This window comes from Arthrobacter sp. Soil736 (assembly GCF_001428005.1).
Taxonomy (GTDB): domain Bacteria; phylum Actinomycetota; class Actinomycetes; order Actinomycetales; family Micrococcaceae; genus Arthrobacter.
In genome coordinates this window covers 56,864-110,261 of record NZ_LMSB01000004.1, presented here as the reverse complement: position 1 = coordinate 110,261, position 53,398 = coordinate 56,864, and the positions used below count along the sequence as shown (strand labels likewise).

At 64.7% G+C, this 53,398-nt stretch carries 65 protein-coding genes and 2 pseudogenes (1 of these 67 only partly in view); 32 read left to right on the top strand and 35 right to left on the bottom strand.

What is annotated here, in order from left to right:
* Positions 1–989, top strand: partial view of a cation:dicarboxylase symporter family transporter gene (locus ASG92_RS04340; protein WP_056624946.1) — the 3' portion only. The gene continues 403 nt to the left of window position 1, outside the view; the window shows 989 of its 1,392 coding nt (coding positions 404–1,392); its start codon lies off the left edge, out of view; its stop codon occupies positions 987–989.
* A 21-nt stretch (positions 990–1,010) separates the two neighbouring features.
* On the opposite strand, the gene ASG92_RS04335 is transcribed toward ASG92_RS04340, so the two are convergent.
* From ASG92_RS04335 to ASG92_RS04315, 5 genes are all read right to left on the bottom strand, one after another.
* Positions 1,011–1,820 (bottom strand): NADPH:quinone reductase, encoded by an 810-nt coding sequence (locus ASG92_RS04335; RefSeq protein ID WP_162256295.1) that lies wholly within the window; start codon positions 1,818–1,820, stop codon positions 1,011–1,013.
* A 126-nt stretch (positions 1,821–1,946) separates the two neighbouring features.
* Positions 1,947–2,645, bottom strand: a complete 699-nt coding sequence (locus tag ASG92_RS04330; protein ID WP_240986999.1) for an alpha/beta hydrolase — start codon at positions 2,643–2,645, stop codon at positions 1,947–1,949.
* A 132-nt stretch (positions 2,646–2,777) separates the two neighbouring features.
* Complete coding sequence (locus ASG92_RS04325; RefSeq protein ID WP_056624940.1) at positions 2,778–3,626, bottom strand: PhzF family phenazine biosynthesis protein; 849 nt, start codon at positions 3,624–3,626, stop codon at positions 2,778–2,780.
* Between the two features lie 140 nt (positions 3,627–3,766).
* Positions 3,767–4,282, bottom strand: coding sequence for a YbaK/EbsC family protein (locus tag ASG92_RS04320; RefSeq protein ID WP_082579294.1), 516 nt, complete (start codon positions 4,280–4,282; stop codon positions 3,767–3,769).
* Between the two features lie 156 nt (positions 4,283–4,438).
* On the bottom strand, positions 4,439–4,873 hold the full coding sequence (locus tag ASG92_RS04315) for a hypothetical protein (protein ID WP_200951878.1): 435 nt from the start codon (positions 4,871–4,873) through the stop codon (positions 4,439–4,441).
* 206 nt (positions 4,874–5,079) lie between these two features.
* Between ASG92_RS04315 and ASG92_RS04310 the strand changes: the two genes are divergently transcribed.
* The 3 genes from ASG92_RS04310 (at position 5,080) to ASG92_RS04300 (ending at position 10,148) form a co-directional block, all read left to right on the top strand.
* Entirely contained in the window at positions 5,080–6,837 is a 1,758-nt protein-coding gene (locus ASG92_RS04310) for an ABC transporter ATP-binding protein (RefSeq protein ID WP_056624938.1), read from the top strand.
* Between the two features lie 113 nt (positions 6,838–6,950).
* Complete coding sequence (locus tag ASG92_RS04305; protein ID WP_056625006.1) at positions 6,951–8,876, top strand: ABC transporter ATP-binding protein; 1,926 nt, start codon at positions 6,951–6,953, stop codon at positions 8,874–8,876.
* A gap of 405 nt (positions 8,877–9,281) precedes the next feature.
* Positions 9,282–10,148 carry a hypothetical protein gene (locus ASG92_RS04300; protein WP_240986998.1) on the top strand — a complete coding sequence of 289 codons (867 nt, stop codon included), beginning with the start codon at positions 9,282–9,284 and terminating at the stop codon, positions 10,146–10,148.
* Between the two features lie 131 nt (positions 10,149–10,279).
* Here the strand turns inward: ASG92_RS04300 and ASG92_RS04295 are convergent, their stop codons facing one another.
* Positions 10,280–10,879 carry a TetR family transcriptional regulator gene (locus ASG92_RS04295; RefSeq protein WP_056624931.1) on the bottom strand — a complete coding sequence of 200 codons (600 nt, stop codon included), beginning with the start codon at positions 10,877–10,879 and terminating at the stop codon, positions 10,280–10,282.
* Between the two features lie 83 nt (positions 10,880–10,962).
* Here ASG92_RS04295 and ASG92_RS04290 point away from each other — a divergent pair, with 83 nt between their 5' ends.
* Both ASG92_RS04290 and ASG92_RS04285 read left to right on the top strand, forming a co-directional pair.
* Positions 10,963–11,742, top strand: coding sequence for an SDR family NAD(P)-dependent oxidoreductase (locus ASG92_RS04290; RefSeq protein ID WP_056625002.1), 780 nt, complete (start codon positions 10,963–10,965; stop codon positions 11,740–11,742).
* A gap of 123 nt (positions 11,743–11,865) precedes the next feature.
* Positions 11,866–12,171, top strand: a complete 306-nt coding sequence (locus tag ASG92_RS04285) for a hypothetical protein (protein ID WP_056624928.1) — start codon at positions 11,866–11,868, stop codon at positions 12,169–12,171.
* A 188-nt stretch (positions 12,172–12,359) separates the two neighbouring features.
* Here the strand turns inward: ASG92_RS04285 and ASG92_RS04280 are convergent, their stop codons facing one another.
* The gene (locus ASG92_RS04280) at positions 12,360–13,283 is read right to left on the bottom strand and encodes a LysR family transcriptional regulator (protein WP_056624925.1); all 924 of its coding nucleotides are present in this window, start codon (positions 13,281–13,283) and stop codon (positions 12,360–12,362) included.
* Between the two features lie 273 nt (positions 13,284–13,556).
* Here ASG92_RS04280 and ASG92_RS04275 point away from each other — a divergent pair, with 273 nt between their 5' ends.
* The 5 genes from ASG92_RS04275 (at position 13,557) to ASG92_RS04260 (ending at position 17,778) form a co-directional block, all read left to right on the top strand.
* The gene (locus ASG92_RS04275; protein WP_056624922.1) at positions 13,557–13,904 is read left to right on the top strand and encodes a YgjV family protein; all 348 of its coding nucleotides are present in this window, start codon (positions 13,557–13,559) and stop codon (positions 13,902–13,904) included.
* 266 nt (positions 13,905–14,170) lie between these two features.
* Positions 14,171–15,055, top strand: a complete 885-nt coding sequence (locus ASG92_RS04270; RefSeq protein WP_056624919.1) for an aminoglycoside phosphotransferase family protein — start codon at positions 14,171–14,173, stop codon at positions 15,053–15,055.
* Between the two features lie 58 nt (positions 15,056–15,113).
* Positions 15,114–16,538 carry an HNH endonuclease signature motif containing protein gene (locus ASG92_RS04265; protein WP_240986997.1) on the top strand — a complete coding sequence of 475 codons (1,425 nt, stop codon included), beginning with the start codon at positions 15,114–15,116 and terminating at the stop codon, positions 16,536–16,538.
* Between the two features lie 65 nt (positions 16,539–16,603).
* Positions 16,604–16,774 (top strand): hypothetical protein, encoded by a 171-nt coding sequence (locus tag ASG92_RS28110; protein WP_157372098.1) that lies wholly within the window; start codon positions 16,604–16,606, stop codon positions 16,772–16,774.
* 167 nt (positions 16,775–16,941) lie between these two features.
* Entirely contained in the window at positions 16,942–17,778 is an 837-nt protein-coding gene (locus ASG92_RS04260) for a GPP34 family phosphoprotein (protein ID WP_056624916.1), read from the top strand.
* 24 nt (positions 17,779–17,802) lie between these two features.
* On the opposite strand, the gene ASG92_RS04255 is transcribed toward ASG92_RS04260, so the two are convergent.
* The 5 genes from ASG92_RS04255 to ASG92_RS29125 all read right to left on the bottom strand — a co-directional run bounded on the left by ASG92_RS04255 (position 17,803) and on the right by ASG92_RS29125 (position 21,435).
* On the bottom strand, positions 17,803–18,126 hold the full coding sequence (locus ASG92_RS04255) for a hypothetical protein (protein ID WP_056624914.1): 324 nt from the start codon (positions 18,124–18,126) through the stop codon (positions 17,803–17,805).
* Positions 18,127–18,184: 58 nt separating this feature from the next.
* Complete coding sequence (locus ASG92_RS04250; RefSeq protein ID WP_056624911.1) at positions 18,185–18,562, bottom strand: RidA family protein; 378 nt, start codon at positions 18,560–18,562, stop codon at positions 18,185–18,187.
* Between the two features lie 42 nt (positions 18,563–18,604).
* Positions 18,605–19,783, bottom strand: coding sequence for a serine hydrolase domain-containing protein (locus ASG92_RS04245; RefSeq protein ID WP_157372097.1), 1,179 nt, complete (start codon positions 19,781–19,783; stop codon positions 18,605–18,607).
* A gap of 200 nt (positions 19,784–19,983) precedes the next feature.
* The gene (locus ASG92_RS04240) at positions 19,984–21,231 is read right to left on the bottom strand and encodes an NYN domain-containing protein (RefSeq protein WP_056624906.1); all 1,248 of its coding nucleotides are present in this window, start codon (positions 21,229–21,231) and stop codon (positions 19,984–19,986) included.
* 54 nt (positions 21,232–21,285) lie between these two features.
* Positions 21,286–21,435, bottom strand: a complete 150-nt coding sequence (locus tag ASG92_RS29125) for a hypothetical protein (protein WP_200951877.1) — start codon at positions 21,433–21,435, stop codon at positions 21,286–21,288.
* Between the two features lie 272 nt (positions 21,436–21,707).
* Here ASG92_RS29125 and ASG92_RS04235 point away from each other — a divergent pair, with 272 nt between their 5' ends.
* From ASG92_RS04235 to ASG92_RS04225, 3 genes are all read left to right on the top strand, one after another.
* Entirely contained in the window at positions 21,708–22,178 is a 471-nt protein-coding gene (locus ASG92_RS04235; RefSeq protein WP_056624903.1) for a DUF4383 domain-containing protein, read from the top strand.
* 187 nt (positions 22,179–22,365) lie between these two features.
* Positions 22,366–23,895, top strand: a complete 1,530-nt coding sequence (locus ASG92_RS04230) for an FAD-dependent oxidoreductase (RefSeq protein WP_056624900.1) — start codon at positions 22,366–22,368, stop codon at positions 23,893–23,895.
* 193 nt (positions 23,896–24,088) lie between these two features.
* Positions 24,089–24,493 (top strand): hypothetical protein, encoded by a 405-nt coding sequence (locus ASG92_RS04225; RefSeq protein ID WP_157372096.1) that lies wholly within the window; start codon positions 24,089–24,091, stop codon positions 24,491–24,493.
* A gap of 136 nt (positions 24,494–24,629) precedes the next feature.
* Here ASG92_RS04225 and ASG92_RS04220 read toward each other — a convergent pair whose 3' ends face one another.
* Complete coding sequence (locus tag ASG92_RS04220) at positions 24,630–25,541, bottom strand: LysR family transcriptional regulator (protein ID WP_056624893.1); 912 nt, start codon at positions 25,539–25,541, stop codon at positions 24,630–24,632.
* A 227-nt stretch (positions 25,542–25,768) separates the two neighbouring features.
* Between ASG92_RS04220 and ASG92_RS04215 the strand changes: the two genes are divergently transcribed.
* The 7 genes from ASG92_RS04215 (at position 25,769) to ASG92_RS04185 (ending at position 31,631) form a co-directional block, all read left to right on the top strand.
* Positions 25,769–26,557: an amino acid ABC transporter ATP-binding protein gene (locus ASG92_RS04215; RefSeq protein WP_056624889.1), complete on the top strand. Its 789-nt coding sequence runs from the start codon at positions 25,769–25,771 to the stop codon at positions 26,555–26,557.
* A 5-nt stretch (positions 26,558–26,562) separates the two neighbouring features.
* Positions 26,563–27,198, top strand: coding sequence for an amino acid ABC transporter permease (locus ASG92_RS04210; protein ID WP_157372095.1), 636 nt, complete (start codon positions 26,563–26,565; stop codon positions 27,196–27,198).
* Complete coding sequence (locus tag ASG92_RS04205) at positions 27,198–27,851, top strand: amino acid ABC transporter permease (RefSeq protein ID WP_056624878.1); 654 nt, start codon at positions 27,198–27,200, stop codon at positions 27,849–27,851. The genes ASG92_RS04210 and ASG92_RS04205 overlap by 1 nt, the downstream gene beginning before the upstream one ends.
* Positions 27,852–27,889: 38 nt before the next feature.
* Positions 27,890–28,756 carry an ABC transporter substrate-binding protein gene (locus tag ASG92_RS04200; RefSeq protein WP_056624876.1) on the top strand — a complete coding sequence of 289 codons (867 nt, stop codon included), beginning with the start codon at positions 27,890–27,892 and terminating at the stop codon, positions 28,754–28,756.
* A 75-nt stretch (positions 28,757–28,831) separates the two neighbouring features.
* Entirely contained in the window at positions 28,832–29,569 is a 738-nt protein-coding gene (locus ASG92_RS04195; RefSeq protein WP_056624875.1) for an SDR family oxidoreductase, read from the top strand.
* Positions 29,566–30,294: an SDR family oxidoreductase gene (locus tag ASG92_RS04190; protein WP_056624874.1), complete on the top strand. Its 729-nt coding sequence runs from the start codon at positions 29,566–29,568 to the stop codon at positions 30,292–30,294. The genes ASG92_RS04195 and ASG92_RS04190 overlap by 4 nt, the downstream gene beginning before the upstream one ends.
* A gap of 35 nt (positions 30,295–30,329) precedes the next feature.
* A complete protein-coding gene (locus ASG92_RS04185) occupies positions 30,330–31,631 on the top strand; it encodes an FAD-dependent oxidoreductase (protein ID WP_056624871.1) in 1,302 nt (433 codons plus the stop codon).
* Between the two features lie 148 nt (positions 31,632–31,779).
* Here the strand turns inward: ASG92_RS04185 and ASG92_RS28105 are convergent, their stop codons facing one another.
* The 3 genes from ASG92_RS28105 to ASG92_RS04170 all read right to left on the bottom strand — a co-directional run bounded on the left by ASG92_RS28105 (position 31,780) and on the right by ASG92_RS04170 (position 33,838).
* Positions 31,780–32,034: an alpha/beta hydrolase gene (locus tag ASG92_RS28105; protein ID WP_056624868.1), complete on the bottom strand. Its 255-nt coding sequence runs from the start codon at positions 32,032–32,034 to the stop codon at positions 31,780–31,782.
* Positions 32,035–32,099: 65 nt separating this feature from the next.
* On the bottom strand, positions 32,100–33,095 hold the full coding sequence (locus ASG92_RS04175; RefSeq protein WP_056624867.1) for an NADP-dependent oxidoreductase: 996 nt from the start codon (positions 33,093–33,095) through the stop codon (positions 32,100–32,102).
* Entirely contained in the window at positions 33,092–33,838 is a 747-nt protein-coding gene (locus ASG92_RS04170) for an SDR family oxidoreductase (RefSeq protein WP_056624866.1), read from the bottom strand. The genes ASG92_RS04175 and ASG92_RS04170 overlap by 4 nt, the downstream gene beginning before the upstream one ends.
* An 86-nt stretch (positions 33,839–33,924) precedes the next feature.
* Between ASG92_RS04170 and ASG92_RS04165 the strand changes: the two genes are divergently transcribed.
* Positions 33,925–34,542 carry a TetR/AcrR family transcriptional regulator gene (locus ASG92_RS04165; RefSeq protein WP_056624865.1) on the top strand — a complete coding sequence of 206 codons (618 nt, stop codon included), beginning with the start codon at positions 33,925–33,927 and terminating at the stop codon, positions 34,540–34,542.
* Positions 34,543–34,566: 24 nt separating this feature from the next.
* Here the strand turns inward: ASG92_RS04165 and ASG92_RS04160 are convergent, their stop codons facing one another.
* Entirely contained in the window at positions 34,567–35,478 is a 912-nt protein-coding gene (locus tag ASG92_RS04160) for an alpha/beta hydrolase (RefSeq protein WP_056624997.1), read from the bottom strand.
* Between the two features lie 15 nt (positions 35,479–35,493).
* On the opposite strand from ASG92_RS04160, the gene ASG92_RS29545 reads away from it, so the two are divergent.
* Entirely contained in the window at positions 35,494–35,646 is a 153-nt protein-coding gene (locus tag ASG92_RS29545; protein WP_157372093.1) for a hypothetical protein, read from the top strand.
* Positions 35,647–35,730: 84 nt separating this feature from the next.
* Here ASG92_RS29545 and ASG92_RS04155 read toward each other — a convergent pair whose 3' ends face one another.
* The gene (locus tag ASG92_RS04155; protein WP_056624863.1) at positions 35,731–36,558 is read right to left on the bottom strand and encodes an SDR family oxidoreductase; all 828 of its coding nucleotides are present in this window, start codon (positions 36,556–36,558) and stop codon (positions 35,731–35,733) included.
* Between the two features lie 167 nt (positions 36,559–36,725).
* Here ASG92_RS04155 and ASG92_RS04150 point away from each other — a divergent pair, with 167 nt between their 5' ends.
* The 4 genes and pseudogenes from ASG92_RS04150 to ASG92_RS04135 all read left to right on the top strand — a co-directional run bounded on the left by ASG92_RS04150 (position 36,726) and on the right by ASG92_RS04135 (position 39,681).
* The gene (locus ASG92_RS04150; RefSeq protein WP_082579292.1) at positions 36,726–37,256 is read left to right on the top strand and encodes an SDR family oxidoreductase; all 531 of its coding nucleotides are present in this window, start codon (positions 36,726–36,728) and stop codon (positions 37,254–37,256) included.
* A gap of 72 nt (positions 37,257–37,328) precedes the next feature.
* Complete coding sequence (locus ASG92_RS04145) at positions 37,329–38,366, top strand: alcohol dehydrogenase catalytic domain-containing protein (protein WP_056624860.1); 1,038 nt, start codon at positions 37,329–37,331, stop codon at positions 38,364–38,366.
* A gap of 51 nt (positions 38,367–38,417) precedes the next feature.
* A pseudogene (locus tag ASG92_RS04140) lies at positions 38,418–39,247 on the top strand (oxidoreductase).
* 35 nt (positions 39,248–39,282) lie between these two features.
* Positions 39,283–39,681, top strand: a complete 399-nt coding sequence (locus tag ASG92_RS04135) for a cupin domain-containing protein (protein WP_056624858.1) — start codon at positions 39,283–39,285, stop codon at positions 39,679–39,681.
* A gap of 22 nt (positions 39,682–39,703) precedes the next feature.
* Here ASG92_RS04135 and ASG92_RS04130 read toward each other — a convergent pair whose 3' ends face one another.
* A complete protein-coding gene (locus ASG92_RS04130) occupies positions 39,704–40,213 on the bottom strand; it encodes a DUF664 domain-containing protein (protein WP_056624855.1) in 510 nt (169 codons plus the stop codon).
* 191 nt (positions 40,214–40,404) lie between these two features.
* Between ASG92_RS04130 and ASG92_RS04125 the strand changes: the two genes are divergently transcribed.
* The 3 genes from ASG92_RS04125 (at position 40,405) to ASG92_RS04115 (ending at position 42,202) form a co-directional block, all read left to right on the top strand.
* Entirely contained in the window at positions 40,405–40,869 is a 465-nt protein-coding gene (locus tag ASG92_RS04125; RefSeq protein ID WP_056624852.1) for a DUF1801 domain-containing protein, read from the top strand.
* Between the two features lie 75 nt (positions 40,870–40,944).
* Complete coding sequence (locus ASG92_RS04120) at positions 40,945–41,583, top strand: TetR/AcrR family transcriptional regulator (RefSeq protein WP_056624849.1); 639 nt, start codon at positions 40,945–40,947, stop codon at positions 41,581–41,583.
* Positions 41,584–41,734: 151 nt separating this feature from the next.
* Complete coding sequence (locus tag ASG92_RS04115; protein WP_056624842.1) at positions 41,735–42,202, top strand: carboxymuconolactone decarboxylase family protein; 468 nt, start codon at positions 41,735–41,737, stop codon at positions 42,200–42,202.
* 75 nt (positions 42,203–42,277) lie between these two features.
* On the opposite strand, the gene ASG92_RS04110 is transcribed toward ASG92_RS04115, so the two are convergent.
* The 6 genes from ASG92_RS04110 to ASG92_RS04085 all read right to left on the bottom strand — a co-directional run bounded on the left by ASG92_RS04110 (position 42,278) and on the right by ASG92_RS04085 (position 45,803).
* A complete protein-coding gene (locus ASG92_RS04110; RefSeq protein WP_056624840.1) occupies positions 42,278–42,670 on the bottom strand; it encodes a DUF6221 family protein in 393 nt (130 codons plus the stop codon).
* A gap of 42 nt (positions 42,671–42,712) precedes the next feature.
* Positions 42,713–42,976 (bottom strand): hypothetical protein, encoded by a 264-nt coding sequence (locus ASG92_RS04105; protein WP_157372092.1) that lies wholly within the window; start codon positions 42,974–42,976, stop codon positions 42,713–42,715.
* Positions 42,977–43,058: 82 nt separating this feature from the next.
* Positions 43,059–43,271 carry a hypothetical protein gene (locus ASG92_RS04100; protein WP_056624836.1) on the bottom strand — a complete coding sequence of 71 codons (213 nt, stop codon included), beginning with the start codon at positions 43,269–43,271 and terminating at the stop codon, positions 43,059–43,061.
* Between the two features lie 155 nt (positions 43,272–43,426).
* Entirely contained in the window at positions 43,427–43,717 is a 291-nt protein-coding gene (locus tag ASG92_RS04095; RefSeq protein WP_056624835.1) for an antibiotic biosynthesis monooxygenase, read from the bottom strand.
* Between the two features lie 214 nt (positions 43,718–43,931).
* On the bottom strand, positions 43,932–44,252 hold the full coding sequence (locus tag ASG92_RS04090) for a hypothetical protein (protein ID WP_056624834.1): 321 nt from the start codon (positions 44,250–44,252) through the stop codon (positions 43,932–43,934).
* A 102-nt stretch (positions 44,253–44,354) separates the two neighbouring features.
* Positions 44,355–45,803, bottom strand: coding sequence for a sugar porter family MFS transporter (locus ASG92_RS04085; RefSeq protein ID WP_056624833.1), 1,449 nt, complete (start codon positions 45,801–45,803; stop codon positions 44,355–44,357).
* A gap of 174 nt (positions 45,804–45,977) precedes the next feature.
* On the opposite strand from ASG92_RS04085, the gene ASG92_RS04080 reads away from it, so the two are divergent.
* Positions 45,978–46,463, top strand: a complete 486-nt coding sequence (locus ASG92_RS04080; protein ID WP_056624830.1) for a GNAT family N-acetyltransferase — start codon at positions 45,978–45,980, stop codon at positions 46,461–46,463.
* 171 nt (positions 46,464–46,634) lie between these two features.
* Here ASG92_RS04080 and ASG92_RS04075 read toward each other — a convergent pair whose 3' ends face one another.
* The 9 genes and pseudogenes from ASG92_RS04075 to ASG92_RS04035 all read right to left on the bottom strand — a co-directional run bounded on the left by ASG92_RS04075 (position 46,635) and on the right by ASG92_RS04035 (position 52,572).
* Positions 46,635–47,375 (bottom strand): hypothetical protein, encoded by a 741-nt coding sequence (locus ASG92_RS04075; RefSeq protein ID WP_157372091.1) that lies wholly within the window; start codon positions 47,373–47,375, stop codon positions 46,635–46,637.
* A gap of 376 nt (positions 47,376–47,751) precedes the next feature.
* A complete protein-coding gene (locus ASG92_RS04070; protein ID WP_056624825.1) occupies positions 47,752–48,228 on the bottom strand; it encodes a hypothetical protein in 477 nt (158 codons plus the stop codon).
* Between the two features lie 71 nt (positions 48,229–48,299).
* Positions 48,300–49,061, bottom strand: a complete 762-nt coding sequence (locus tag ASG92_RS04065) for an ABC transporter permease (RefSeq protein WP_056624822.1) — start codon at positions 49,059–49,061, stop codon at positions 48,300–48,302.
* Positions 49,058–49,850 (bottom strand): annotated as a pseudogene (locus ASG92_RS04060) (ATP-binding cassette domain-containing protein). The gene ASG92_RS04065 and the pseudogene ASG92_RS04060 overlap by 4 nt, the downstream one beginning before the upstream one ends.
* Positions 49,847–50,212 carry a DUF1048 domain-containing protein gene (locus tag ASG92_RS04055; protein WP_056624820.1) on the bottom strand — a complete coding sequence of 122 codons (366 nt, stop codon included), beginning with the start codon at positions 50,210–50,212 and terminating at the stop codon, positions 49,847–49,849. Before ASG92_RS04055 ends, ASG92_RS04060 begins: the two are co-directional and overlap by 4 nt.
* 1 nt (position 50,213) lies before the next feature.
* The gene (locus ASG92_RS04050) at positions 50,214–50,543 is read right to left on the bottom strand and encodes a PadR family transcriptional regulator (RefSeq protein WP_056624817.1); all 330 of its coding nucleotides are present in this window, start codon (positions 50,541–50,543) and stop codon (positions 50,214–50,216) included.
* Positions 50,544–50,641: 98 nt separating this feature from the next.
* Positions 50,642–51,085, bottom strand: a complete 444-nt coding sequence (locus ASG92_RS04045) for a hypothetical protein (RefSeq protein ID WP_157372090.1) — start codon at positions 51,083–51,085, stop codon at positions 50,642–50,644.
* Between the two features lie 189 nt (positions 51,086–51,274).
* On the bottom strand, positions 51,275–51,784 hold the full coding sequence (locus tag ASG92_RS04040) for a hypothetical protein (protein WP_056624811.1): 510 nt from the start codon (positions 51,782–51,784) through the stop codon (positions 51,275–51,277).
* Positions 51,785–51,960: 176 nt separating this feature from the next.
* Positions 51,961–52,572 (bottom strand): RNA polymerase sigma factor, encoded by a 612-nt coding sequence (locus ASG92_RS04035; protein ID WP_056624809.1) that lies wholly within the window; start codon positions 52,570–52,572, stop codon positions 51,961–51,963.
* A 96-nt stretch (positions 52,573–52,668) separates the two neighbouring features.
* Between ASG92_RS04035 and ASG92_RS04030 the strand changes: the two genes are divergently transcribed.
* The gene (locus ASG92_RS04030) at positions 52,669–53,049 is read left to right on the top strand and encodes a VOC family protein (RefSeq protein ID WP_056624807.1); all 381 of its coding nucleotides are present in this window, start codon (positions 52,669–52,671) and stop codon (positions 53,047–53,049) included.
* A gap of 98 nt (positions 53,050–53,147) precedes the next feature.
* On the opposite strand, the gene ASG92_RS04025 is transcribed toward ASG92_RS04030, so the two are convergent.
* On the bottom strand, positions 53,148–53,378 hold the full coding sequence (locus ASG92_RS04025) for a helix-turn-helix transcriptional regulator (RefSeq protein ID WP_056624802.1): 231 nt from the start codon (positions 53,376–53,378) through the stop codon (positions 53,148–53,150).
* Positions 53,379–53,398: the final 20 nt, after the last annotated feature.

Here is a 53,398-nt window from a genome sequence, read left to right as displayed (position 1 = left end):
CTCCTCCCAAGGACGCGGGTCAGTTCCTGCTGGGCATCATTCCCACCAGCGTTGTTGGCGCCTTTGCCTCCAACAGCCTGCTCCAGGTGCTCTGCTTCTCGGTCTTCTTCGGGGCGGCCATCGTGGTGGTGGGCCGTGAACGCTGCCTGCCGGTGGTGAACCTGCTGGAGACCGTGCTGGAACTGTTCTTCAAAATCATGGGCTGGGTCATGCGCGTGGCGCCCATCGGCGCGTTCGGTGCCATGGCGTTCATCATCGGCCAGTACGGGCTCGGCTCCCTGGGCACCTACGCCGTGCTCATCGCAGCCTGCTACGGCGCGGCCATCATCTTCATCGGACTCCTGTTCCTCGTGGCCTGGGTCTATCCGCGGGTGCCGCTGTGGCAGTTCATCAGGTATTCGCGGGAAGAGTTCCTGCTGGCCCTGGGAACGGCCTCCACCGAGTCCGTCCTGCCGCGCATCATGACCAAACTGACCAACGCCGGCTGCTCGCGCGCCACCACCGGACTGGTGGTTCCCACCGGATATTCGTTCAATCTCGACGGCGCCGCACTGTACCTCTCCATCTCCCTGCTGTTCCTTGCCCAGGCCTTCGGCCACAACCTGGACCTGGGCCAGCAGCTTGCCGCCCTGGGCGTCCTCATGCTCACCTCCAAGGGCATGGCGGGTGTGCCGGGCTCGGCCTTCCTGGCGCTCTCCGCGACAGCCGGTGCGCTGGGCATCTTCCCCGTGGCCGGCGTGGCGCTGCTGCTGGGGGCCGATCGTGTCATGGATTCCATGCGGGTCTCCGTGAACCTGCTGGGCAATTGCGTGGCCACGTTCGTGGTGGCGAAGTGGGAGGGCCAGTTTGACCGGGAGGCAATGCTCGAGGCCTTCCGCGGGGAAGCCGGTGAACGCTCGACGGCGGCCGGCTCGCCTGAGGTTCCTGCCGCCGTCGGCAGTGTGCCGGCGGACGCCGGCGAACGCGAGGTGCCCGAACCGGCGCGGTGACCCGCCGCCGCCGGTGTTCTGCTACCTGACCTGCAGGACCACCTTGCCCGCCGCCCGCGACGTGGTGATGAACCGGTGGGCCTCGGCCGCGTCCGCGAGCGGAAACCGCTTGCCGATCACGGGCCGGATGGCTGAGGAGCGCAGCACGCTGTCCAGGGCTGAGTAGGCGTCCTCGAAGTCCGCCGGGGTCATGTTCCACAGGGCGGTTCCCCGGATGTCGGCTTCGGCGACCATGAGGGAACGCGGGCTGACCTGGACGGGGCCGCGGCTGCCGACGATGACAATGCGGCCCCGGGAGGCCAGCAGGTCCATGTCCTCCTGGAGGTTCTTGTTGGCAAGCATCTCCACCACCAGGTCAACGCCGCGGCCCTCCGTGAGGTCCCTGATCTGCGCGACGTGACCGGGCTGGGTGTGGTCCAGCGCGTGCGCCGCCCCGTTCTGCAGGACCAGCTCCAGCCCGGTCGGCGTCCCTGCTGTCCCGATGACTGTCATCCCGTGCGCGACGGCCAGCTGGACGGCCGGTATGCCCACGCCTCCGCTGGCCCCGTGGACAAGGACCACCTCACCGGGGGTGCCGCGTCCGCGCTGGAATAGGGCGCGGTAGGCGGTGGTGTAGGGGACCCCGAGCGCCGCACCCTCCTCGAACGACAGGCGGTCGGGGAGAAGGTGCACGATGCCGGCGTCGCACACCATCGTCTGGGCATAGGTCCCGAGCGTCCGCGCCGGGATCGTTGACACCCAGACTCGGTCTCCCGCCTGCACGTGGGTCACGCCAGGGCCGGTGGCGGCAACCACCCCCGAGCCGTGTTCCGTAATCTCAATTCTTTTCATCCGGCGGCCTACTGGAATGCCACTAGTCGGCCCGGTCTTCGAGCCCGTGCAGGAACCGGCGGACTTCGGCATTGAACGCCGCCGGCGCTTCCGCGCAGGCCAGATGCCCGACGTCGGGAATCACGGTTAGCGTTGAGCGGGAATCTGCCGGTGCATCTCGTTGGCGACACTCAACGGTGACCGAACATCCCTTTCGCCATAGAGGAGCAGGGTGGGAACCGTGATGGTGGGCAGGACGTCGCGATAGTCGGCGTGGCCGCTGGCGTTCAGCACTGCCCGCATACCTGCCGAGTGGAAATCGGCCATGATCCCGCTGACCTCGTTGACGACGGACTGGTCGGCGTGTTCGGTCAAGAGCGTGGGCAGCCACACCGGAATGAATTTCTCCGGCGGCTGGTCGAGCTCGCTGAGCACCTGGGCGTTGCGCCGGTCCACTTCCTCCGGAGGCAGCGAACCCGCCCAGCCTGCGTAGGCGGAAGCCAGCACCAGCGAAGCCGGCAGCTCAGGATGCCCTCGATAGAGCTCCAAGGCCACCCCGGACCCCCACGACAAACCGAGCACACTGGGCCTTGCCGGAACAGCGGCCCGGAGGAAACCGGCAAGGGCGTTCCCAAAGTCTTCGCCCGAAAAGTCCGGCGAAGGGATAGTCGAACTGCCGCAGCCGGGAGCATCCCAGGCAACAACAGTGAACTCGTCCGACAACGCTTCCAGCTGCGGCCGCCAGATGCGGCTGTCTTCGTAGGCTCCATGCAGCAGCACCAGTGCTGGCCCCCGGCCGGCGCGCTGGTAGGCGATGCGCAATCCTGCAACTTCGACGGCGTCCATGGACCACCCCGTGTTCGCGTTGCGTACGGTCCGCCGGACGCGGCCGCCGGGTCCTTTCATTCCGGACCTGAGGCCGATTCTAGACCTGGGGGACTCCGGCATCCATGGGCTTCGGAAGTGCCCCGGCGGGGCCTACAGCCCCACGACGCCGCGGACGACAGTGCGGCTGGCGCCGCCCACCCACATGGTTTCTGCCTCGCTGGTGACGGTGACCAGTCCGCCACGCCCGAGGACCGTTCCCTGCCGGACGGTGTAATCCGCGGCCACCACGCCCTCGCCGCGCAGCCACAGCGCCAAACCGGCGTTGAGGCTGCCCGTTACCGGGTCCTCGGGAACGTCCAGACCGGGGGCAAAGGCGCGGACCTCGAAGTCCGCCGGGCCGCCGTCGTCGAAGGCGCCGATGACGCCGACCAGGAGGTCGCCCATGGCGGAGAAATCGGGCTCGAGGTTCACAACCTGCTGGGCCGTTGCCAGGCGGATTCCCAGCCACCCCGGGCCGTTGTCCACCCAGTTGCTTCCGAGGACCTGCTCATGGCCGATGCCGAGGCTGGCCACGGCCTGCTCGAGCACCGCTGGTTCCACCGGGCCTGATCTGCGGAGGGGCGGCGCCGCGAAGGACAGCCCGTCCTCTGCCCGTTTGATGTTGACCAGGCCGGCCCCGCATTCCTGGACCAGTTCGCCTTCGCCCTGCGGCTGGCCGCCGTTTTCCAGCCAGGCGTGGGCGGATCCGAGGGTGGGGTGCCCGGCGAACGGAATCTCTGCGCGCGGGGTGAAGATCCGCAGCCTGTAGTCCGCGTCCGGATGGGACGGCCGCAGGAGGAAGGTGGTCTCCGACAGGTTGGTCCAGTTGGCGAAGCTCTGCATCTGTTCCGTGGACAGGCCATCGGCGTCATGGACCACGGCGACCGGGTTGCCGGGCTTCGGTCCCGGGGCAAAAACGTCTACTTGCGAGAAGGGGTATTCGTTGACGACGGCGGCCATGCTGCTCTTTCTCTCGGGTTCAGCGGGTGTCCTGACGGATTCCTCACCCACGGTAGGCGGCCGGCCGGACGCGGCACCATAGCCAATCTGCGAAAGTGGCCTCCGCTCCCTGGATCGCCGGCCGGGGCCGCGGAACGTTTTCAGTCCAGCTGCTCCGCCGGCTCGCGCGGAGTGGCGAGCCCGTCCACCACCTCGACGCCGGGCAGCTTGAGGAGCTCGGCCGGGGCGAGGACGATCTTGCTGGACCGGTTCCCGCCGCCCATCACCACCCGGGGCGCGTCCAGGACGGCCCGGTCCACATAGATCGGGAGATCTTCGATGCCGGCAGCAGTGACGCCGCCCACCAGCATGCCCGTCTGGGCCACGGTGGTCTCGGCGTCCGCAAAGGAGGCCCGCTTGACGTCCAGCAGGCCCCGGACGGAACTGTTGACGTCAAGGCGGGTGGTGCCGAGCACTACGCAGACGGCGTACCGGGGCGGGTCCAGTTTGCGGGACGACACCAGGATGGTGTTGGCCGCCTGGTCGAGGGTGAAGCCGTAGTGCTCGCAGAACTCGGCCGTGTCCGCGAGTTCCGGGGAGCACTCGAGCACCTCGTGGCGGACGCCGTGGGCGGCCAGGGCATCGGCCACCGCGGGCAGGAGGATCGTGTCAGTCACAGGAGTTCTCTCTTCCGTTCAAAGCTGCGGGCGGCATTCCCGCGCGAGGCGCAGTGCTGCGGCCACGGCATCGGCTGCCCTGACGATAACCAGAAAACCCGCCTCTGCCCAACTGTGCATGCCAGCCGCTGGGCAATCATCTTCAAATGGTCGGGTTCACGGCCCCACAGCCGGGCGCCGCGCGGCATGCCCGTCCAGATCTTCCGCCTGCGCCCCGTAGCGGACCGACAGGAAGTACCGGTTGCTCACCGGGAGCCACATCAGCACCGCGCCGGCCAGCGTCAGCGCCAGGCCGGCCAGGATGAGCACCGACGGGTCCAGCGGCGCAGCCAGCACGGACACGACGGCACCGGCGGTCAGGAGGAGGCGGGCCCACCGCGCCCCGTGCTGCAGCTGGAGTGCCGCCCAGACCTGCAGGGCAGTCAGCGGGACTGCGAAGGCCACTATGAAGGGCACCGCCCAGTCAGGCATGGACTGGCCGAAGTTGATTCCTGCCACGTCCAGGATGACCGGCACGATGCCGAACACCACTGCGCTGGTAAGCCAGCACGCCGTCGATAATCGGATGGCCGCCGGTATGTCCCCGGGCACGCCGGAATCCAAACGCTGTTCCCCCAATGAAGTCCCCAATCTTCAACATGCGATTGCCGCGGTATGTAGGCGGTGACCACAGCCTACAGGGGAGGCCGGACAGCCGCCGGTTGGCAGCCCCGCCCGGGCCTGGGCGGGTCCAAGTTCGTCCCAAGCATCCGGACGTAGACTGGCCTTCAAATCACTTCGAGTGACGTGGAGACCGGATGCTCTGGAAGCTGCTCGTTGAATACCTGCGGCCGCAGCGGCGGCTGCTGATCGCCGTCGTCGTTTTCCAGCTGGCGCAGTCCATCGCCTCGCTGTACCTGCCCACGCTGAACGCGGACATCATCGACGAAGGCGTGGCGAAGGGGGACACCGGGTACATCCTGCGGGTGGGCAGCCTCATGCTGTTCATCACGCTGCTGCAGATCGCCTGCGCTGTCACGGCCGTGTACTTCGGGGCGAAGGCCGCGATGGGCATGGGGCGGGACCTGCGCGGGGCCATCTTCACCCGGGTGGGGGAGTTCTCCGAGCAGGAAGTCACCCGGTTCGGCGCCCCGAGCCTCATCACCCGCTCCACCAACGACGTCCAGCAAGTCCAGCAGCTGGTGCTGATGTCCGCCACGCTGATGGTGGCCGCGCCCATGCTCAGCGTCGGCGGCGTGATCATGGCCGTCCGGCAGGACGCGCAGCTGTCGTGGCTGATCGCCGTCAGCGTGCCGGTGCTCTTGATCGGCGTCGGCATCATCATCAGCCGGATGGTGCCGCTGTTCCGCAAGATGCAGGTCCGGATCGACACCATCAACCGGGTGCTCCGCGAGCAGCTGGCCGGCATCCGCGTGGTGCGGGCGTTCGTGCGCGAGGACCTGGAGACTGCCCGGTTCGCGCAGGCCAACGAGGACGTCACGGACACCGCCCTGCGCGCCGGGCGGCTGATGGCGCTCGCGTTCCCGGTGGTGATGCTGGTGCTCAACGTGTCCAGCGTGGCGGTGATCTGGTTCGGCGCGTTCCGGATCGAGGACGGCTCCATGCAGGTGGGCACCCTCATCGCGTTCCTCAGCTACCTGCTGCAGATCCTGATGTCCGTCATGATGGCCACGTTCATGGCCGTGATGATCCCGCGCGCCGCCGTCTCCGCGGACCGGATCGGCGAGGTGCTCGAGACCGAATCGTCCGTGCGGCCGCCGGCCCGCCCGCTCGCCTTTTCCGGCGCGGCCGCCGGGCGGCGTGGCGTGGGGACCGGCGAGCTGGAGATGCGCGGCGTCCGGTTCGCCTACCCCGGCGCCCAGCAGCCCGTCCTCAGCAACATCACCTTCACCGCCCGCGCGGGGCAGACGACGGCGATCATCGGCAGCACCGGGTCGGGGAAAACCACCCTGGTGAACCTGATGCCGCGGCTCTTCGACGCCACCGGCGGGGCGGTGCTCATGGGCGGGGTGGACGTGCGCGAGCTGCATCCGGACCTGCTGTGGGGGCACATCGGCCTGGTCCCGCAGCGGCCGTACCTGTTCTCCGGCACTGTCCGCAGCAACCTGCTGTACGGCAAGCCGGACGCCACGGAGGACGAACTCTGGGGCGCGCTGGCCACGGCCCAGGCGCAGGAGTTCGTCCGGGAAATGGAGGGTGGTCTGGATGCGCCCATCTCGCAGGGCGGGACCAACGTGTCCGGCGGGCAGCGGCAGCGGCTGGCCATCGCGCGGGCGCTGGTGAAGCGGCCGGAGCTGTACATCTTCGACGACTCCTTCTCGTCGCTGGACACCGCCACGGACGCCCGGCTCCGGCAGGCCCTCAAGCACGACACCTCCGGGGCCACGCTGGTGGTCATCGCCCAGCGGGTGTCCAGCATCCTGGATGCGGACCAGATCCTGGTGCTCGACGACGGCAGGATCGTCGGGCGCGGAACGCACGGCGAGCTGCTGGAGACGTCCGAGACGTACCGGGAGATCGTGTCCTCGCAGCTGGCGGCGGAGGAGGCGGCATGAGCACCTCAAGCCGCACCGGGCAGGCCCAGGGAACCGGGCCGACCGCCGTCGGGCGTTCTGCGGGTACCACCGCGGGGAGCGCGGAACGGCCCGCGGGCCCGCCGCGCCCGCCGATGGGGCCGGGCCGGGGCGGGCCGTTCGCCGGAATGAACGTCCCGGCGGAGAAGGCGATGAACTTCGGGCCGTCGGCCAGGCGGCTGCTGGGGACGCTGCATCCCGAGCGGCTGTGTCTGGTGCTGGTCCTGGCGCTGGCCGTGGCGAGCGTGGCGTTCTCGGTGATCGGGCCGCGGCTGCTGGGGGAGGGCACCAACCTGATCTTCGCCGGCGTGGTGTCCAAGAACCTGCCGGCCGGGGTGAGCAAGGACGACGTGATCGCGGGGCTGCGCGCGGCCGGCGAGAATTCGCAGGCGGACATGCTCGGCGCCATGGCGCTGACGCCGGGGACCGGGATCAACTTCGCGGCGCTGTTCTCGGTGCTGCTGTGGGCGCTGGCGCTGTATGTGCTGGCGTCGGCGTTCGGCTGGATCCAGGCGTATATGCTCAACGGCGTGGTGCAGCGGACGGTGTACCGGCTGCGCGAGCAGATCGAGGCGAAGATCCACCGGCTGCCGCTGCGCTACTTCGATTCCATCCAGCGCGGCGAGCTGCTCAGCCGGGTGACGAACGATGTGGACAACATCTCGCAGAGCCTGCAGCAGTCCATCTCCCAGGCGGTGACGTCGCTGCTCACCGTGGTGGGCGTGCTGGTGATGATGTTCCTGCTCTCACCGGTGCTGGCGCTGATTGCGCTGGTGACGGTGCCGCTGACGCTGGTGACCACGGCGCTGATCGCCAAGAGGTCGCAGAAGCTGTTCGTGGCGCAGTGGAAGCACACGGGGGAGCTGAACGGGCAGATCGAGGAGACGTACACGGGGCACGCGCTGGTGAAGGTGTTCGGCCGGCAGCGGGAGGTGGAGGAGCGGTTCCGGCAGAAGAACGGGGAGCTGTTTGCGGCGAGCTTCGGGGCGCAGTTCATCAGCGGCCTGATCATGCCGGCGCTGACGTTCATCGGGAACCTGGTGTACGTGGGGATCGCCGTGGTGGGCGGGCTGCAGGTGGCCTCCGGCGCGATGCAGCTGGGCGACGTGCAGGCGTTCATCCAGTACTCGCGGCAGTTCACCCAGCCGCTGGCCCAGCTGGGGTCCATGGCCAACCTGCTGCAGTCCGGGGTGGCATCCGCGGAGCGGGTGTTCGAGCTGCTGGACACGGACGAGCAGTCGCCGGACCCATTGCCGGCTTCTTCGCCGGACGGCGGGCGGGGGCGGCTGGTGTTCGAGAACGTGTCGTTCTCCTATTCGCCGGACAAGCCGCTGATTTCCGACCTGAGCCTGGTGGCGGAGCCGGGGCAGACGGTGGCGATCGTGGGCCCGACGGGTGCGGGCAAGACCACCCTGGTGAACCTGATGATGCGGTTTTACGAGCTGGATGCGGGGCGGATAACGCTCGACGGCGTGGACGTCACCGCGATGACGCGGCACGAGCTGCGCTCGCGGATGGGCATGGTGCTGCAGGACACGTGGCTGTTCGGCGGGACCATCCGGGACAACATCGCCTACGGGCAGCCAACGGCTACTGAAGCCGAAATTTTGGAGGCCGCCCAGGCGACATATGTGGACCGGTTTGTGCACTCGCTGCCGGAGGGCTACGACACTGTGCTGGAGGACGAGGGTGGCAATGTGTCCGCCGGCGAGAAGCAGCTGCTGACGATCGCCCGGGCGTTCCTGGCTCGCCCGTCCGTCTTGATCCTCGACGAGGCGACGAGCTCGGTGGACACCCGCACCGAGGTGCTGGTGCAGAAGGCGATGAGCGCTTTGAGGAGCGACCGGACGAGCTTCGTGATCGCGCACCGGCTGTCCACCATCCGCGACGCCGACCTCATCCTGGTGATGGAGGCCGGGCAGATCGTGGAGCAGGGCACGCATGCTGAGCTTCTGGCTGCCGGCGGGGCGTACTCGGCGCTGTACGCCGCGCAGTTCGCGGCTCCGGTGGCGGAGGTTTAGGGACGGTCGTCTCGAAAGCAGAGGGTTGCGAGCGCGGCTGGTTATAGGGAGGAGGGGGCATGGATGGACGGAGCATGGCTGTCTACCGTTCGGGGGCGGCACGGTACGCCTGGAACGCATCACTCCACTGTGTCGTACCACTGGCTGGCGCCTCCGCCAGTCCATGGAATTGATTCCATGGACTGGCCCTCCCCCGTTCCAGCGTCTGCCGACGACGACACCGGTACATCATGGCTGATTCAGCGGGCATGGCCAGACAAGACACCAGGAGAATTTGTACTGGAGGTCCGGACTCCGGGACGGCCCGGTGTCCGGGGAGCTCATCTGCGTCACGGGCAGTTCGAACTTATCCCGTTGGACGATCCGGGACTGCCCGCCTTGCGGGGGGAAGCGCAGCAGGGGGAATTGATTTCGTACTGGCCCTACCACCAGGCGGTCGTCCGGGCGGAGGGCCGCTACATAAAGATTTTCGGGCCAGGCGGCGCCGTCGTACCGGCCGAGCGCTGCGCACAAATGGACGTCCTACTGGACGCCGGCAACTTCACAACACCCAGAATCCTCCGTCAGAGCTCCCAGGAGGACGTCATCGTTTTCAGCGCCATCGCGGGACAGACTCTGAACGAGCTGGGCCGGGAGGACGCCGCCGTCTGCGATGAAGCGTTCGCCAGGGCGTGGGAGAAATGGTCGCGCGCCTGGGTCGCGGAACTGAACGGCTCCTATGGTCCCGCAGCGCAAAGCGTTCTCGACAGCCTTCCGCTCCGTTCACCAGAGTGGGAAGCCACGAAAATGTGTCGACGGGTGGACGACTGGTTGCGGCACAATGAAAACGTCCCGGAGTTGTCGTCTCAGCGCGATGCCTTGCGCACCGCTGCAGAGCAGGTGGCCATGAACCTGCTTCGGACGGCACCGGATCCGCTGGTATGGGCCCACGGAGACCTTTACGACAAGCAAATCATCGTTCCTGACGGCGACATCCCGCCCGGATTGCTGGACTTCGACAGTACGGCCCGACACGAGGCCGCCCGGGATCTGGCCGGCCTGGACGTCCATCTGGAGCTTCATCTACGAAATAACCGCATGACGCCCGCACGATATCTGACGGCTCACACTCAGGTGCTGGCCGCCGCCGAGGAACTGCACGTCAGTCCGGGCCGGTTCGATGCGTACTCGGACGCCATCTGGCTCCGTCTGGCATTGTCTCCGTTACCTGGCCGCTTCTCCCTGGCCATCGCCGTCCTCGCGGAACGGGCCGAAAAGGAATTGAGACAGTGAGCCGCCCCGCCAGATGACGGCATCACGCGCAGCGACAGCAAGCAGCCTAGCGGCGCCACCATGCAACGTGCATGATGTGGATACCCGTCGTCGGGCCACAGAACTACTTGAGCAAGGTCTCGGCTCTTGGGCTATACGGCCGGCACCCGCATCACGCCCACAGCCGCCGCCAAATAAGGCGCCGGATCCGGGTCCGTCCCGGCGGCCCACCGCATCCAGGCCTCGAACGTCGCGCCGATGAACGCAGCGCACAGATACCCAGCAACGTCCTCGCCGACGCCAGCCGAAACCAGATAAGCCCGCGTCCGCTCCCGCTGCGGCGCCAGCGACTCGTAGCTGCGGCTTGCCAGTTCGGGGTGCTCGGCAATCAGGCGCAGCCGGCCGCGCGTGACCGCGAGGTCAGGCAGAACGGAAACCCCGGCGATCGCCGCCTCGCGCAGCCCCGCCAGCACGTCGCCGTCGAAAGCGCCATGAGCGCCGGCTGAATCCAAAACCCGGCCGGAGGCCTCGATCACCGGCTCCATGCCGCCCCAGACGAGCTCGGCCTTGCTGGAGAAGTAGCGGTACAGGCTCTTGCGCCCGATCCCGGCCTCGCGCGCGATGTCCTCCATGGAGGTCTGCTCGTAGCCGCGCTCGGCGAACAGGCGCAGCGCAACGGCGGCGACGGCGTCGGGATCAATCGTCACCGGACGCCCGGTGGAGCGCGCGGGCTTCAAAGCATCCGAAGGCATCCCACCAGTATTCACCCTTAAATAATGACACAGGGTGTCATAAGGTGGACGGCATCAACTCCGTCAACGTCTGGAAGGACATCATGGGCAACGAAGCTTCATGGCAGGAGGCCGCCACCAACGGCCGCTTCGCCGGCAAAACCGTCATCGTCACCGGCGCCGCCTCCGGCATCGGCCAGGCCACCGCCCTGCGCATCGCCAGGGAAGGCGGCCGCGTCATCGCCACCGACATCAGCAAGGAACGCCTGGACGACCTCGTCGCCGAGAACGCCGGACTGGATCTGGTCCCCGTGGCCGGCGACATCTCCACCGAAGAGACCGTGGCCGCCGTCGTCGCTGCCGCCGGCGGACGGGTCGACGCCCTGGCGAACGTCGCCGGCATCATGGACAACTTCGCCCCCATCCACGAAGTGGACGACGACCTCTGGGACCGCGTCTTCCGGATCAACGTCACCGCCCTCATGCGCCTCACCCGCGCCGTAGTGCCGCTGATGTTGGACGCTGGCACCGGCTCCGTGGTCAACGTCGCCTCCGAGGCCGGCCTGCGCGGTTCCGCCGCCGGCGCCGCCTACACCGCGTCCAAGCACGCCGTCGTCGGCCTGACCAAGAACTCGGCCGTGATGTACGGACCCAGGGGCCTGCGCTTCAACGCCGTGGCGCCCGGCCCCACCATCACCAACATCGTGGCCAACTGGGGATCCCAGCTCGCGGCCGAACGCCTCGGCCCGCTGATGCAGGCCACCGTCCCGACGCCCGCCACCGCGGCGCAGCTCGCCGCCTCCATCACCTTCCTGCTCAGCGACGACGGCACCAACGTCAACGGCGCCATTCTCGCGTCCGACGGCGGCTGGTCGGCGCTGTAGGGGAGCGGATACACGCGCCAGAAGGGCAACGCGGCACCGCTTCAAGGCCGCCCTTCGGCCCTACCGGGATGACGCTGGAAGGCCTATCTTTGACCTGACACAGCCCGAGGGAAAGGAACGACGATGTTCACCTTGCAGATCAGCTATCCGGTCCGGGACTATGAGGCTTTCAAGAAAGTATTCGATACGGATCCTGCAGGCCGCGCCGCCGCGGGCGCCAGGTCTGTCCGCCTGTTCCGGGATACAGACGACCAGAACAGCGTGGCCGTGCTCCTTGACTTCGACACCCAGGATGCTGCGACCGTCTTTCTGGAACGGCTCCGCAGCGAGGTGTGGGACAAACCGGAGGTGATAGGGCAGCTGATGACGGAGTCGCCGACAGCCAGGATTCTGGAGGAGGTGGCCCGTGAGGGCCAGGGCGCGGGCTGACCGCTGAGAATCCGGTGGTCCCCGCCGGATGAGTTGGCCGCAACTTCAAGCCCGCCGTCCCCACTCGGCGGCTGGTCGGCCCTGTAAAGCACCTCGCGTAAGGGCAAGCCGACGACGGCGGGACGTCCCGCCGTCGTCCGCTCACTCCCGAACGCGCCTGTTCGGCGGGACTGCCCCGAACAGGCCGGTCAGGATGTCGACCGCGTGTCGAACGCCGCCGCCGATTCCCGTAGAAGGCGCGCGACTGTGTCCACGGGCATGCTGGCCGACCGCCGCCGGTCGAACCGTCGCAGTACGATGCGTCGCGTGCCCAGTCCAGGGACGTCCAGGACGTCCACCCCGTCATGGCTGACGCCGCTCAACGCCAAGGTGGGTACGATGGCGACACCCTCGCCCGCCGCGACGAGTGCCAGTGCGGTCAGCGTTTCCTGGTACTGATGCACCGTTTCCACCTGGGCGCCCGTGGACTGACGGATCCGACCGAGCACCGAAGCGTTGGCGGCTGAGGAGTCGACGCCGAGCCACGGAAGCGGCAGATGGCTAAGGTCGATGTTCTCGGTGGTGAGCAGTGCACCCGCGGGAACCACCAGTTTCCAGGGCTCGTCCAGTAGGGGCTCCTCGATCATTCCGGCGGAAAGTGAACGTTGGCCGGCCGTCATCGAATCGAGCTCGACCACAACGGCGTCGAGCGCGCGCTGCCGGAGAAGGCGTAACAAGGCAGGGAAGTCGTCTTCAACCATCCGGATCTGCAATTGCGGGTACCGGATGCGCCACTCGGGCAGGCGCGGGATCACCACCGTGCGGACAAAGCTGGTGAATCCGCCTACCCGCACCACCCCTGCGACCTTGGCCCCGCCCTCTATCCGGGCGCGGGCGACGCTGAGTGCGCGTTCGATCTCTTCGCCGGCTTCTGCAACGGCCAGGCCGGCGGGTGTCAAAACCGAGCCTTTGGGTGTGCGCACCACCAGCGCATGCCCCGTCTCGTCCTCTAACTTGTTGAGCTGCTGGGACACGGCCGAGGGCGTAATCCCCAGTTCGTCAGCCGCGGCGAGCACTCCGCCTGTGCGGGCAACGGCAAGGAGAACTCGCAGCCGGCGCGGATCAATATCCATGTTAAGTAGTTCTAAACCACATCTTCAGAGGAATGCAATTGATCTACAGTCATGTCGTCCTCATAATTGCTCTTGAAAGTCAAAAGGCCGGCAGCGGAAATTCAGCTTGGCGGTCCAAACGAATGAAGGCCTCGCGCGGACGGCTGACAAACGCTGGTCCAGCAATGCCTGATCCATTCGGCAATAGCCTCTTGTGAAACACGTAACTGTAGCCCGACATCTGTTCACTCCGACCAGCGGATGGCACCCGGACATCACCCCTGAAAGGACATCATGGAACTGCTGTTTGAAATTTCCGGCTGGGCAGGCGCGGTTGCGATACTCAGTGCGTACCTGGCTGTGTCCATGGGGTGGCTGAAGGCTGGCAAGGGCTTCCAGACCTCGAATCTCCTGGGTGCTTGTGCCTTCATTATCAATGGTGCCTTCCACGAAGCATGGCCGTCCGTGGTCACCAATATCGCCTGGTTCCTCATTTCCGCGGTCGCACTTCTTCGCATGCGCTCTGGGCAGGAGTCGCCGGCGGCCGCTGCTGAGGCCCCGCAGGTGCAGTTTCCTGGCGTCCCTGACACCACCGGCCAACTGGCCCTCGTTGAAGCGCCTCGAGCAGCCAGCTTTACTTAAGCCCATGACGGCGGGCGGTCCCCGCCGTCGTCTGTTTCTAATTCCTCCAGCACGGGCTGGAGCTTATCTATACGTCCGTCCCTACGAGTGCATGCCGGGACTCATTGCGTCGCAACACCGTGTTAGTCACAGTCCCCGCGTCGGTCACCTTTGGCTGGTCGACGCTGACCACGTTCCGCGCCCCATCTGCTCTCGGGATCTTGAACTATATTCGGACAAGGGAAGGGCCGGATTACATCGCAGGGACAAGGAAGGCGGACCTCTGAATGGCGGGAATGCCACCGGCAACGGTGGAAGTGAGTGACACCGTCGTCCAGTGCCTCGTCCGGGACCAGCGGCCCGACCTCGGCGATCGTCCTTTAGCGCGGGTCGCGAATGGCTGGGACAACGCGACCTTCCGGATCGGCGACGACCTGGCCATCAGGCTGCCGCGCAGGGCGGAGGCCGTTTCGCTCATACTGCATGAGCGGCGCTACCTTCCCGACATAGCCCGCCGCTCCCCGGTTCCGGTTCCTGTCCCGGTCCATGCCGGCCGGCCGACGTCGGACTATCCTTGGCCGTGGAGCATAGTGCGGTGGGTCCCCGGAACGGCCGCGGCCGACGTCGGCCCAGCAGACCGCGGGCCGGCCGCTGAAGGCCTGGCCGATTTCCTCCTGTCCCTCCACGTGCCCGCCGAAACCGGCGTCCCGGTGAATCCTTTCCGCGGCGTGCCCCTGACGAACCGTGACTCTGGGGTGGTGGAACGGCTCGGGGACCGCGAACGCTACCCGCAGGCCGCAGCGCTGAAAGCGGCGTGGGCGCAGGCCTGTGACGCTAAAGCCTGGGATGGCCCGGCGATGATGCTCCACGGGGATCTTCACCCGGGCAATATCCTGCTGGCGGACGACGGCTCGCTGGCAGGCGTCATCGATTTCGGCGACGTCGGGGCGGGGGACCCGGCTGTTGATCTTGCGGTGGGGTGGCTGATGTTCGACGCCGGCGCCCGCCACCGCTTCATGGGCGCCTTTGGCTCCGCAGTGGAAAGGGACACCTGGATGAGGGCCCGGGGCTGGGCTCTCATCCTGTCCACTGCCATGCTGAGCAACTCCGACGATAATCCGCGGATGTTCGCTGTGGGAGAGTTCGGGATCAGGGAGATCCTGGAAGGCTGACTTTGCCTGCAACTCTGACGCCGGCGTTAATGTCAGTGGCTGCTGTCATGCTGTGGGTATGGAATGCAAAGCCGTTGCGGAGACGTTGGAGGCCATGAAGGCCTCCCTTGCTGCGTTGGCTGAATGTGCCGGTCGCGCGGACGGGACCCTGGCCCCGGTTGGTGCTGACCCGCTTCAGGACGAAGCGGACGCGTGCCTGGACGGTATGGCCGAGGTGGGCAGCATCGAAGCCAGGCTGGCCGCGCTGAAAGTGCACTTTGCCGCCGGATATACCCACGCTGCTGCAGCCATGGCGTCCCCGGCCGTTTCCCCGCAGGAGCGCACCGCCCAGGAAATGGCGGTGACAGCAGAGGTGGCCTGTGTCCTGACTGTGAGTGAAAGATCGGCAGCGGCGCTCCTGGCGGAGTCAGCCACCCTGACCACCGGGTTGCCACTGACTCTCGCTGCGCTGCGTGCAGGGAGCATTTCATGGCAGCACGCGCGTGTGATGTGTGATGAAACATCCGGTCTGGACCCCGCCGCGGCCGCTGCCTTGGAGGCTCATTTCCTGGACCCCGAATCACCCTTTGCTGCGCGTGGCTGCGCGGCAGGGGAGCTGGTGCCGGGCAGGTTCCGCGCCAAAGCGCGCAGCTGGCGTGAGCGGCACCATCCTGTAAGCATCGAGTCGCGTCACCGCAAGGGTGTGGAGGATCGTCGGCTGGAATATGTCCCGGACCGGGACGGCATGGCCTGGCTCTCGGCCTACGTGACTGCGGATGTGGCAGCGGCTGTTTGGTCCCGTGCCACGGAAGCGGCGCGTGCCCTGCAGGGGCCGGCCGAATCCCGGACCCTGCCCCAGCTCCGTGCAGACGTCGCCGCTGACTGGCTGCTAGTGGGGGTGGCCGAAGGAACTCCGTCACCCAAGGCGCAGGTTTTGGTGACCGTTCCCGTGTTGTCGCTTCTGGGCGCCGTGACGGAACCGGCCACGCTGGATGGGTACGGTCCCGTTCCGCCGAGCATGGCCCGCCGGCTTGTTGGGGATGGCGCCGGATCGTTCCTGCGTGTGCTGACCGATCCGCGTAGCGGAGCGCCGCTGGAGATTGGACGCACCAGCTACCGGATTCCGAAGGCGATGCGCCAATGGTTGCGGCTTCGGGATGGCCGGTGCCCTTTTCCCGGCTGCAACAACCATTCCTTGGACAACGAAGCGGACCATCTGCTGGCTTGGTCCGAGGGAGGCGGCACCGGCATCACCAATCTGGGTCAGCCATGCCCGAGGCACCACCGGCTCAGACACGCGACAGCATGGAGGCCGGTTGACGCCACCAGGGACCGGCCACCCGGCTGGATCTCGCCCGCCGGGCGCTCCTATCCCAGCGAACAACAAGACTGGGAATCACCATACTGGCCGGAGGTACTTGCACGTGCCGCCGGACCCGGAGAGACCGGGCCACCATTACCGGTGGATCCCTTGCACGACTGGGCACTGTTCACCGCGGCGTAGGATCGACTCTCCATGGTCCTGCCCGGCTTCACACCACGCCGGAAGATTTCGGCGTCTCGGCACTGGTGCGCGATTACAACGGTGCCGTGGTGGGCTGCATTACGACGTCCGCGCCCAAGACCCGTGTTCCCGAATCCATGATCGATGAGCTGGCGGCCGGCGTCGTGGCTGCTGCTGCCGCTGTGTCAGCCAGATGGGGTTTCAGGCCGGCGGAGCACTTGGAGGGGGACGCCTAAGCGGCACCAAACCCCGACGGACGACGGCGGGAAGTCCCGCCGTCGGACGCCCACTGTGGCCGCAAACTTGCAGTAGCGGCTGGCCAGCGGCAGGGCAATGCAGGCGGCGGCGTGGACGCTTGTAGTTCCTCATTGTGGTGGCGGCCCAACTGCATCACCATGATCCTATGGATGCTGAATCAGCTAAGGCGGCGGAACTGAGCCTTCCCCAGGCTTTCCTGCTTTTGGCCACAAACGACAAAAACGGCAAACCTGAAGTTCCCGTGTTCGCACTCAGGACCACGGTGGCAGGGGCAATATTGGCCGAGCTGCACCTGCTCGGTGCAATCGGGCTGCAGGGGAAGTACGTCAGGGCTACCGGCACCTACCCGCAAACAGAGTTCCAGCACGAGTTGGAGCTCATCCGTGGCAAATCCCGGCCCCGCACTCCCAAATGGTGGGTCTCCGTGCTGGACAGTCGCGCCGAAGTGCAGCTTGTTTACGAGGGAATGGCGTCGCTGGGCATCGTGGAACATGTCGGTGAAAAGCACTTGGGCCGGTTCCGGGCCGTGCGGTACCCGCACAAGGACCACGCTCCGGAGGCGGCGCTCCTGAAAAACATCGAGGCCGCACTCAGTGGTGCGCCGTCCGATCTCGAGGCGCCGGATTCCACGGCGACCGAGGCCGGGGCGGTTGATGCGGGGACGACTGTTGCCGGGGCGGCTGATGTGGGGGCGTCGGATGCGAGGTGGACTGATGTCGGGGCGCCTGATGCCGGGACGTTAGATGCTGGGGCGTCCGATGCCGGCACGCCTGCACCCGCGAAGCCTGGTGCCCAGACGCCCGATGCCAGGACCACAGTGCTGATCGCCCTGCTTCAGGCGGCCGGACTGCTCGGCAAGCTCTTCCCGGCAGCAGATCTAACCCAGGCAAGTGAGCTGGCGAGGGACTATTGGCCGACCCGTGCCGTGGAGGACGAACTTCGTCTGATCAGACTGGCGGAGGAGGAAGCCGCAACCTTATGAGGCTGGACCCGGTTATCGTCTGACCTAGGTGCTGAGCCCCCAATGGACTCTGATTGCCTCGGCAATTCGGCCGGCGGTGACATCGACCCGGAAAGCAACGGGTGCGGTACCTGTCTCTTCGATGACCGTGTCACGGTACACGCGGCCGCATGATGGACACAGGGTGTAGAGGTCCTCATCCTCCGGCCATTTGGCCAGCCCTGCGGGGATAGGGGTGTCTCCTCCGATGTGAACGGGGATGCCTTGTGAGTTGGCCTGAATCAATCCGTCTTGGCCGACGGTGTTACCGCATACGCAGGTGATGGTGGTGACATCATGGTCGATGACTTCGGCGGTTTCAGTGTCCATGATGAGCTCCCCTGCGTTGTTGGGACGTTCTGCTTGTAGCTTATGCCTGATAACCTCCTCAGCGGGGTGCGCGGGCGGTGGCTGCTATTTCGATGCGGAGGTTCAACGGCAATGCGGCGACGGCAACCGCCGTTCGTGCCGGAAGGATCTGGTCCGCGCCGAAGTGCGAGGCGTATTCCTCGTTCATGGCCGGCCACTCGCTTATGTCGGTGAGGTAGCAGGTAACCGTCAGGACGTCGTCGAGGGTCATTCCGCCGGAGGCGAGAATGGCGGCGATGTTTTCCATCGCTTGGCGGGTCTCGGCCCTGATTCCGCCGGGTACGACGTCGCCCGTCATCGGGTCAAGGCCGCCTTGTGCACTGAGGTAGCAGATGCCGTCGCTGATGATTCCGGCCGAGAATGGGCCGACGGTGGCGGCTTCGAGTTTTCTTTTCATGCCGGGCTCCTCATCGTTGACAGCGGGGGAGGGACTCGCAAGCTAACAGGCTTTGTTGAGCGCCTCCAGGGCCACATCCAGCATTTCTTGCACGCGCGGATTGAAGTCCTCCCGTGGCGATCCCGGCGGCAACGCCACGGCCATCGCCACTTGCCGGAAACCGTCAGAACTGGTCAGGGCAACCGTCCCGTATCCCGGAACGTCGCCAACATGACCGAAGTAGAAATCGCCCGTGCACGTATCTTCCCGTTGCTGGAGGCCCAGGCCGTACTCTTCCTCTTTAGTTGCTTGATCCGGGGTGTACATGTCTACCACCGTCTTGACCTTCAGTAGCTTCTCCTGTGCCAGCGCGGCAAAAAATGTGTTGAGCTCAGGGACGGTGGAGATCATCCCGCTGTCGGCGGAACCAACGTGGATTGCCGGAAGCGCCACGTCCACGGGTTTGTTGCCTAGAAGGGCATAACCGTGAATCAGCTTTTGCGGGGCGGGTTCGGCGCCCGTCATGAGAGTGTCCTGCAGCCCCAGAGGCTCCGCAATGTCGGCGTGGAGGACCTCTCCGATTTCCCGTCCGCGCAACCGCTCAATGAGGAGAGCCAACGCCGCGTAGTTTGAGTTCGAGTAGCTGAAGACGGTTCTTGAGCTTTGGTGTTCCCACGGGACGGTCGCGGCAACGGCCAGGCGATCCTTGTGGGTCATGCGCTTGGCCAATACCTCTGGCATGGGTGACGCTGCCAGCAATGCCTCCCAATAGCCGGGCATTCCGGACTGGTGGTTGAGCAGGCTCCGTACGCTGACGGGTTCCGGAAGGCGGATCACTTTCTCGAGTTCCGGCAGATACCGGGTTATTGGGTCGTCCAGCCGGAGCTTTCCTTCTTCGACGAGCTTCATGACCGACACTGCCACCATGGACATCGTGACGTCGCCAATATGGATCTGGTCCGTCAGTTGGACCGGCTCCTGGCTCTCGCGGCTCCGGACACCGGCGGCCGTGGACCATTCTTCGCCCCGCGATTTCATCTGGATGACGACCGCCGGGGCTCCGTCAGCACGCACACGTTCGCTGTAGCGTTCCAGCACGGAGACATATGCCGACGTCGTCGGGGACTGCTGGACAGGCGGATTCGGTGCTGCCGTACAGCCTGCGAGGGAGGGCGCCAATACGGTTGCGGCGGCCAGGGCCGCGATGCGGAGCGACGCGATTCGGGTGGATGCTGTCTGCATTTCATGGCCCTTCAAGGGCCGGTCCGCAAACTGGACTCCCAAGAGACCGCCAACTGCGCCGGCACTCTCGATCTTCCTCAACGCCAGAGCGGGCGTCAAGAAGTTCCCCGCCTCCGACGGCGGCTGGTCGGCACTGTAGGGGAGCGGCACCCAACGCAAGCGGGCGACGGCGGGACGTCCCGCCGTCGTCCGCTTAACCGTCAGGCGTCTAGGAAGCCGCCACTGGCCCAGCGCCGCAACGCCACCTTCTCGGCGTCGTCGAACTCCATGAGAGCCACGCGGCAAAGCTCTTCCACATCCTCAGTCCACGCCGCTGCCAAGCCTTCCGCTGTCGCCGTTTCATTGAGCTGGAAATTGACGTAGCCCAGGCCTTGGATGACAAAGTTCACGGCGCCGCGGGACACGGGCTGACCCGCGGTGACACAGTCGTCCCTGACGAGCCGTGACAGGTCGCTGCGGTTGACCGGCTGCTCATGGAGCCTCGCCGCCATAGCCTGGAACAGCTGGCGGAACTGGGCTTCAGAGAGTGCGGGCACATCGGTCACTCTCGTCACCCGTTCCTCGATTCCGGGCTCAATGTCAGCTTCGGGGGGCAGGTCGTCACTCGAGAACCTCTTCGTATCCCAGACCCAGCCGCCGCGCGAAGCCGTGTATTCGACGCCCTGGCTGATCTGTGCCACCCATGTCCCGAATTTTCCAAAGCCGCCCCAGTCCGTCTTCAGGGAGGGGTCCGCCGTGAGTGCCCGGTGGGCCACCATCGCCCCGGCAACCGGGCCCGGTGCCGTGCGAACGAAGTCGCAGACCTCCTGGACCGCAGCGGAAACGGTCCTGGCCTTGGCCTTCGGCTTTGCCTTCGTTGCCTCCTGCGCTCGTTGTGGCTGAACAGAAGCCACCGCATGGATTGGCTCCCCCGTCGTTCCGTTGAGGATCGCCACAAAGTCGTGGGACTCCACCACGCTGTCCGCCATCTCGCGGTAAGCGAAGGCCACAGCGCCGGCGGCGATGACCGTGGTCATCTTGTCGGCGGCCCGGAAACGCTGGATGAGCGACGTGAAGTCTGCATCGGCGGAGGCGATGAAGAACTCATCAATGTCGCCGCTCCCAGTCAGCGCGTCCATCGCGTCCAACACGAGGTTGATGTCTGTGCTGCTTTTTCCCCGCTGCGTCAGCGACGGACAGTCGATCACACGAAAACCCGCACGAGTCCAGTAAGTCCGGTACTTCGAGTACACCACCGGGTTCAGGTAGCAGTTTCGGATCAGGAAGCGGCGGGAGTTCTCGCCGGAGCTGCCGGCCGCCAACGCATCCGCCCAGTGTTTGGGGTCTTCCGCGAACCGCTTCGCCGCCAGTGGGTCCAATGCCATCAGGCCCGTATAAACGTTGTCGAAGTCGACAAACATGGCCGCCCGGATGCCGGGCCGCCGGGAGGGAAACTGCGCCTCTTTCATTGATTCAGTGTGCCAGCAATCCTCCGCTTGATGTTCGTTTCCTCCAAGCCTGCATCAGAGAGCAGGCTCGCTCGTCCCGCTGATTGAAAAGCCACCGTCCCCATCGCCGTCATCACGCGAGATATAGACGGTGAAGTCCGCAAGCGACATAAAGCAGTAAAAGTCGCTGTAGCGGTACTTCGATTTCTCTGCTTTCGTTGCCATTTCTTTTGACCTCGCTTCACAGTCCGTTGGTTTCGCTGCCTGTTGGGACAATGATCCGTTTTCCCGATCAAGGTTTGCGGCAGCTAGCTACAACGTTCAGTCAAGACTTGGGAAGATTTTGCGCAGAACACACTGTAAATGCGCTGCGCTGTTTTCCCTGCACACGCGCGGTTTTCAGGAGTAGGATGTGCGCGTCGGCAGGATTCCTGCGACTCCTCGCCGCGGCCGGTTCTCCATCTGAAGAGCCGGCAGTTAGCGTGAAAGGGAGACTAATGACTACCGCTTCACACCCCGCCCACCACCACATTATGGGGTTGTCCCTGCACAACACCGCCTTGGGTATCGGTGCGGTTTTCCTGCTGGTTGGAGTTCTCGGGTTCATCCCGGGAATCACCACGAATTACGGTGCCATGAACTTTGCCGGACATGAGTCCGGGGCCATGCTGCTTGGAGTCTTCCAGGTGTCCGTGCTGCACAACATCGTCCATTTGCTGTTCGGCGCGGCCGGCATTGCAATGGCCAGGACAGACCGGATGGCCCGCTGGTTCCTGCTTGGCGGCGGCATTGTGTATTTGCTTCTTTGGATCTACGGCCTGGTTATTGACATGAACACGGGCGCCAACTTTGTCCCGTTTAACTCTGCCGACAACTGGCTGCATCTGGTCCTCGGCGTCGGCATGATCGGTTTGGGCCTCTGGCTCGGCAGGGATGCGATGGAGAAGATGAAGGGAAGCGCCACATAGCGCGACCCACGGTTCGTGGAAAACCGACGACGGCGGCCGTCCCCCGGGCGGAAAATCTGTTCTCGGGACGGTCGACGTCATCATCAGAAGCGCGATCCTGACCTGGATCCCTTTCGGGCTTCGCGCTTGTATACGGGCGTGGCCTGTTCGCTGCCATCACCGTTGTGAGTGATCCGGAGGTGTCGAGGTGAATGCCGCATCGAACAGTGAACGGCCCGAAGGTGAACCCGTCTCCCTCTGGCTCGCCACCGCCGGAACCACGGATTACCCCGCCTTGCGCGGGGATACGGAGGTCGACGTGGTGGTCATCGGGGCCGGCATCGCCGGGCTGACCGCCGCGTTGGCGCTCAAACGCGCCGGTCACACCGTCGCGGTCATCGAGGCCGCCCGTGTCGGAACCGGCGTCACCGGCCACACCACAGGCAAGGTCACCTCCCTGCACCGTCTCGCCTACAACGGACTTGTACGCAGCCACGGCGCCGACACCGCCCGCATCTACGGACAGGCGAACGAGGCCGCGATCGACCACGTCGCGCACGTTGTGGCCGAGGAGGGCATCGACTGCGACTTCCGACGCGTCGTCAACTACACCTACGCCGAATCCGCTGACGCGCTTGAACTCGTCCGCGCTGAAGCCGTCCTTGCCGCACGGCTCGGCCTTCCCGCCACTTTCACCCCTGAGGTACCGCTGCCCTTCCCGGTCAAGGGCGCGGTCCGGTTCGACGGGCAGGCGCAAATCCATGCCGTGAAATACCTCCAGGGTCTCGCCCGTGCGGTTAACGGTGAGGGCAGCTTCGTCTTCGAGGGGACGCGTGCGCAGCGAGTCCGCGACGGCTCCCCGGGCGTGGTCGATACCGAACGCGGCACCGTCCGCGCCCGTGACATTATCGTCGCCACGAACGTGCCGTTCGGCGGCCAGGGCCTGTTCGACGTGCGGTGTCATCCGCATCGGTCCTACCTCGTCGCCGGACGGGTGGACACGCCGCCGCTGGACGCCACGTTCATCAGCGCCGACGAACCGCTGCGCTCCATTCTGACCGTCAGCGTCGGCGGCACGAGTTACGTGCTCATCGGCGGCGAAGGCCATCGCGTGTCCGAGGCCGGCGACACGGCCGGGCGGTACCGCAGACTCGCCGCCTTCGCCCACGACCGCCTCGGCGTCGGCGAGGTCGCCTACCGCTGGTCAACGCAGGACGGCATCCCGCTCGACGGGCTGCCCTACGCCGGACTCATGTCCCCCACCGCCAAGCACGTGTACGTGATCACCGGCCTGCGCAAATGGGGCCTGTCGAACGGAACCGCCGCCGCCCTCATTCTCACCGACACGCTCAGCGGCCGGGAGAACCGCTGGGCCGCGGTGTTCAACAGCAACCGGATCACCCCGGTAGCCAGCGCGAGACGGTTCGTGAGGGAGAACTTCAAGACCATGGCGGCTGTCCTGACCGGCAAGCTCAGCGGCCGACCCGGCCATGCGGCCCTGGCCCCGGGACAGGGAACAGTCATCAAAGTCAAGGGCGAGAGCACCGCCGTCTACAAAGACGCAGACGGGCAGGTCCACGCCGTCTCCGCGATCTGCACCCATTTGGGCTGCACCGTCGGCTTCAACCACTCCGACGCGACCTGGGACTGCCCCTGCCACGGCTCCCGATACGCCACCGACGGCACCGTCGTCCAAGGACCCGCCACCAAAAACCTCCCGCCCGGACCGCAGCCCTGACCACCGCCGGCTGCTGCCCGCGTCCGTGTCATGGCAACCCATGACACGGGTGCTTTCACCCAGGTGACGAGCATGAAATCGGGTACCGAACAGACGTCGACGTCGAGAGGTGTCCGCCCTACGATTGGAGCGTCACGCCAGTTGACGTGGCGTTCGTTCCGGTCCATGCACCGATCCAATTGGCAAGGAGATCATGATGCTCGGCGAACAAATCGGGGAACTCAACGGACAAACCATTAGCACGCGGGTTCTGGAAGACATTGGTCGCGGCCCGCGCACCGAAGTGACCGACCATCAGGTCGGCACGCTCTGCGGTGCCCAAGTTGACGTCACGGTCACCTACGTCGGCACGATTCGTCCCGGCGGCACGGTCGCCGGCAACGGAAACGGTTTTGTCGTCACCGCAAGCGGGCAGACTGCGACCTTCACCGGCCATGGTGTCGGTAGTTTCACAGGTCCCGGTCAACTCACCTGGCGGGGTGCATTGTTCTACGAAACCACGTCAGACGAGTTGAGTAGCCTCAACGGGATCGCAGTCCTGTTCGAGTACCAGGTGGCCGACGGCAAGTCCGAAGGCCGCCTGTTCGAGTGGAAGTAGCGCTGCACCAACGTCAACGGCGCAATCCTTGCGTCCGACGGCGACTGGTCCGCGCTGTAGGGGAGCCGGTACCCAGCGCAAGCGTGCGACGGCGGGACCTCCCGCCGTCGTCCGGGGGACTCCGACGGCGGTCAGGTCACGTCGGCTGGTACTGCCGGTGGAGCATTCGCATGTGCTCTTCGGCGAGTTTGATCATGGCCTGAGTGGCCGGCGAGAGGCTTGCGGGATCGCGGCTGATGATGGCGAATGTTTCGATGAGCGGCGGATCCAGGCTCACGTAATTGAGGCGGTTGGTGTAGCCGAGGGCTTCCGCCACCGGGACGGAGGCCACGGCAGCCGCGGTGCCGCTGGCGGCGATGGCGAGTGCTGCCGCCCCCGTCTCGACTTCGATGTCCGGAATGAAGGGCATGCCGATAGTTTGGGCGCGTTCGCTCAGCTGGCGCCTGGTGGGGTCGTTCTGTGCCCAGCCTGAATCCGGCAGGACCAGCGGCCGCTGCAGCAGTCCTTCGATGGTGACCGGTTCGGTCAATGCGGGCTTGGTGTGGAAGTAGGCAGCCTCGCAGGACCAAAGGACATCGCCCATGGTGAGCCCGCGGGCGTCAATCGGCAAAGCTACGACGCCCGCTTCAAGGCGGCCTGCGCGCACAAGGTCGGCGACTTGGGCGGAATTCGATCCGATGACGCGGACATGGATATTCGGGTAAAGGGAGCGGAACGCGGGGATGAGGCCGGAAAGCACGTATTGCCCGCTGTTGAACATCCCGAACGCCACGGTTCCTTCCTGCCGGTCCCGGATGCCTGAGACGGAGTCCATGGCTGCCGTGTAGTCGCGTGCAACCTTTCGGGCGTGAGGCAGGAACCGCTGGCCCGCCTCCGTCAGCGTCAGTCCCTGCTTGGCCCTGGTAAACAGTGCGACGCCGACACTTTGCTCAAGTTTGCGTATCTGCTCCGAGAGCGTCGGCTGTGAAATTCCCAGTTCATCGGCCGCCTGCGTGAGCGACCCTGCCGCCGCGGCCGCCAGGAAGTAGTTGACCTGAAGGATCGTCATAGGTCCATAGCCTTTCTCCATCTTGATGGCCCAGCTTATAGGCGGACGCTTGGCTAGCATAGCCATTGCCTATGTTTCAAGGCCATTACGCCAACAATTGTTGTATTTCCGGTGCGAAAAACTTTCCGCCTTCTTCATGAAAAGTCTTGTTATCCCAAGGTGATCCTGCTTACATCTTCTTATTCCCAAGCTTTTACCTATGGATCGACCCGAGAGGAGCAAATGCCATGGAGATCGCAACAGAGCGCGCCGCATCGCCGCCGACTGTGGGCGGGGTGAAGGTCCTCGGCCTGCACAAGTCCTACGGCAAGCACGCAGTTCTTCATGATGTGAATCTTGATATGGCCGAGGGGGAGGTGGTCTCGATCATCGGCCCCTCGGGTGCGGGCAAGAGCACCTTTTTGCGGTGCCTGAACTACCTCGAGGTGCCCACCGCCGGGACCATCACCATCGGTGACACCACGGTTGACGCGGGCGCGCGGCGTCCCGATCGTGCCAGCCTCGACCGTCTCCGGCGGGTGACGGGCATGGTTTTCCAGAACTTCAACCTGTTCCCTCATCTGACGGTGCTGGAAAACATCACCCTTCCCCAGATGAAGGTTCTTGGCCGGAGCCGGGAGGAGGCGAACGCCGTCGCGGATTCCCTGCTCAACCGGGTTGGACTCGCAGCCAAAAGCGACCAGCACCCCTCCCGGCTCTCCGGTGGTCAGCAGCAGCGCATCGCGATCGCCCGGGCGCTGGCACTGTCGCCGAAAGTGATGCTTTTCGACGAGCCGACGTCGGCCCTTGATCCCGAGCTCGGCCTCGAAGTGCTCGCAGTCATGCGCGACCTCGCGGACGAGGGAATGACCATGATCGTGGTGACCCACGAAATGCACTTCGCCCGCGACGTGTCCGACCGCGTCATGGTGATGGCAGACGGGCGGGTCCTCGAACTGGGCCCCAGCGAACAAGTCATGACCGCACCGACACACGAACGCACGAAGAAGTTCCTGCGGGCGGTGCTGGACAGGTGACGAACATGTTCGCCCAAATTGCCGCGGGAGTCGGGATGACCGTGTCTATCACCGGGGCCTCCCTGCTGATCGGCGCCTTGCTGGGGCTCCCGCTCGTGGCCGCCCGCCGCTCGGCATGGACTCCGCTGCGGACGCTGGCAACTGCCTACATCGACATTGTCCGGACCATCCCGCCCATCACCTGGCTGTTCCTGATCTACTTTGGCCTGCCGCAGTACGCCCTGCGGCTGGACTCTGTTTCAGCGTCCATCATCGGCTTTTCCATGATCGCCTCCGCTTACATGGCAGAGACATACCGCTCGGGTTTGCTCAGCATCCCGCAGGGACAGTGGGAAGCAGCGACCGCGCTGGGCATGAAGTTCCTGCCCAAAACCCGGTACATCATCACCCCGCAGGCGTTCAAAGTAACACTGCCGGCCATCGCCGCCTACGCCATCTCGCTCCTGAAGGACTCAGCGCTCGCCTCCACCATCGGCGTCCACGAAATCACCTACCAGGCAGGCCTCGTGTCCCGGGCAACACACCAGGGCCTCCTGGCCTTCAGTATCGCCGGGCTCCTTTACATCGCCATGAGCATCCCGCTCGCGCTGGCCGCCCGCCGGGTGGACCGCGTGCTCCGCCAGAAGCTTGAGGTGGCCTGATGCCCTTCCTCGACCAATGGATCAGCTGGCTGCCCGCGCTGTCCCCAGGCCTTGGCGTCAGCCTCACCCTGACCGGACTCTGCCTGCTCTTTGGAATGCCGTTCGGCCTATTGCTGGCCCTCATCCTTGAAGGCCCGGTCAAGCCGCTGCGCATAGCAGCCCTCGTTGTGGTGGAGGTGGGCCGCGGCGCTCCGGCGCTGGTACTCCTCTACCTGCTGTACTTCGGGCTTCCGGAAGGCGGAGTGACACTGTCTGCTTTTGCCACCGGCGTCATCTCACTGTCCTGGACCACCGGAGCCTACGCCAGCGAACTGTTCCGCTCCGGCCTCGCCGCAGTCCCGGCCGGCCAGCGCGAAGCCGCTGTCACGTCGGGGCTGCGCGGATGGTCCGGGTTCCGGTACATCATCCTTCCCCAGGCCATCCGCATCTCCACCCCGCCCCTGGCCAGCCTCGGCGTCACCATCTTCCAAACAAGCTCCCTGGCCTTCGTGATAGCTGTCCCGGAACTGATGTCCAAGGCCTACGCGCTCGGTTCCATCACCTTCGAATACCTCAGCGTGTTCGCACTGACGTCGGTGCTCTACGGATCAATCACCCTCGTCGCACTGGCTTTCGTCCGCCTCGCTGAGCAACGCCTCAGCCGGCACCTCTGAGCAAACACAACACCCCAACCCAGCAAAAGGACCAAACCATGAAACCCAACAGCGCATGGATCCGCCGCGGCGCACCCGTCAGCGCCGCTGCCGCCGGCCTCGCTCTCGTCCTTTCCGGCTGCAGCACCACCGCGGGCGCCGCCGTGGACCCCTCCTGCACGCCGAAGCACGAGTTTTCGACAATCACCAGCGGCACCCTTACCGTCGCCGCCTATGACTTCGCCCCGCACTTGAAGATCGAGGGAAACCAAATCTCCGGAGTTGAAGGCGAGCTTCTCAACGAGATCGCCAAGCGGGAGTGCCTGACCGTAACCCTCGAGGCCTCAGGCGGAGCAGGTGCCGCGATCCCGTCCGTCCAAGCCGGACGGGCCGACCTCGCAGCGAGTGACTGGTGGCGGACCAAGGCCCGCGCCAAGGTCGTCGCACTCAGCAACCCCGTCTACCTAGACCAAGGGGCACTCGTCTCGGTGGCCGGCTACAAGACCATCGCCGACCTAGACGGCAAGAAAATCGGTTCCGTGGCAGGCAACCTCTGGAACGACGAGTTTTCCCAGGTCTTCGGGGACAAGTTTTCCGTCTACCAGGATCCCGAAGCCGCCTTCAACGACCTGGCCGCCGGCCGCATCGATGCGGTCATCGACAGCGTGGGCGCCACGACCGCACGGTTCGAGTCCACGCCTATCAAGGACGCCCAGATCGTACCTCTCCAGCCGGATGCCAGAATTCCCGTCACCGCACACCCGGGACAGCTGAACTGGCCAACCAAGCTCGACAACACCGCCCTCACCAAAGCCATCAACGACAACATCGAGGACCTCCGCAAGGACGGAACAATCGCGGACCTGCTCAAGAAATACGGCATGGACGCCAGCGCAGCTGACGTCGGCGAACCCGGCATGCTTTAGCTCCAACGCGGCCCCGGTAAGCGCCGGCGCGCGGTAACAAAACCACACATCACCAAACCTGGAGGAACACCTGACATGCCTGAGCTGACTGAACGCGTTGCACTCGTCACCGGAGGCGCACGGGGCCAAGGCGCAGCCCACGCCGAAGCGCTGGCCGCCGCAGGAATGCGCGTCGTGATTGCCGACGTCCGTGACGAGGAGGGCGAAAAGACCGCCGCCGAACTGAGCAACAAAGGGCTGTCCGTGCGCTACATCCACCTCGACGTCACCGACGAGGCAGCATGGTCAAACGCCATCGCTGACATTGAAAAGCACGACGGCGGACTCGACACCCTGGTCAACAACGCCGGAATCATTCGGGTCACGCCGCTGAACGATCTGACCATCGCCGAGTGGGAGCTGCTCCAAAAAGTCAATGCGACATCCGTACTGCTCGGCATGAAAGCTGCGTTCCCGGCCCTGGCCCGACGCAGCGGCGGCACCATCATAAACATCGCCTCCACCGCAGCGCACCGGGGAGCCGAAGCCTACGGCGCCTACTCAGCCTCGAAAGCAGCCGTCCTCGCCCTCACCCGGGCTGCAGCCCTCGAGTACGCACCGCACAACATCCGCGTCAACTCCATCAGCCCCGGCGGAGTCGACACACCGATGAACGACGACGAGCCGGCGGGCGGCACCTCTTCCGGCACGCCTCTGGGCCGGCGCGCCCGACCCGACGAAATCTCACCGCTGGTGGTCTACCTCGCCACTGACGCCTCCTCTTTCGCCACCGGCGCCGACTTCCTCATTGACGGCGGGGTGACGATCAGATGACGCAGTCGCAGATTACGGAGTCAGGTGTTGCGCTGGTCACCGGTGCAGGATCCGGCATGGGCCGAAGCACGGCACAAGCCTTCCTCGACCGCGGATGGACGGTCCTCGCCCTGGACGTGGCTGCGGTGGACACGGCCGGCACCGACGGCAAGCTCATCCCGATCACGGCCGACGTCAGGGACCGTGACGCTCTCGACACCGCCCTCGCACAACACCTGCCCGGCATCGGCAGTCACATACATGCTGTGGCCAACGTCGCCGGAATCTACCCGCCCTCCACCCTGGAAACAGCGACGGCCGAGCTGTTCCACCGCGTCTTCGACATCAATGTTCTCGGCGTCATCAACGTCACGGCCGCCGCCCTGCCCTACATGGCTGACCGCTCCGCCGTCGTGAACTTCGCGTCGGTTGATGGCTTCACAGTGTCACCGGGCCAGCTCATCTACGGGGCGTCCAAAGCGGCAGTCATCATGCTCACCAAAGCCACCGCACTCGAGCTGGCCCCACGTGGGATCCGCGTCAACGCCATCGCACCGGGCTGGGTCGACACGCCGGGCAACGCCGCGACCGGCCGGATGGACGCCGCAGCAGCGATCATCCCCCTCGGACGCGTCGCGCAGCCGTCCGAGATCGCCGAGTGGGCGTGGATCCTCAGCGGCTCCGGCGCCGCGGGATTCATGACCGGGGAAACCATCACGCTGTCCGGCGGCGACATCATCCGCTAGGCACTCCACTTATCCACGTAAGGAACAAGACGACCATGACACGCTACTGCGTTATCGGCGCCGGCGCGGCCGGCATTTCCGCCCTCGAGCAGCTCCGCAAGCCCGGCCACGAGGTTGACTGCTACGAAAAGACGGACAGGGTCGGCGGCCACTGGCACACCGATTACGACGCCCTTCACCTCATTACCGCGCGGGACATGACCCACTTTGAGGATTTCCCGATGCCGGCGGACTATCCCCACTTCCCCCGGCGTGACCAGGTCCGCACCTATTTGGAGTCCTACGCACGGGCCAACGGCCACTACGACGTCATCCGCTTCAACACGGCAGTCGTTTCCGTCGTGCCCATCGACACAACCGGGTCGACCGGATCGGCCGGCTGGACCGTCACCCTGGACACCGGGGAAAGCATCGACTACGACGGCGTTCTGGTCGCCAACGGCCATCTATGGGACCAAAAGATCCCACAATTCCCGGGAACCTTCACGGGGAAGCAGATCCATTCGGGCTCCTACCGCAACGTCGGCGACATCGAGGGCCGGAACGTCCTGGTCGTCGGCGCCGGAAACTCCGGCTGCGACCTGGCCGTCGACGTCGCACAGCACCGGCTGGAAGCTGACATCGTGATCCGCGAAGGCACGTACTTCCAACCCAAGACCTACTTCGGCAAGCCGCGCCAGCAAGTCGAGTTCCTGGCCCAGTTCTCAGCCGACGAACAGGACCTGATCAGCAGGCTGCTTGCCCGTGTCTCGATCGGCGAATGGCATAACTACCCCGGCATGCCCGAGCCCAAGCACCGCACCCTGGCGCAGGGCAGCACGGTGGTCAATGACCTGCTGCTGTACTGGGTTCATCATGGCCGCATCCGTGTGGTCCCGGGCATCGTGCGCTTCGATGGCAGGACGGTTCATTTCACCGACGGGACGAGCCGCGAATACGACACGATCCTGTGGGCGACCGGCTTCCACGCCAGCCTGCCTTTCGTGGATGAGTCTCTCCTCACGCGCCGGCGCGGCGTACCGCTGCGCTACGCAGGAGGCATCGTTCCCGCAGGCCTGGAAAAGCTGTATCTGATTGGAATGAGCGCCCCGCGCGGGCCGCAGATTCCCATTTACGGGGTGCAGACGAAGATCGCCGTTCGCATGATCGCCCTGCACGAGGCGGCCGGCGAGGGTGGCGCCGGAATTCAGACCTATCTGTCCGCCCTTCAGGAACCGGACGACAGGATCGACATCGTCCGCGTCGTTTGGGAGGAACAACTGGCTGACACCCGCCGGCTCCTTGACGCCTACCCCCAGGCGCAGCAGCTCAAGCATCTGGCAAAGACCGGTGCCTGATGCGCCCGGAAATTGAATGCGACGAGAACTGTCCTTTCTGTTCGGGGCCCGAAACGGACTGAGATTCTCCGCACCGGCACCCAACGCAAGCGGCCGACGGCGGGATGTCCCGCCGTCGGCCGCTGGATGAGGGACGGCTGCGCTGAGACTATCGGTCCAGGAATTCGAGCGCACGTGTGATGAAGCTGTGGTGGTGCTGGAAGATGGCGCGGTGGCCGGCATCTGGATAGATGATGAGCTCGCTGCCGGAGATGCGCCTGGCAAGGTCCTCCGTCTTGACCGTCGGGACCATCCGGTCGTTGTCGCCGTTCACGGCCAGAACCGGTTGGCGAATGACCGCCAGGTCGTCGGGTTTCTGCAGTCCCCAGCGGTGGATCGCCTTTCTGCTGGGTGCGATAACCACGGAACGTAATCGTACGATCACGGCGGTAGTCGAAGGTGATCACTCGGCGCTTCGAAGCAATGCCATCATTCGTTGTAGATGACGACTTTTCCGCGGCCACCGCCGGCTCCCGCGGCGGATACCGCCTGGGGTGTCTGGTCGAACGGGAAGACCTGTCCGACCGCCGGGCGTATCGCGCCGGTATCCACCAGTGCCGAGATTTTCTGCAGCTGGCCACCGTCCGCCCGCATGAACAGAAACTCGTAGCTCACGTTCCGACGGCGGGCTTTGCGGCGAACGCGGCTGCTCAGCACGGTCATGGCAAGCCGCAGCGGTGCACCCGCGCCGAGTTCTTTGGCAAACCGCGGGTCCGGCGGGCCTGCGATGCCGATCACCTTGCCACCCGGCTTGAGGACTCGGAGGGACTTCTCCAGGTTCTCGCCGCCGACGCTGTCCAACACGAGGTCATAGTCGCGCAGGACGTCCTCGAAGTCTTGGCTCCGGTAATCGATGACGAGATCCGCTCCCAGTTCACGAACCCAGTCCGCGTTCGATGCGCTGGCCGTGGTGGCGACGAAGGCACCCAAGTGCTTCGCCAGCTGGATCGCGATCGAGCCCACCCCTCCGGCGCCCGCGTGGATCAGCACCTTCTGTCCGGGCGCAACGTTGCCGCGTTCCACGAGGGCCTGCCACGCCGTCAGAGCGACCAGCGGCAACGAACCGGCCTCCCGCATGCTGATTGACGCGGGCTTGAGAGCCAGGTCGTCCTCGTGCACCGAGATGCGCTCAGCGAAGGTCCCAATCCGATTCTTGGACGGACGGGCATACACCTCATCCCCAGGCTGGAAGTTTCGAACCTTTGCTCCGACGGCGGTGACAACGCCGGCCAGGTCGTGGCCGAGGATCAGCGGCATTTGGTAAGGCAAGATTTGCCGGAACTCGCCCAGGCGGATCTTCTCATCGAGCTGGTTGACGCCCGCAGCCTTGACCTCCACCAGCACGTCATGGGCTCCGACGGCCGGTTCGGGCACCTCGGCCTGGCGCAGCGGACCTTTGTAGTGGTCGATGACAAACGCCTTCACTTGTCTGCCTTCACGTTTACTTGGATTTCGGCTGACACGGGACCGAGAAGCTCCGGGTAGAGCGAGGGGACCGGGGCGCTGAGGGCGGCCTTGACGGACGCGGTCAGCTCGTCAGCGATCACCTCGTAATCGCCCGCTTCGACGGCGTCGAAGGTGAGGCGCACGAGGTCGGCGGGCTGCATTTTCGGCCCTGTGGCGTGCGCCGCCATTGCCGTGTCGACATAGCCCACGTGCACGCCGACCACGTGGGTGCCTTCGGGTGCGAGCTCGAGGCGGAGGGAGTTCGTGGCCGACCACAGTGCGGCCTTCGCGGCACTGTATGCGCCGCCGAAGGCATACCAGCTCGCGACCGAGTGCATGTCCACGATCACTGATTCCGGATGAGACGTCAGCACTGGCGCGAACGCTTTGGCGAGAAGCACGGGGCCGAAGAAATTCGTCTCCATCGTCTCGCGAATCTGCGCACCGGAAAGGTTCAGAATGGAGTCGCCGGCAATGAACATGCCGGCGTTGTTGATGAGTACCGTGACATCCCGTGCGGCCAGGGCGGCCGCAGCGGGGGATGCTGGGCTGTTGATATCGAGCTTCAACGGCACGACGCGGTCGTCATCCCAGGCTTTCGGGATTCGCGCCGTCGCGTACACCTTCGCGGCGCCTCTGGCGAGGGCCTGATGTACGAACTCGGTGCCGATTCCGCCGTTGGCGCCGGTAACGAGCACAACGGCTCCGTTCAGTGATGGCATTGGATCCTCCTGTAGAAATGTTCTGACTATACTCATAACCGAGTACGCTCAAAATTATTCCCGCGAGGATTGTGGATAATCGACTCATGCCTGCTGAATCTCGAACCCCCGGCCGTCGCGAGCGCAACAAACAGGAGAAGCTCGATCGGATCACGTCCGCGGCCCGCGAGCTCTTCAGCGAGTACGGCGTCGACGAGGTCACGACACAGCAGATCGCCGACAAAGCCGATGTGGGCACAGGAACGCTCTTCTTCTATGCGAAGACGAAGGCGGAGCTCCTCCTCCTGGTGCATAACGTCAAGTACGCCGAAGCCATTGACAGTGGTGTCACAGCTGCCGGTGCGACAGCAGGCATCCTGGACGCCGTCATGGCGATCGTGCAGCCGATCGTCGCTTGCAATCGCGTACAGATCGAGAATGGCCGCACCTATCTTCGAGAGCTCGTGTTCGGCGATCCCGACGAACACCATCACAAGGTCGGGCTCGAACTGACCGGGCGGGTAGACGATGCCATCGCCGCGATCCTGAGCAGGGATGGCGACAGGAACGAACAGGATGCGGCGCAGCTGGCGAGGATCATCTCGGCAATCATGTTCATCAACATGACGGCCACGGTTTTCATGAGTCTTAGCGACGACTCGGTCATCGGGAACATCCGCGACCAGGTACGGACACTTCTGGGCGCTCATCGCGTAGGAGTGTGAGCTGTTCAGCTCCGGGCGGACGCCTCATGGACACCGCATGTCATCGAGGAGCCGTTGCACCTGCTCCGGCCGCTCAATATTGGCGAAGTGGCCGCAACGCGGAATCGTCACCATCTCGGCGTGCGGGACTATTTCGGCCAACCTGACCAGGTCGGACGGAGGCGTGAACACATCGCTGTCCCCGCGGATCGCCAGCACCGGGCAGAGCACGCTGCGCCACTGGCCAAAATCGTAGTGCGCCGCGGCCCGGGCAGCCGCGGAGAAGCTGGCCGGCCGGGCGTCGTCGCCGAGCCCGCGGATCACCCCCGCGGATATCGTTGCGGGATCTGCGAAGAACGGGGACATCAGCGGTCCCATCACGGGGGTGGTCGCGATTGAACGGATCAGAGCCGAGCCCGCCGGACCGAGGGCCGCCATGGAACGCATGACCAGCAGCATCCCGGCAAACGCTGGGAACCCAAACAAGCTGCGCAGTGGCCGCCGGGCCGCCTCGGACACGCCGAATGTGGTGGCTGAAATGGTGGCTACGCTGGCGGTCCGTTCCGGCCACGCCGCGGCAAGGTGCAATGCCAGGAAGCCTCCCATTGAGTGGCCGACGAGGTTCCACCGCCAGTAGCCGAGCGAGTTCAGCACTTCGGTGACAGCGCGCCCCATCGCCTCGATGCTGAAATGTTCCAGCAGGGCACCCTTCGTGGATTCACCCCAGCCCGGTAGATCTATCAGCACCCGATCATGGCCCGGAGCCCCGGAAAGCAGCGCCCGGAAGGTAGTCCAAGATCCCGCGGCGCCGTGAAGGTAGACATCCGGTGTACTGGACTCGGGACGCCGGTCTCCGGTGCCCTGCTGGACACGCACCGTGCAGGGGCCCAGCTCCGGGGGAATGATCTGCCGCCGCAGCGTGGCCGCCGTGGGGGCGGGTTCCTGCTGAACACTCATGGTCACCTTCTGCTCGTGGTCTCTGAAACTGATTCGGAGCCGCAGGTGTGCCGGACCGGACTTGCAGGCTTCGGCCACCGAAGAGACCGTGGCCGCCGTCGTCGCTGCGCCGGCGGACGGGTCAACGGCGCCCTTCTGGCGTCCGACGGCGACTGGTCGGCGCTGTAGGGGAGCGGCACCAAACGCAAGCGGACGACGGCGGGACGTCCCGCCGTCGTCCGCTCTGGGTTCCGGGCCGGTGTGATTAGTCGATCACTGCGGGGCGAGTTCGCCGTAGAAGTAGGATGCTGTGACGCCGCCGTCCATGAGGAAGTCGCTGCCGGTGATGAACGCGCCGTCCTGGCCCATGAGGAGCGCGCCCACGGTGCCGACCTCGTCCGGAGTGCCGCCCCGTCCTGCCGGCGACAGCTCGATCATGCGCCGGTATCCCTCGCCGCGGGGGCCGGTGAGCTCATCTTTGGCGAGCGGCGTGAAAATGATGCCGGGGCTGATGGTGTTGATCCGCGCGCCGCGTTTGCCCCAACGAACGGCCTCGGCCATCACGCGGAGCGAGTTACCGCGCTTGGCCAGCTGGTAGGCGTGGAGGGAGTCTGTGACCTGGTCGGGCTGAAGCATGGGGAGCGCCAACAGCTCGTCGGCCGGCGTCGTCGCGAGGGCGGTATTTTCCCCGGTAGTCAGGGCACCCAAGCGGTGCCCTGACTGCGAGGCGATGACCACGCCGGCACCGCCGCGGGCGATGACGTTCCCGAATTCCTCGAGCAGCACGGCAGTCCCGTACAGGTCCACAGCCAGGATGGTTTCCGGCGACGCCTGGCTGGGTGAGACACCTGCGGCGTGGATGACACCCGTGACGTCGCCCAATGCCGTGGCCGCCTCGACCAGGGCGTGAACGGACTGGCGCGAGGACACGTCGACGGTCATTGTGCTGACCTCGAAACCGGCGTTGCCCAACACCTCGGCCGCCGCGTCGGCGTTGCCCTGGTTCAGGTCCGCCAACACAACCCGCTTGCCCGCGCTGACGCGCCGGGCGATTGCCTGACCGATCGATCCGGCTCCGATGACAACAATGACGTCGCTCATGATGATCTCCTGTTCTCCGGTTCTCCACCCTAGGAGCCTTCAACCATGGGCGGGAGGCACTGGGAGTACCTGTATCAACAGCCCCTCCCAAACGGGGATCGACTGCTGTTGTATGGAGAGGAACCCTGGCCTCCGGCCGCAAGACCCCCAACACTCAAGGAGCAACAGTGGCCACTCGCCCCAGCACCGTGCTGGTTGTCGGTGCGACCGGCAGCGTCGGCCGGCTCGTCGTCGAGGTAGCGATCCGGCAGGGGCACACCACCCGTGCCCTGGTGCGCCACCTCGACAAGGCCCGGCGGCTGCCGAAGGAAGCGGAAGCCGTCGTCGGGGACGTCACCCGGCCCGAGACGCTGACCGGCGCAGTGGAGGGGATCGACGCCGTCGTGTTCACCCTCGGCTCCGACGGCGCCGGCAAGGTCGGTGCCGAGACTGTCGACTACGGCGGGGTGCGCAACGTCCTAACTGCCCTGGGCAAACGGACAGCACGGGTAGCGCTGATGACCTCCATCGGGGTCACCAACCGCACCGGAGCCTACAACCGGTCCACCGAGGCCCACGACTGGAAGCGCCGTTCCGAACGGCTCGTCCGCGCCAGCGGCCTGCCGTACACGGTCGTGCGGCCCGGCTGGTTCGACTACAACGGGCCGGACGGCGAGCCGCAACACGTGCGTGAGGAGCTGCATGCCATCACCCGCTAACGCCCGGCCCCCTGGCGGCGCAACGCGGCCCGCCTCCAAGCTCCGATTCCGGAGAAGTGAAAGGAAAGAACAATGCGAGCAACCATCATGTATGGCGCCGGCGACGTGCGCGTGGAGAACGTGCCGGACCCGGTCATCCAGGATCCGACCGACGCGCTCGTGCGGATCGTCAACTCATGCATCTGCGGATCCGACCTGCACCCGTACCACGGCATGCCTGCTTCCCGGCAGGGCAGCCCGATGGGGCACGAGTTCATCGGCGTCGTCGAGGAGACGGGCAAGGACGTGTCGACCCTGAAGAAGGGCGACTTCGTCATCGCCCCGTTCGCCTGGTCCGACGGGACCTGCGACTTCTGCCGCGAGGGCCTGCAGACCTCCTGCCGCCACGGCGGGTTCTGGGCCTCCGGCGGAATCGGCGGCGCACAGGCCGAAGCCGTCCGCGTCCCGTTCGCTGACGGCACCCTGGTCAAGGCTCCGGTCGCTGAGGACTCGCCGCTGCTGCCGTCACTGCTGACCCTCTCGGACGTGTACGGCACCGGCTACCACGCCGCAGTCAAGGCAGGCGTCAATGAGCGGACAACGGTGACGGTCATTGGGGATGGCGCCGTGGGCCTGATGGCGGTGCTGTCGGCCAAGCAATTGGGTGCCGAGCAGATCATTCTGATGGGCCGGCACAAGGCCCGCACCGACCTGGGCATCGAATACGGCGCCACCGACGTCGTCGCCGAGCGCGGCGAGGCCGGGATCCAGAGGGTCCGTGAGCTCGCGGGCGGCGACGGCACCCACACGGTGCTGGAGTGCGTTGGGCACCGGCCGGCGTATGACCAGGCTCTCGGCGTCATCCGCCCCGGCGGCGTCATCAGCCGCGTCGGCGTGCCGCAGTACGAGGACGCCCCGATCGGCTTCGGCAGCATGTTCGGCCCGAACATCACCCTCACCGGCGGCCCCGCCCCCGTCCGTGCCTACATCGAGACGTTACTGCCCGGCGTCCTCGACGGCACCGTGAACCCCGGCAAGGTCTTCGACCGCACCATCAGCCTGGACGAAGTGCCCGACGGGTACCGCGCCATGGATTCCCGCGAGGCCCTTAAGGTCCTGGTCCGCCCGTAGCGCACGCCGCCCCGACAGACTCTGGCATTCCCCACGAAAGGAAGACCCTTCATGGCCACATGGCTCATCACAGGATGCTCGACCGGACTCGGCCGCGCCCTCGCCCAAGCCGTGCTCGCCCACGGCCACAACGCCGTCGTCACAGCACGAAACGTCACCACGGTGCAGGACATCGCGGCCGCTTTCCCCGACACGGCACTTGCCCTGCCCCTCGACGTCGCCGACCGGGCGCAGATCAGCTCGGCGGTGCAGCAGGCCCGGACGCGCTTCGGCGGCATCGACGTGCTCGTCAACAATGCCGGCTACGGCTACCGGGCGGCGGTTGAGGAAGCGGACGACGCCGACGTTCGGCAGCTGTTCGACACTAACATTTTCGGCGCCGTCGACATGATTAAAGCAGTCCTCCCGGACATGCGCGCGAACAGGGCAGGGTCCATCCTGAACATCTCCTCCATTGGGGCGCGCATCTCACCGGCCGGATCCGGATACTACTCGGCAACAAAGGCGGCCCTTGAGGGCCTGTCCGGATCCCTCCACAAGGAACTGCAGCCGCTCGGCATCAACGTCACCGTCGTCGAGCCGGGCGCGTTCCGCACCGACTTCGCCGGCCGTTCACTCACCCAGTCTGCGACGGCGATCGAGGACTACGCGGAGACGGCCGGGAAACGGCGCAAGGAGAAGGACACGATCCACGGCACCCAGCCAGGCGACCCGGCAAAGGCCGCAGAAGCCATCCTGACTATCGTCGAAAGTGAGACCCGCCGTCTCTGCTGGTGCTCGGCAAAGATGCGTACGACGCATTTGCTGCCGTCGCCCAGGCAGAGCGCACGGACCTGGACCAATGGCGGGACCTCAGCCTCAGCACGGGCATCGAAGGCTGAGTTACAGCCGCCGCCCACAACTAAAAGGAGAAATTTTGGAAATCCAGCCCAAGAAGCCCAGCGTCAAAGGACCCGCAGAAATGTTCACGGGGGATGTGTTCTTCGACGTCATAGCCGCCCCGCAGCCCGAACCGTCGCGAATGCGCGTGAACTCGGTCCACTTCGCCCCCTGTGCACGGACGGCCTGGCACTCGCACGCCGTCGGCCAGACCCTGCACGTCACCGAAGGCGTGGGGCTGGTCCAGTCCCGGGGCGGGGAAATCCTCGTGATGAAGGCCGGCGACACCGTCTACACGCCGCCGGGCGAGTGGCACTGGCACGGCGCCGCACCCGACCATTTCATGACCCATCTGGCCATGTGGGAAGCCCCTGCCGAAGGCCCCGAATCCGAGTGGGGCGACTTGGTCACGGACGAGGAATACGGCATCAAATAGAAGACGCCTGCTCGCCTGTCCCCTAACCGTGCGAGGGGTGCAAGCCCTTTGCGTAGGCTGCCTGGCCCACGTGCTGCAGGCAGTCGGCAATAGTGCTGACCAGCCGCACGCCGAGGGTGACGGGCGGGTCCCAGCGTCTGTCGACGATGCGGTCGAAGTCCCCGTCGCCGAGAGTTTTCACAAACTCCACGGTCTGCCGGTGAACGGCCTCGTAGTATTCGAGCAGCAGCTCCGGCGGGGCCTTCACCGCGTCTACTTGCTCGGTCGAATGGCCGTAGCCGGTGTCGCGCTCGGGCAGCGGCAGCGCGAAGCGGCCGGCAAACTCCTGCGCCGTCCAGACCTGCTGCAGGCCGGCGGCGGATGCCACCTGCGCGTCCTCAACCCGGCTGAGGTGCCAGATCAGCCACGCAATCGAGTTCCCGGTGCCCGCCGGCCGGCGGACCAGGGTCTCGCCGTCGACCCCTTCAAGAACGGCGGCAACGGTCTCACGGATCCGGCCGAAGCAGTCCAGCAGCAGTTCGTTGGATTTCATGGAGTCCCTCACTGTGCATTTTCTGGTGAGCCTCATGCTTGCATGCCACCCGCGACTCTGGATAGGGGCGGGGCCGCCCGGGGAGACCGAGACACGAAAGGTGGTCAATTTGCTTCTGAAGAAGCCGCCCCGGTGGCCGCTTCCTGACAGTAGGGTGGTTCCCATCGGACCGCGCAGAAGGGAAACCCGCAATGAAGGACACGGACAAGTCCGCCACGGGCGCAAAGACGTATGACGGATTCACGGACGAGGAACGGGCCGCGATGAAGGAACGCGGGCAGGAGCTCAAGGCGGCCACGCGCCGCTCCTCGAACGGTTCCAAGGCGGACGGGGAAAGCGACGTGCTCGAGAAGATCGCCGAAATGCCGGAACCGGATCGCGCCATCGCCGAGCGACTCCATGCCATCATCAGGGCCAGCGCACCGGAACTCACGCCGAAAACCTGGTACGGGATGCCCGCGTACGCGAAGGACGGCAAGGTGGTCTGCTTCTTCCAAAGCTCGCACAAGTTCAAGACACGGTATGCAACGTTCGGCTTCAATGACGTGGCGGACCTCGACGACGGCACCATGTGGCCGACCTCTTTCGCTCTGACGACGCTGACCGCCGCCGACGAGGAAAGGATCAGCGAGCTCGTGAAGAAGGCCGTCTGCTGAGGACTGGGCGCAAGAGTCAGGACCAAACCGGTGACAGCCAGGCCGGATGCCGGCGATCGAAGGTCAGGTCTTCGCGTGGCGCTGCGTAGCGCGGCTGATCCCGCGCATCCATTGACTGCTTCGCACGAGGCTGGGTTGCGGCTGCGGGTGCTCAAGGCTGCCAGTGTCCTCGTTGACCGTCTGACGTATGACGCCGTCACGATAGATGCTGTTGCCCGGGCATCGGGGGTGAGCAAGTCAACCCTCTACCGTTATTGGCCATCGCGTCAGCTGCTGGTGCTCGAGGCCTTCACGTACAAGACGAATTTGCTGACGAGCGTTGATGACACCGGTGATGTTGCCCGGGACCTGCATGCGTACCTTGTCGCTTTGACGTACTGTCTGAAGGTGGGCGGGGCGGCGTCGACGGTCGCCAATCTGTTGGCTGAGGCGATCCGCAGCGAGGAGTTTGCGGTCCAGTTCCGGCAGACGCTGCTGCGCGAGCGCCGGCAGGGATTTCTTGAAATCCTGCTCCGGGGCCAGCGCCGCGGGCAGATCCGCGACGATGTGGACCTCGTTATGGTGATCGACGCTGTGTACGGGGCGATCCATCACCGGTTGATCGCAACCGGACAGGACATTGACGGCGCGTTTCTGCGGCATCTGACCCATTTCGCCATTGACGGGGCAGCAAGCCCCTCCTACTTGGAGAGCTACCGGGCGGCGCGGAAATAGGCGCTCCGGCGCACTTGACGGCCATGGGGTGGGACGTTCAGTGCCATTTCGTCCCATTCCTTCGTCCGGTCAACGGCCCTGGAGGGATGGTGGAACCAGCGCAGGAACAAGCGCTGAGTGACCACCAGCAAACCAGGAGGACGAGCACGCAATGACCACCACATCAAAGACCCTGCGGACGAACGTTGGAAGCAAGCACCCGGAGCTCTACAGGGCACTGACGGCGGTGGCGGTGCAAACGGATAAGACAGCGCTCGCAGAAGGACTGTCACCACTTCTCATCGAACTGGTAAAGATCCGTGCTTCCCAGATCAACGGGTGTGCGTTCTGCCTACGGCTCCATACCAAGGACTCGCTGGCGAAGGGCGAGAGTCCCGAGCGGCTGAGCGTGCTGCCTGCTTGGCGGGAAAGCATGTACTTCGACGAGCAAGAACGTTCGGCGCTCGCCCTGGCCGAGTACATCACCACCATTCAGGATTCCCACATCAACACCGGAGTGTACGAGTCAGCGGTCGCCCATCTGACCCCCGGTCAGGTGTCCGCCGTGACGTGGTTGACGATGGCGATCAACACCTATAACCGCATCGCGATCAGCGGCGCCTACACAGTCGCCCCCTGAACCGCGGCGCATAAACGAGGGCGGGGCCCGGAGCCCGGCTCAGTCAGTTGCTGCCCGGGCGCTGCCTCAGCCGTCTCAGAGGTCGATGGCCCAGCCGTCCTGGTAGTCATGGTGGTCTCTGTAGGGGGCTGCCATACACATGAGGACGTATTCGCTGGTGCCGTCGACTTCGCTGGGGATGTCGGTGACGAGCGGGACGTTGGCCAGCATCTGTCGCTTGGCGGCGCATTCAGCGAGGATGCGGCCGGGGTTGAACCGTGCGATGTACACCCGGTCCTCGGCTTTGCATTCGAGGTAGCAGGGTGCGTGGTCGGCGCGGGCGTCGAGGACGGTTCGTTCGTTGGCGGAGTAGAGGGCCGCGGTGTCGCTCCCGGGTTCACCGAACCATTCCCAGGGCGCGGGTGATGCGGCCAGCGCGATGGCTTCGTCTTCGGCGATTCGGGCTTCGAGGAAGGCGATGATGTCCATCCCTTAATCCTGCCACCATGCGGGCACCATTTCTCAGCACCATCAGGCGCGTGCGAGGGCCAGGCGTTCCGCTGCCTGGGCGATGAGGGCGGTTGCTGCGATTGGGGACGATTGGAAGAGGCATTCCCCTCGGGCGTTGTGGAGGGCTGGCCACAGGCTTGCCGCCCAGGCGATTTGCCGCTCGTCGTCGGTGAACGTCCGGTCGCGGGCCAGTTCGTAGGCGCGGATACATGATGCGGAGTTGCGGATCGGTGCGAGGGCGGGGGTACGGGTGCTTGCAAAGGCTGGGACCAGCGACTGATCCATCCGGTCAACAGGAGCGTTGGGTGGCCAGAGGCTGCCGCCCGTGAAATTCCAGTGCATCCATGGCGGGGGAGGGCCCAGCGCTTCAGGCGGGCAGGTCTCCCAAGGTCCGCATGAGTCGGGCCAGCGGCGCGCCTGAGCGGCGGGCGTGTTCGGGGCCGTCGCCCGTCATGATTCCTCCGCCGGCCCGCCACTCTTCACCGGAGACCACGAGTCCGTTCGCCAGGGTTTGGGCCCCGTGACGGGCCGCGCGCAGGGCAGTCCGCTGTCCGCGGCCTGCTGCTGAATCTTCAGGCAACCGTCGACGCCGGGTTCAATGGTTCCAGCGCTCCGGGGCCCAGTTCGTGTTCGCACCAGGTGAGTACGAGCTGGTCCAGCCCTTCGTCGTCCATCACACCACCCTAGGCGTGGTCCTCTGTATCCGTCCCCGGTCGGTAGCCTGGGCCGGACCGCCTACAGGACGTTCTGGTAGTGCTCCACGACGGGGAAAGGATCGTAGAAGTGGTGCAACAGGGCGCGCCACTTCGCGTATTGCTCGGACTGTCGGAATCCAACTGTATGGTCTTCGAGCCGCTCCCACTCAACGAGTAGCAAATAAGTGTTCGGCGACTCGATCGAACGCGACAACGACAAATTCCGGAAGCCAGCCATCGAAGAGATGATGGGCCGCGCCTTGCTAAACGCCAGCTCGAAGTCATGTTCCTGACCGGGGATGACGGACAATAGCGCGTGTTCGGTAATCACTGGACGAGTCTCCCACACGGGAACGCCAGGAACCCCGGGCGCGCCTGCCGCTCAGGCATGATGAGGCGCAGTGCGCGGCAGAGAACGCTGCGCCGAAACCGACGCCCCCAATGACCTGGCCAATGATCATGAGCTCCAGGCTTCCTGCCAACACACCGGTGACAATGCCGACGGTGTCGAGGATGGGGCGGTATCCACGGATCCGCTCGCTTTGCTAGACGGGGACGAGCGCTACCGGGTCCCCTTCGGTCACGGCAATCCGGCCCATGCCTTGATCCAGGATTATCCACACGGTGTTGCCGTCACAGGTGCGTGTGTCGACTGTCCCTGTCTTGCTGTATTTCTCTTTGTGGACCACTTCGACCCGGTCACCGCTGTTCAGCCTCTGCCATAGACGTGCCTCTCCTGTTTTCACCAGAGGTTTCTCATACTCGGGAACCGGTTTGTGGTTGCGGCGCTCGACCCGGGAGGATCGGGGATCGGCGCTAGCCCAGTTCCGAGGGCGGGCCTCGAGGCGCCGGGATTGAAACGTCATTGCTTGCTCCTTTGCGGTCCGTTGACCTTCCGGCACCCCTGCTGCTGACCGCCACGCGGTGCCACTGGCGGACTCCGTGTGACGGTCAGCTGGGCGTCTGGCCTATTTCTTGTGGACGATGTAGATTGCGCCGGTCGAGACGTCCTCTTCGAGCGCTTCGAGGGTCCGTCCGCGGGTTTCGGGGACCTGGGTATAGATGAAGATCAGCGCCAGGATGCCGACGATGCCGAAAAGGAAGAAGGTCCCGGTGATGCCGACCGCCGCTACCAGGGACGGGAAGAACAAGCCGAGGAAGGCATTGGCGATCCACAGGCAGAAGATGGAGATGCCGATCGCGAAGCCGCGGATGTGCAGCGGGAAGATCTCCGAGAGCATCACCCACACGGCGATATTGAGGAACGTCTGCATCGAGCCCACGAAGGCAACCACCAGCACGAGGATAACGAACGGCCGTGCCGGGTCGCCGACCGGCAGCGCGATGGAGGCGATGCCGATGAGGAAGTGGCAGATCGTGGTCAGGACGAAGCCGGTAATGAGGGTGGTGCGGCGGTTGATGCGCTGCATCAGGGAGAGCCCGATGACGCCGCCGACGACGGCGATGACGCCGGGGGCGATGTTAGCGATGAGCGCGGCGCCCGAATCGAAGCCTGCCTCGATGAGCACGGACTGGCCGTAGTACATGATCGAGTTGATGCCGGTGAGCTGCTGCGCGACGCCCAGGCCGATCCCGACGAGCAGGATGCGCAGGATCCACTTGTTCTTCAGCGCGCCCCAGCCGGACAGGTTCATCTGCTCTTCCTCTTCGGCGAGGTGCTTGACGTCTGCCATTTCCGCGGCGGCGCGCTCGGGCGAACGGACTGTGGAGAGAACATCCAGCGCTTCCTGGTTGCGGCCCTTGGAGATGAGCCAGCGCGGGGACTCTGGCATCCGGAGCATGCCAAGGAACAGGGCTATGGCGGGCAGTGCGGCGACGGCGAGCATGATGCGCCAGACGCCGCCGAGTTCGCTCCACACGCTGCCGATGATGGCGTTGACGACGAACGCCGCGAGCTGGCCGATGACGATCATGAGCTCGTTGCGGCCCGCGAGCGAGCCGCGGATCTCGTAGGGGGCGAGCTCGGCGAGATACACCGGGACCACCGAGGAGGCGCCGCCGACGGCGAGGCCGAGGATGACGCGGCCGACGACCATGACCTCGAAGTTCGGCGCGAACACACAGGTCAGGGCGCCGGCGAGGAACAGGACGGCCAGGAGGATGATCGTCTTTCGACGCCCCCAGGTGTCGGAAAGGCGGCCGCCTCCCACTGCGCCCGCTGCGGCGCCGAAGAGCAGGGAGCTTGTAACGACTCCCTCCGTGAGTGCGGTCAGGCCGAGTTCGGCGGTCATCGGCCTGAGCGCGCCGTTGATAACGCCTGTGTCATAACCGAATAGCAGGCCACCGAACGTGGCAATCAGGGCAACAAGGCCAAGACGCTTGCGGTGCGGCCCGTCAGTCAAAGGCGGGAGCGGGGCCGGTCTAGACGTTCCGCTTTGCACATGGGCAGTAGCCATCAGGGACTCCTTTGTCAGGGTTTCGCGGAAGATGTGATCCGCATCTCAGAAATACTAGCGCGTGAATGGTTTAAATGTAAGGTCAAACTGACAAGCTGACAATATGACCTGCCTGATCAACTGTGGGATCCGCTCGATTTCGTTGTTTCGCGTACTTTCAGCTTCAATAACGACATGCCTCTCGTCTGGTCTTTGCGCCAAAGCCTTCCGTCTGACGCTCCATGGATTGCAGAGCTCCGTGCCCAGGTCATGCGGCCCGATCTCGAGCGGCTCGGACGCTGGGATCCGGTGCGCGTGAGACAGCGCTTCCTCGCCGGTTTTCACCCGGCGCATACCTTTGTCATCGACGTTGATGCCTCCGCTGCGGGTTCCATTGCGGTCCGCCCCGAATCCGATGAGCAATGGATTGAACACTTCTACCTGGCCCCTGAGTATCAAGGTCAGGGGCTGGGGAGTGCCGTACTGCGCCACGTCATGATGACGCAGCGAGATCACCGGCCTTTCCGGCTAAACGTCCTCCAAGGCAGCCCGGCGAGACGTCTTTATGAGCGCAACGGATTCGTTCAGGAGCACGAGGACCCGATCGACGTGTTCCTCATCGCCGAAACCGACCGGAAGGTTCTACCCGGGAGCACATCACGGGCCAGTCAGCAGCAATGAGTTCGACGCCGGTGAGCGTCGGGGGTTACGACGGCTGGTGGAATGCGACCCCCGCCTCGGGCGACATGACCGGCCTGCCGGCCGAAACGGTGACGGTCGACACGAACACCGGCGAAATCATTGACGCGTTCAACTGGGCGAAGGATGACCCCCGGGCAGACGAGGTCCGTATCAGACATCGACTTCGACGTTGTTCCCGATCCGGCCCGGCCGCGCAACACAATCGTGGTCATCGATACCGCAACCGGAGACGTGATCGAGCAGTTCCCGGCCCGGGAGACACCAAAAGTAATGGCAGTGAAGCGAGGCTGATTTCATGTGTATTTCCCCAGCACTCGTGTAGGACAATGGCGGATTACTCGTTGATGAGACCGCCGATGTCGATAAGGCTGAGCGCCTGAGCCAGGCCCTCTTGCTTGCCTGTTTGGACATCAATGCCCCAGTCCCGCTTAATTTCTGCTTTGGTGGTTTCCAATCAGGAATAGTGGCAAGCATTCGCGCGGCGTCGCCAAGCACGTGCTCGTATTCCGACCGGGCAAAAGTGAGCGCGTCGAGCTCATCGATAGGGTCGGTCAGCCCAAACCCATCTTTCCAGGCCCAATCAGTCCATGTGATTTTCTCCGAGTCGCTGATGATCCGGGCGCCGATGGCGAAACAGTCGAGATCCCCGCACCGGCAGATGTACATCGCGCTCCGGCCATCCTCATATTCGGGCTCCTGCCGCCCGAGCATGCGATCAATCTGTTCTTCCAGGTTGAACAGTTCCCATTCGGTCTGAAGCCTGGTGGGCAGTCTTTCCGAGCCTGTTCCGAGCACGATCTCCACAAGAGGTACGCCGTCCACGACGAAATCCAGAAACGGGATGGGTGCTCTCCAGCTGCGGTTCGTGGAGACATGGACCTCCATGGTCATCAGCGAGGGCTGCAATGTGAGCTTGTGCTGGTGCCGCGGAGTTCATGCACTAAGTATCCTCGCTGGCTGCCACCCGTTTTACTGGCTGAGTCCTAAACAGTCGGCCCGCTGTCCTCTTCCTCCGTGCGGGAGGGTTCCGCGCCCAATCTTGTGTCGGAAGGGCTCTTCTTCGAGATCAGCTCCTGACGATACCGTTCGACCTTTGTGGCGTGCCCACCACCCCAGCCAGCCCCGAAATACCTACTGACGTGTCAAATGGTGAGCCATGCTCGGCCTGGGGTTTGTTCACCGCCGCCGGGGCCACGAATTTGCGACGTTGGTAGACCGCCAACGGATCACTTCACGGCAGAGGGCGCAGTGACGAACGGCAAGACGTTCAGGGAGCCCGGGTAGCCCCTGTTTTGGGAGGCGTGTCTTTCCAGAGAACAATGGCTGCGATTGCGCCCGCAGATGCGATGAGGACCAATGGACTTTGGAAAACTGCGGCCACAATGGCTAAGCCTGCATCTGCTATGGGTTTCGACGACGAAAATATCGACGCCATGTCGATCGCCAACGCGGCCGCATAACCGGCGTAGAAGCAGAGCCGGATGGCAGGGGTTTTGTAGTTCCCTGTAAAGGCCCTCACTGCGAGCTCGTAGACCACGTACTTGAGTCCGATCATGGTGGCAGCGAAAGTCAAAACGAATACAAAATCCACATTCTCAGGGAATTGGCTGAGCGGGACATTCGCCGGACCCTGATAGATGCCCGATGAATGAAACCACAAGCCCGCCAGATGGGTTGCGGCAGCCAGGATAACGACGGCCCAGTACCGTAGCGCCAATCCACCCATGGTCCTTCGGATAGCCATGGCGTCAGTATGCCAGTGTGCCCCTCCGTCTCAGCGGGAGACTGGTGGAAGGGAGCTTGTCCGATACGCCATTAGGCGATCTTGCGCCTGTATGCGGCCATGGCGAAGACGTACGCAAGGACGAGGATGCCCACGCACCAGGCAAGGGCGATCCAGATGTCGCCGCCGATCGGTCGCTGTGCAAACAGATCCTGGATGGTGTTGACGATCGACGTGACGGGCTGGTTTTCCGCGAAGAACCGCACGGGACCCGGCATGGTCTCCGTGGGGACGAAGGCCGAGCTGATGAAGGGCAGGAAGATCAGCGGGTAGGAGAATCCGCTGGCACCGTCCACGGACTTCGCTGAAAGGCCGGCGATGACTGCGATCCAGGTGAGTGCCACAGTGAAGAGCGCCAGGATTCCGGCAACAGCGAGCCAGTCCAGTGCGCTTGCCGAGGTGCGGAATCCCATGAGGAGGGCAACCAGCACAATGATCACCAGCGAGAGCCCGTTGGCGACCAGCGAGGTCAGAACGTGAGCCCACAGCACAGACGATCGTGCGATCGGCATGGACTGGAACCGCTCGAATATGCCGCTCTGCATGTCGGTGAACAATCGGACGGCCGTGTATGCGATGCCCGACGCGATCGCGATCAGCATGATTCCCGGCAGCAGGTAGTTGACGTAGTTATCGGTATCGGTCCTGATGGCGCCGCCGAACACGTAGACGAACAGCAGCATGAGGGCGACCGGCGTGATGGCTGTGGTGATGATCGTGTCCACGCTGCGGAAGATGTGACGCATGGAGCGGCCCAGCAAAATGGCCGTGTCTCCCAAGAAGTGTGTGCTCATGACCTGTCCTTACTTGCCTCGACCTTGGCGTCGTTCCCCACTAGTGCGAGGAAGATTTCCTCCAGGGTCGGCTGCTTTTCGACGTACTCGACCATCGCTGGTGGAAGTAGTTGCTTCAGCTCGGCGAGCGTACCGTTCGCGATGATGCGCCCCGCGTGAAGAATGGCGATCCGATCCGCGAGTTGCTCAGCCTCGTCCAGATACTGCGTTGTGAGCAGGACAGTGGTGCCCTGCTTGGCGAGCTCCTTGACGACCTGCCACACGTCGATGCGGGCTTCGGGGTCCAGCCCCGTGGTCGGCTCATCGAGGAAGATCACCTTCGGCTGCCCGATCAGGCTCATGGCGATGTCCAGGCGACGGCGCATGCCTCCTGAATACGTGGACACCTTTCGCGAACCTGCATCGGTGAGGTTGAAGCGGGCCAGAAGATCGTCTGCCACCTGGCCGGGATCCTTCAGATGCCGCAACTTGGCAACCAGCACCAGGTTCTCCCTGCCGGAGAGGATCTCGTCCACCGCTGCGAACTGCCCGGTCAGACTGATGGACTCCCGGACCCGGAGCGGTTCAGTCGCGACGTCGAATCCGTTGACAGTGGCTGTGCCGGCGTCTGCTTTTAGCAGGGTGGACAGGATCTTCACTATCGTGGTCTTTCCTGCTCCGTTTGAGCCGAGGAGGGCAAAGATGCTCCCCGGGTGCCACCTCGAAGTCCACGCCGCGCAGGACGTGCAAGTCCTTGTAGGACTTCTCCATGCCCTGCACGCGGATGGCGGGTCCGCCGGTCCTGGTCATGACTCCAGCCCCTTCGCTTTGTTGACCGCCTCGTTGAGACGGCCCCGTTCCTTGTCGATCCACCGCTTTCCGCCGTATGCCTGAGCGAAGCTCTCGGCGAATTCGATGGGATCTTCGCCGACGATCTCGCTCACAGGCGTGCCGTCGATAGCGGCGCGTTCCCACAGGTCCGCGAGGTCCGAGAACATCTGCACCATCGTCTCCCCCTCGGTGACCCCGCCGTAGTACATGAAGTACCGGTTGAAGGCGTTCGCCACGGTGAGGTAGGGCTCAGGCAGGGCATCCAGCCGTGCCTTGGCCTGCTTGTACTGCTTCTTCTGCTCGAGCGAGCCGGTCACCAGCTCGATCCACTTCGCTGCCATATCACTTTCCTCCCTTGCGGAGCTGTTCAAGCCGTTCGGACAGAAAGCTCCATGTGTTCCAGAATTCGTCCAGTTCCTTTTCGCCCTGAGCGTTGAGCGTGTACACCTTGCGGGGCGGTCCCTTCTCGGACGGACGCTTCTCGACGTCGACAAGGCCCTTCTGCTCGATCCTGACGAGTAGCGCGTACACCGTGCCCTCAGCGATATCGGAGAAGCCCCTCGCCCGGAGCAGCGTCGTGATTTCGTACCCGTACGCCGGTTTCCCGGTCAGGAGAGCAAGAACGATGCCCTCCAGCGTCCCTTTGAGCATCTCCGTCATCTGCTTGCCCATGGGTCACCTCTTCCAACTACTCAGTGATACTAACTACTAGTACATAGTAGCGCTAAGTAGTAGAAGCGCAAGCCTCATACTGTGGTCACCTTCAGCGGCTATTTCACGGGCCGCAGCTCGAGCGAAACGAGCATCCGTTTGAGGTCCTGGTACTCCTGCGAGTGTGTGTAGGCCTTCGCTTGTGCGACGCTCTCGAATATCAGCGGCGCGTTCTGTCCATCCGCCTGGAGGTACGCGACGTCCCCAAAGAAGACGGGTGGCACGCCTTCGGGTGCGATAATCCCGTTCGGGAAAGCGCAAGTCGACGTGCCAATATCAGGGCGAGCTTCAGAGGGCGCTACCGTGCCGTACACCTGCTCACCTTCGATGATGACGAAGGAGAACCGAGAGGGACCGGCACCCGGCAGGTTCGCAGCTTTTTGAGGTATGTCCAGGACCACCGATTCGAGGACTGAAAAAGGTTTGGGCGCCTCGCATGGGCCCACGGGGCTGTCGTGCACGAAGACCAGACCGGCAATCGTGTGATTGTTTGCGTTCCGCACGGCCAAAGAGTTGAACGGTCGACCGCTGATCATTCGGGGCGACTCCACGACAGCCCAGCCGGGCGCGATCTCAAAGGTGGCACGGCCGGTGGCGTCCGTGAAGGATGACCACCCGGCTGCAGCCGGCGGGACCGGCGCAACCGGGGCCGACGACGGCGGGCCGGCGGCTGCTGGCTCACGCTCACTGAATCAGTAGTTGTTGCGCACCAGGAAGTTCGGGGCTTGCTGCGTCCAGCCGCCCTCATTCCTGACGGACTTGAGGCTCGTCTCGGCACCTGCGGGGACCACTAGCCAACCTGCTTCGGTTCGCTCCGGGTTCTCAATCTTGAGGCCGTAGGATTCGAAGCTTGCCAGCAGCGTGCACCCTACGGACCGGCCTTCGCCGTTGGCGGCGACGGGAATGATGCAAATCGTCTTGCCGGGGGGAGCGCTGGGGGTGAGCTTCTCTCCAGCGGGGGCACCGTAGTAAGTGATCGTTGCGCTGTGTCCCAGGAGCCGAGTCTGCGAGGGATCAATACCTAGGCCGCCCAGGGCAGGCAGCGCTCCGGCGGGCAGCTTATCCGCCTCCTGCTGCGGGCGGGTCAGCGACTCGATGATCCTCGAGGCGTCTTCGGATCTGTCCTCCGGGGTCCGCGCCACGGCCAGCGCGCCAAGAATTACGGCGCCTGCAAGCGTGCCGGTGCCCAACCACAGGCCCATCCGTCTCCGCCTACCTACCGGTGTTTCTTCCGGGAGCATGTGGTTACCAATGAGGGGCACGTTTGCTGGGGATATTGCACCACGCATGTTTGGCACACCCTGTTGGAGTGATGCGGGCATCTGTACGAGCTGCTGGCGTAGCGCATCGCTTCTGTCAGCCTGGAATTGGTAGGGGCTCACAATATCCTCCCTTCGTGAAGTGTCTGATCGGTTAGGGGGTGGACCGGGTCTAGTTCCCTGTAAAGCGCGCCGAGCCTTGTCTTGGCGCGGTGCAGTCTTGATTTCACGGTTCCTTCGGCAATTGCGAGGGCAGAGGCAGCTTGCCTGAGGGTCAGCCCCTCAACGACACACAGAGTGAGCACATCGCGGTCCTGCGGCTTGAGCCGCCAGAAGGCAGCCCGTAACGCAGTTGCCGCCGCGTCGCGCTCGGCCGAGTCGGCAAATTCGTCGGCCACATCGGCGCCCGCGGCTGGCGGCGGAAGCTGATCAAGGAAGGCCTTGTACCGCCTTCGCTGGCGGTTATGGTTGCGGATCGTGTTGTTAGCCGTGACCAACAGCCAGGCAGCTATGGAGCCGTTGACCATGCGCACGTACTCTCGGCGACGCCAGGCCTCATAGAAGACGACGGCGGTGATGTCTTCGGCCTGATGAGCCGATCCAACGATCCTTAGTGCGTGGCGCAGCACTCGATCACGGTGCCGATCAAAAAGCTTTCCGAATGCGTCACCATCGCCGCTGACCACGCGCAGCCACAATGCTTCATCCGTACTGTCTGATCCCCCACTCATACTCCATAGTGTCCGGAGCATCGAATTGGTTCCACATTTTCGGGAATTTCTTCCGGGCCAGAGGTCTGAGCTCACCTCCTGGGCTATCGTGGTGCCATGCCCAGCCAATTAGCTGTCATTGCCATCGACGCGGTCCGGCCACGGGTGGTGGCCGACTTCTGGTGCGCCGTCCTCGGCTGGCATGTTGTCGAAGAGGACAGTGACGTCATCAGCATCGCGCCGCAGGATGAGACCTGGCCTTCCATCGATGTGGTCGCGGTGCCAGAGGGCAAGACCGTCAAGAACCGGCTGCATTTCGACCTGCGGGCTGACGGTGTGTCCACTGCCGAGGAGCTCGAGCGCCTGCTCGCCCTAGGCGCGCGGCGCAAAAACGTGGGCCAGGGCCCGGACGTCAGTTGGGTGGTGCTGGGTGATCCCGAGGGCAACGAGTTCTGCCTGCTGTCACGATCCGTCCAGGACGTCGAAGATCAAGAATGAGTGGTTCAGCACCAAACTGCCATTCCCAGCTACACAGTCACGGTGGGTGGGTCGAGACCGTCTGAAGCGGCGCCTGCAGTGCGCTGATCCGCTCCACCCTACGAGGTGGTGACGACAAGCAAGTCACCGACTGCACAGTCGAGGACATTGCAGATCGCGGACAGCGTGGAAAAGCGGATCGCACGCGCCCGGTCGTTTTTCAGCACAGACAGGTTGACGATACTGACGCCTACTCGCTGGCTGAGCTCGGTCAAGGTCATTCCCCGGGCCTCGAGGAGCTCATCGAGCCTGCAATGGATCCGCTGCTCTTCATCTGGTGCGGGAGGCATTAGACCAGGCCGTCCAGTTC

Excerpts from the sequence above, each read along its gene's own strand:
- ASG92_RS04335 (WP_162256295.1), bottom strand. The coding sequence starts at position 1,820 with ATGAAAAGAATTGAGATTACGGAACACGGCTCGGGGGTGGTTGCCGCC.
- ASG92_RS04330 (WP_240986999.1), bottom strand. The coding sequence starts at position 2,645 with ATGGACGCCGTCGAAGTTGCAGGATTGCGCATCGCCTACCAGCGCGCC.
- ASG92_RS04325 (WP_056624940.1), bottom strand. The coding sequence starts at position 3,626 with ATGGCCGCCGTCGTCAACGAATACCCCTTCTCGCAAGTAGACGTTTTT.
- ASG92_RS04310 (WP_056624938.1), top strand. The coding sequence starts at position 5,080 with ATGCTCTGGAAGCTGCTCGTTGAATACCTGCGGCCGCAGCGGCGGCTG.
- ASG92_RS04305 (WP_056625006.1), top strand. The coding sequence starts at position 6,951 with ATGGGGCCGGGCCGGGGCGGGCCGTTCGCCGGAATGAACGTCCCGGCG.
- ASG92_RS04295 (WP_056624931.1), bottom strand. The coding sequence starts at position 10,879 with ATGCCTTCGGATGCTTTGAAGCCCGCGCGCTCCACCGGGCGTCCGGTG.
- ASG92_RS04290 (WP_056625002.1), top strand. The coding sequence starts at position 10,963 with ATGGGCAACGAAGCTTCATGGCAGGAGGCCGCCACCAACGGCCGCTTC.
- ASG92_RS04285 (WP_056624928.1), top strand. The coding sequence starts at position 11,866 with ATGTTCACCTTGCAGATCAGCTATCCGGTCCGGGACTATGAGGCTTTC.
- ASG92_RS04280 (WP_056624925.1), bottom strand. The coding sequence starts at position 13,283 with ATGGATATTGATCCGCGCCGGCTGCGAGTTCTCCTTGCCGTTGCCCGC.
- ASG92_RS04275 (WP_056624922.1), top strand. The coding sequence starts at position 13,557 with ATGGAACTGCTGTTTGAAATTTCCGGCTGGGCAGGCGCGGTTGCGATA.
- ASG92_RS04270 (WP_056624919.1), top strand. The coding sequence starts at position 14,171 with ATGGCGGGAATGCCACCGGCAACGGTGGAAGTGAGTGACACCGTCGTC.
- ASG92_RS04265 (WP_240986997.1), top strand. The coding sequence starts at position 15,114 with ATGGAATGCAAAGCCGTTGCGGAGACGTTGGAGGCCATGAAGGCCTCC.
- ASG92_RS04260 (WP_056624916.1), top strand. The coding sequence starts at position 16,942 with ATGGATGCTGAATCAGCTAAGGCGGCGGAACTGAGCCTTCCCCAGGCT.
- ASG92_RS04255 (WP_056624914.1), bottom strand. The coding sequence starts at position 18,126 with ATGGACACTGAAACCGCCGAAGTCATCGACCATGATGTCACCACCATC.
- ASG92_RS04250 (WP_056624911.1), bottom strand. The coding sequence starts at position 18,562 with ATGAAAAGAAAACTCGAAGCCGCCACCGTCGGCCCATTCTCGGCCGGA.
- ASG92_RS04245 (WP_157372097.1), bottom strand. The coding sequence starts at position 19,783 with ATGCAGACAGCATCCACCCGAATCGCGTCGCTCCGCATCGCGGCCCTG.
- ASG92_RS04240 (WP_056624906.1), bottom strand. The coding sequence starts at position 21,231 with ATGAAAGAGGCGCAGTTTCCCTCCCGGCGGCCCGGCATCCGGGCGGCC.
- ASG92_RS29125 (WP_200951877.1), bottom strand. The coding sequence starts at position 21,435 with ATGGCAACGAAAGCAGAGAAATCGAAGTACCGCTACAGCGACTTTTAC.
- ASG92_RS04235 (WP_056624903.1), top strand. The coding sequence starts at position 21,708 with ATGACTACCGCTTCACACCCCGCCCACCACCACATTATGGGGTTGTCC.
- ASG92_RS04225 (WP_157372096.1), top strand. The coding sequence starts at position 24,089 with ATGATGCTCGGCGAACAAATCGGGGAACTCAACGGACAAACCATTAGC.
- ASG92_RS04220 (WP_056624893.1), bottom strand. The coding sequence starts at position 25,541 with ATGACGATCCTTCAGGTCAACTACTTCCTGGCGGCCGCGGCGGCAGGG.
- ASG92_RS04215 (WP_056624889.1), top strand. The coding sequence starts at position 25,769 with ATGGAGATCGCAACAGAGCGCGCCGCATCGCCGCCGACTGTGGGCGGG.
- ASG92_RS04210 (WP_157372095.1), top strand. The coding sequence starts at position 26,563 with ATGTTCGCCCAAATTGCCGCGGGAGTCGGGATGACCGTGTCTATCACC.
- ASG92_RS04205 (WP_056624878.1), top strand. The coding sequence starts at position 27,198 with ATGCCCTTCCTCGACCAATGGATCAGCTGGCTGCCCGCGCTGTCCCCA.
- ASG92_RS04200 (WP_056624876.1), top strand. The coding sequence starts at position 27,890 with ATGAAACCCAACAGCGCATGGATCCGCCGCGGCGCACCCGTCAGCGCC.
- ASG92_RS04195 (WP_056624875.1), top strand. The coding sequence starts at position 28,832 with ATGCCTGAGCTGACTGAACGCGTTGCACTCGTCACCGGAGGCGCACGG.
- ASG92_RS04190 (WP_056624874.1), top strand. The coding sequence starts at position 29,566 with ATGACGCAGTCGCAGATTACGGAGTCAGGTGTTGCGCTGGTCACCGGT.
- ASG92_RS04185 (WP_056624871.1), top strand. The coding sequence starts at position 30,330 with ATGACACGCTACTGCGTTATCGGCGCCGGCGCGGCCGGCATTTCCGCC.
- ASG92_RS04170 (WP_056624866.1), bottom strand. The coding sequence starts at position 33,838 with ATGCCATCACTGAACGGAGCCGTTGTGCTCGTTACCGGCGCCAACGGC.
- ASG92_RS04165 (WP_056624865.1), top strand. The coding sequence starts at position 33,925 with ATGCCTGCTGAATCTCGAACCCCCGGCCGTCGCGAGCGCAACAAACAG.
- ASG92_RS04160 (WP_056624997.1), bottom strand. The coding sequence starts at position 35,478 with ATGAGTGTTCAGCAGGAACCCGCCCCCACGGCGGCCACGCTGCGGCGG.
- ASG92_RS04155 (WP_056624863.1), bottom strand. The coding sequence starts at position 36,558 with ATGAGCGACGTCATTGTTGTCATCGGAGCCGGATCGATCGGTCAGGCA.
- ASG92_RS04145 (WP_056624860.1), top strand. The coding sequence starts at position 37,329 with ATGCGAGCAACCATCATGTATGGCGCCGGCGACGTGCGCGTGGAGAAC.
- ASG92_RS04130 (WP_056624855.1), bottom strand. The coding sequence starts at position 40,213 with ATGAAATCCAACGAACTGCTGCTGGACTGCTTCGGCCGGATCCGTGAG.
- ASG92_RS04125 (WP_056624852.1), top strand. The coding sequence starts at position 40,405 with ATGAAGGACACGGACAAGTCCGCCACGGGCGCAAAGACGTATGACGGA.
- ASG92_RS04115 (WP_056624842.1), top strand. The coding sequence starts at position 41,735 with ATGACCACCACATCAAAGACCCTGCGGACGAACGTTGGAAGCAAGCAC.
- ASG92_RS04110 (WP_056624840.1), bottom strand. The coding sequence starts at position 42,670 with ATGGACATCATCGCCTTCCTCGAAGCCCGAATCGCCGAAGACGAAGCC.
- ASG92_RS04105 (WP_157372092.1), bottom strand. The coding sequence starts at position 42,976 with ATGGATCAGTCGCTGGTCCCAGCCTTTGCAAGCACCCGTACCCCCGCC.
- ASG92_RS04090 (WP_056624834.1), bottom strand. The coding sequence starts at position 44,252 with ATGACGTTTCAATCCCGGCGCCTCGAGGCCCGCCCTCGGAACTGGGCT.
- ASG92_RS04085 (WP_056624833.1), bottom strand. The coding sequence starts at position 45,803 with ATGGCTACTGCCCATGTGCAAAGCGGAACGTCTAGACCGGCCCCGCTC.
- ASG92_RS04080 (WP_056624830.1), top strand. The coding sequence starts at position 45,978 with ATGCCTCTCGTCTGGTCTTTGCGCCAAAGCCTTCCGTCTGACGCTCCA.
- ASG92_RS04075 (WP_157372091.1), bottom strand. The coding sequence starts at position 47,375 with ATGACCATGGAGGTCCATGTCTCCACGAACCGCAGCTGGAGAGCACCC.
- ASG92_RS04070 (WP_056624825.1), bottom strand. The coding sequence starts at position 48,228 with ATGGCTATCCGAAGGACCATGGGTGGATTGGCGCTACGGTACTGGGCC.
- ASG92_RS04065 (WP_056624822.1), bottom strand. The coding sequence starts at position 49,061 with ATGAGCACACACTTCTTGGGAGACACGGCCATTTTGCTGGGCCGCTCC.
- ASG92_RS04055 (WP_056624820.1), bottom strand. The coding sequence starts at position 50,212 with ATGGCAGCGAAGTGGATCGAGCTGGTGACCGGCTCGCTCGAGCAGAAG.
- ASG92_RS04050 (WP_056624817.1), bottom strand. The coding sequence starts at position 50,543 with ATGGGCAAGCAGATGACGGAGATGCTCAAAGGGACGCTGGAGGGCATC.
- ASG92_RS04040 (WP_056624811.1), bottom strand. The coding sequence starts at position 51,784 with ATGGGCCTGTGGTTGGGCACCGGCACGCTTGCAGGCGCCGTAATTCTT.
- ASG92_RS04035 (WP_056624809.1), bottom strand. The coding sequence starts at position 52,572 with ATGAGTGGGGGATCAGACAGTACGGATGAAGCATTGTGGCTGCGCGTG.
- ASG92_RS04030 (WP_056624807.1), top strand. The coding sequence starts at position 52,669 with ATGCCCAGCCAATTAGCTGTCATTGCCATCGACGCGGTCCGGCCACGG.
- ASG92_RS04025 (WP_056624802.1), bottom strand. The coding sequence starts at position 53,378 with ATGCCTCCCGCACCAGATGAAGAGCAGCGGATCCATTGCAGGCTCGAT.